Source organism: Paenibacillus sp. 2TAB23, from assembly GCF_052115165.1.
Lineage (GTDB): Bacteria > Bacillota > Bacilli > Paenibacillales > Paenibacillaceae > Pristimantibacillus.
In genome coordinates this window covers 1-57,671 of record NZ_JBFRGD010000032.1, presented here as the reverse complement: position 1 = coordinate 57,671, position 57,671 = coordinate 1, and the positions used below count along the sequence as shown (strand labels likewise).

At 50.4% G+C, this 57,671-nt stretch carries 30 protein-coding genes and 2 pseudogenes (1 of these 32 running past the window's edge); 24 read left to right on the top strand and 8 right to left on the bottom strand.

What is annotated here, in order from left to right; all coding sequences use genetic code 11:
• The 5 genes from AB4Z29_RS29415 to AB4Z29_RS29395 all read left to right on the top strand — a co-directional run.
• Positions 1–386, top strand: partial view of a substrate-binding domain-containing protein gene (locus AB4Z29_RS29415; RefSeq protein WP_441946523.1) — the 3' portion only. Its footprint begins 316 nt before the window's first position; only the last 386 of its 702 coding nucleotides appear in the window; its start codon lies off the left edge, out of view; the stop codon is at positions 384–386.
• Between the two features lie 161 nt (positions 387–547).
• A complete protein-coding gene (locus tag AB4Z29_RS29410; protein ID WP_441946510.1) occupies positions 548–1,672 on the top strand; it encodes a hypothetical protein in 1,125 nt (374 codons plus the stop codon).
• Between the two features lie 17 nt (positions 1,673–1,689).
• Entirely contained in the window at positions 1,690–5,793 is a 4,104-nt protein-coding gene (locus AB4Z29_RS29405; protein ID WP_441946509.1) for an Ig-like domain-containing protein, read from the top strand.
• A 640-nt stretch (positions 5,794–6,433) separates the two neighbouring features.
• The gene (locus tag AB4Z29_RS29400) at positions 6,434–7,318 is read left to right on the top strand and encodes a polysaccharide pyruvyl transferase family protein (RefSeq protein WP_441946522.1); all 885 of its coding nucleotides are present in this window, start codon (positions 6,434–6,436) and stop codon (positions 7,316–7,318) included.
• 20 nt (positions 7,319–7,338) lie between these two features.
• Positions 7,339–8,619 (top strand): helix-turn-helix domain-containing protein, encoded by a 1,281-nt coding sequence (locus AB4Z29_RS29395; protein ID WP_441946508.1) that lies wholly within the window; start codon positions 7,339–7,341, stop codon positions 8,617–8,619.
• A gap of 100 nt (positions 8,620–8,719) precedes the next feature.
• Here AB4Z29_RS29395 and AB4Z29_RS29390 read toward each other — a convergent pair whose 3' ends face one another.
• Positions 8,720–16,474 (bottom strand): carbohydrate binding domain-containing protein, encoded by a 7,755-nt coding sequence (locus AB4Z29_RS29390; RefSeq protein ID WP_441946507.1) that lies wholly within the window; start codon positions 16,472–16,474, stop codon positions 8,720–8,722.
• A 139-nt stretch (positions 16,475–16,613) separates the two neighbouring features.
• On the opposite strand from AB4Z29_RS29390, the gene AB4Z29_RS29385 reads away from it, so the two are divergent.
• From AB4Z29_RS29385 to AB4Z29_RS29355, 7 genes are all read left to right on the top strand, one after another.
• Entirely contained in the window at positions 16,614–17,654 is a 1,041-nt protein-coding gene (locus AB4Z29_RS29385; protein ID WP_441946506.1) for a LacI family DNA-binding transcriptional regulator, read from the top strand.
• A gap of 172 nt (positions 17,655–17,826) precedes the next feature.
• Entirely contained in the window at positions 17,827–18,774 is a 948-nt protein-coding gene (locus AB4Z29_RS29380) for an ABC transporter permease (RefSeq protein ID WP_441946505.1), read from the top strand.
• A 12-nt stretch (positions 18,775–18,786) separates the two neighbouring features.
• A complete protein-coding gene (locus AB4Z29_RS29375) occupies positions 18,787–19,662 on the top strand; it encodes a carbohydrate ABC transporter permease (protein ID WP_441946504.1) in 876 nt (291 codons plus the stop codon).
• Between the two features lie 171 nt (positions 19,663–19,833).
• Positions 19,834–21,378, top strand: coding sequence for an extracellular solute-binding protein (locus tag AB4Z29_RS29370; protein ID WP_441946503.1), 1,545 nt, complete (start codon positions 19,834–19,836; stop codon positions 21,376–21,378).
• A gap of 169 nt (positions 21,379–21,547) precedes the next feature.
• Positions 21,548–23,287, top strand: coding sequence for a response regulator (locus AB4Z29_RS29365; RefSeq protein ID WP_441946502.1), 1,740 nt, complete (start codon positions 21,548–21,550; stop codon positions 23,285–23,287).
• Positions 23,280–25,172: a sensor histidine kinase gene (locus AB4Z29_RS29360; protein WP_441946501.1), complete on the top strand. Its 1,893-nt coding sequence runs from the start codon at positions 23,280–23,282 to the stop codon at positions 25,170–25,172. The genes AB4Z29_RS29365 and AB4Z29_RS29360 overlap by 8 nt, the downstream gene beginning before the upstream one ends.
• Positions 25,173–25,656: 484 nt before the next feature.
• Positions 25,657–25,818, top strand: coding sequence for a hypothetical protein (locus tag AB4Z29_RS29355; protein ID WP_441946500.1), 162 nt, complete (start codon positions 25,657–25,659; stop codon positions 25,816–25,818).
• Positions 25,819–26,010: 192 nt separating this feature from the next.
• Here AB4Z29_RS29355 and AB4Z29_RS29350 read toward each other — a convergent pair.
• The 3 genes and pseudogenes from AB4Z29_RS29350 to AB4Z29_RS29340 form a co-directional block, all read right to left on the bottom strand.
• A pseudogene (locus tag AB4Z29_RS29350) lies at positions 26,011–27,454 on the bottom strand (IS1182 family transposase).
• An 82-nt stretch (positions 27,455–27,536) separates the two neighbouring features.
• Positions 27,537–28,409 carry an IS3 family transposase gene (locus AB4Z29_RS29345; protein ID WP_441946521.1) on the bottom strand — a complete coding sequence of 291 codons (873 nt, stop codon included), beginning with the start codon at positions 28,407–28,409 and terminating at the stop codon, positions 27,537–27,539.
• Between the two features lie 848 nt (positions 28,410–29,257).
• Positions 29,258–31,561, bottom strand: a complete 2,304-nt coding sequence (locus AB4Z29_RS29340; RefSeq protein ID WP_441946499.1) for a helix-turn-helix domain-containing protein — start codon at positions 31,559–31,561, stop codon at positions 29,258–29,260.
• Between the two features lie 261 nt (positions 31,562–31,822).
• Between AB4Z29_RS29340 and AB4Z29_RS29335 the strand changes: the two genes are divergently transcribed.
• The 5 genes from AB4Z29_RS29335 (at position 31,823) to AB4Z29_RS29315 (ending at position 38,432) form a co-directional block, all read left to right on the top strand.
• Positions 31,823–32,767, top strand: coding sequence for an ABC transporter permease (locus AB4Z29_RS29335; protein ID WP_441946498.1), 945 nt, complete (start codon positions 31,823–31,825; stop codon positions 32,765–32,767).
• 17 nt (positions 32,768–32,784) lie between these two features.
• Positions 32,785–33,657, top strand: coding sequence for a carbohydrate ABC transporter permease (locus tag AB4Z29_RS29330; RefSeq protein ID WP_441946497.1), 873 nt, complete (start codon positions 32,785–32,787; stop codon positions 33,655–33,657).
• Between the two features lie 55 nt (positions 33,658–33,712).
• Positions 33,713–35,257: an extracellular solute-binding protein gene (locus AB4Z29_RS29325; protein WP_441946496.1), complete on the top strand. Its 1,545-nt coding sequence runs from the start codon at positions 33,713–33,715 to the stop codon at positions 35,255–35,257.
• 62 nt (positions 35,258–35,319) lie between these two features.
• A complete protein-coding gene (locus AB4Z29_RS29320) occupies positions 35,320–36,627 on the top strand; it encodes a family 4 glycosyl hydrolase (protein WP_441946495.1) in 1,308 nt (435 codons plus the stop codon).
• A gap of 194 nt (positions 36,628–36,821) precedes the next feature.
• A complete protein-coding gene (locus tag AB4Z29_RS29315) occupies positions 36,822–38,432 on the top strand; it encodes a hypothetical protein (RefSeq protein ID WP_441946494.1) in 1,611 nt (536 codons plus the stop codon).
• Positions 38,433–38,821: 389 nt separating this feature from the next.
• On the opposite strand, the gene AB4Z29_RS29310 is transcribed toward AB4Z29_RS29315, so the two are convergent.
• Entirely contained in the window at positions 38,822–39,454 is a 633-nt protein-coding gene (locus AB4Z29_RS29310; protein ID WP_441946493.1) for an FMN-dependent NADH-azoreductase, read from the bottom strand.
• A gap of 134 nt (positions 39,455–39,588) precedes the next feature.
• On the opposite strand from AB4Z29_RS29310, the gene AB4Z29_RS29305 reads away from it, so the two are divergent.
• Entirely contained in the window at positions 39,589–39,948 is a 360-nt protein-coding gene (locus tag AB4Z29_RS29305; protein ID WP_441946492.1) for a winged helix-turn-helix transcriptional regulator, read from the top strand.
• 785 nt (positions 39,949–40,733) lie between these two features.
• Positions 40,734–48,977, top strand: coding sequence for an immunoglobulin-like domain-containing protein (locus AB4Z29_RS29300; RefSeq protein WP_441946491.1), 8,244 nt, complete (start codon positions 40,734–40,736; stop codon positions 48,975–48,977).
• A 348-nt stretch (positions 48,978–49,325) separates the two neighbouring features.
• Here AB4Z29_RS29300 and AB4Z29_RS29295 read toward each other — a convergent pair whose 3' ends face one another.
• Genes AB4Z29_RS29295 through AB4Z29_RS29285 form a run of 3 tightly spaced genes read right to left on the bottom strand, consistent with a single transcriptional unit; the run spans position 49,326 to position 51,191 of the window.
• The gene (locus tag AB4Z29_RS29295; protein ID WP_441946490.1) at positions 49,326–49,691 is read right to left on the bottom strand and encodes a GntR family transcriptional regulator; all 366 of its coding nucleotides are present in this window, start codon (positions 49,689–49,691) and stop codon (positions 49,326–49,328) included.
• Positions 49,691–50,344, bottom strand: coding sequence for an ABC-2 transporter permease (locus AB4Z29_RS29290; RefSeq protein ID WP_441946489.1), 654 nt, complete (start codon positions 50,342–50,344; stop codon positions 49,691–49,693). The genes AB4Z29_RS29295 and AB4Z29_RS29290 overlap by 1 nt, the downstream gene beginning before the upstream one ends.
• Positions 50,337–51,191 carry an ABC transporter ATP-binding protein gene (locus AB4Z29_RS29285; RefSeq protein WP_441946488.1) on the bottom strand — a complete coding sequence of 285 codons (855 nt, stop codon included), beginning with the start codon at positions 51,189–51,191 and terminating at the stop codon, positions 50,337–50,339. Before AB4Z29_RS29285 ends, AB4Z29_RS29290 begins: the two co-directional genes overlap by 8 nt.
• 405 nt (positions 51,192–51,596) lie before the next feature.
• On the opposite strand from AB4Z29_RS29285, the gene AB4Z29_RS29280 reads away from it, so the two are divergent.
• From AB4Z29_RS29280 to AB4Z29_RS29260, 5 genes and pseudogenes are all read left to right on the top strand, one after another.
• On the top strand, positions 51,597–53,414 hold the full coding sequence (locus AB4Z29_RS29280; RefSeq protein ID WP_441946520.1) for a sensor histidine kinase: 1,818 nt from the start codon (positions 51,597–51,599) through the stop codon (positions 53,412–53,414).
• A gap of 36 nt (positions 53,415–53,450) precedes the next feature.
• Positions 53,451–55,034 carry a response regulator gene (locus tag AB4Z29_RS29275; RefSeq protein ID WP_441946487.1) on the top strand — a complete coding sequence of 528 codons (1,584 nt, stop codon included), beginning with the start codon at positions 53,451–53,453 and terminating at the stop codon, positions 55,032–55,034.
• Between the two features lie 149 nt (positions 55,035–55,183).
• Positions 55,184–56,089: an ABC transporter permease gene (locus tag AB4Z29_RS29270; RefSeq protein WP_441946486.1), complete on the top strand. Its 906-nt coding sequence runs from the start codon at positions 55,184–55,186 to the stop codon at positions 56,087–56,089.
• A 2-nt stretch (positions 56,090–56,091) separates the two neighbouring features.
• Positions 56,092–56,961, top strand: a complete 870-nt coding sequence (locus AB4Z29_RS29265; protein WP_441946485.1) for a carbohydrate ABC transporter permease — start codon at positions 56,092–56,094, stop codon at positions 56,959–56,961.
• Positions 56,962–57,037: 76 nt separating this feature from the next.
• Positions 57,038–57,671: pseudogene (locus AB4Z29_RS29260) on the top strand (ABC transporter substrate-binding protein); the annotation flags it as partial.

Here is a 57,671-nt window from a genome sequence, read left to right as displayed (position 1 = left end):
TGCCGAATTTGGCGAATCCCGACGAGCATGTGACGGGCAGCGCCTCCGATCGCTCGGCATGGATGGAGCAGCTCGGCTCCAAGCTCAGCTCCGGCCGCTATACGGCCGTTATAGCCGCTATTCCCGGCGTGGCCGAATGGGTGTACGTGGCCTCGGGGTTCTTGAAACTGAGCATTCCGAAGGATATTTCCTTGGTCGGCATGGAGAACGAAGCACATCCCCGTTACGAAGGCACGTCAAGGCCGCTCCTGCTCGTTCGCGAGGCGGGCGAGCGCGCGGCGGAGCTCATGCTGCGCAGAATCACGAATCCTCTGCTACCATATGAGCAAGTGAGGCTGCGGGGAGCGTTTCACCCGGGGGAAACGATCCTCGCCCGGAAGCCATAGAGGACAAAAAAGTCATGAATCTACTGATTGTGGTCATGACTGTCCTCTATCGGCCAATTAGGTAAGCGTTTACAATCGAAGGTGGGCGATCGCTGGCAATGGGGCAGCGGCATTGTTCGCCTTTTCTTATATGCATCCGGGTTTGAAAGGAGGGGAGGGAAATGATGGTTGGCGAAAAGCGGAAGTCGGCTGTCGTATTGGCAACGGCCTACATTCTCGGAGGGTTGCTGATTCTGCTCGCTTGCGTCGCATGGTTCGTCGGACGCACGGACGCAAGGCCGGAGCAAGCCGTCGTTGCCGAGATAGAAGGGGAGCCCGTGACGGAGGAGGAATTCCGATGGGTGTTGGGACGGGAGCGGTCAGGCGTTATTGAGCAGTTCAAGCGCGATCATAAAGTCGTTGTCGACAAAACGTTCTGGCAGCGAGAATACGATGGCGTTACGCCGTTGGAGACCGTCAAGCGGAGGGCGCTCGATTCGGTGGCGCGCATGAAGGTACTGCTTCAGCTGGCCGAGCGGCAGGGCATCATTGAGGATGCTTCGTACGAGGGGCTTCTGCTGGAGATGGAGCGGGAGAACGCCAGGCGGGCGAAGGCGCTTGCGGCAGGGCTTCCGGTGTACGGTCCGTCTCGATTCGATTGGAGCGATTTCGCCGACTTTTATATCGGACGGATGACGATCGAGTTGAAGGACAAGCTCGCCGAGACGGTGCTGGCGATGACGGAGGATCGGTTGAAACGGCATTACGAGGAAATAAAGGAGGAGCTGTTCCGACTGGAAGGCGAAACGCGGTTCTATGCCATATCCGCCCCGTATCGGATAGACGGCGTAGAGGATGGGGAACGGAAGCGTGAAGCGGCATCCGCGCTCGGCGAAATACGCGCTCGTCTGGCTGCGGGCGAAGCGGCGGGCCCCCTGTTCGACGAGCTGGGCAAAGAAACCGCGAAAGCGGGAGAGTCTTCCGTGCTGCATGCGGCAGAAGAGCGCTTTGATGCGGCATCGGCGCGTTATTACTACAAAACGCTTCCGCCATTGTACGAGCTGCTTGCCGATGCGCCGAAGCCCGGCACCGTCGGGCCGATCCTCGACGACGAGGCGAACGGACGATACATGCTGGCCGTCGTCATCGGCAGCGAGGCAGGCGGTTACGCGGGCTTTGAGGAAAGCAAAGACAAGGTGCGGCAGCATGCTCTGGAAACGGTGTACGCCGAATACGTCGACAAGTTGACGAAGGAAGCGCGGATCGTCACGATAGGCAGGCTTTACGAAGGAATCACATTGGAGTAACGGAGAGGATGAGAATAATGGGAATCATGAATAAGCTTCATTCCAGGCTGGCCGTGCTGGCGCTGATATGGATCATGCTGGTTGCGATGATTACGCCGATGGCGGCTTCCGCGGCGGCTGGAGAATCTTCTAACTCGGCGGCGGGCATTAGCGGCGAGGCTGCGGCTGCGACGGGAACGGTCTATTACGTCGACGATCTGGAAGGCAGCGACGAGAACGCGGGCACGAGCCCGGAAGAGGCTTGGCAAACGCTCGACAAGGTGAACGCGAACCCGTTCCAGCCTGGCGATGCCATCCTGTTCAAGGCCGGCGGCGCTTGGTCCGGCATGCTGAGCCCACAAGGCTCGGGCAGCGACGGAGAGCCCATCGTCATCGACAAATATGGCGAAGGGGAGAAGCCTCTGATCGCGGGGGACGGCGCCGACGCGGCGATTTACTTCTACAACCAGGAGTATTGGGAAGTCCGAAACCTGGAGATCACGAACTTCGCCGAGCTGCCGGGACAGCGCCGGGGCATCCACGTGTCCGGCGACAGCGGCAACGACTGGAGCAACATGAGGGAGTACAAACACTTCGTGTTCGAATTTTTGGAGATCCACAGCGTGAAGGGACAGCAGGGCGGCGGCTGGCATAGCGGCGGCATCATCGTCTGGGGACCGGCCTGGAATTATGCCGTATCCGACGTCGTCGTGCGCAACAACAAGATTTATTCGCTCGACAGCGTCGGCGTATACTTAAACGGGGCGACGCGCAACTTCTCGTCGGGCAACAAGATCGAGAACAACATGATTTACGATATTTCGGCGGACGGAGCAGTATTGCTCAATACGACGGACGGCATCATCCAGAACAACGTCGTGTTCGACACGCACAAGCGGGCTGGCGGGTACCACGTGCCTCTCTGGACTTGGGGCACGCAGGACGCGGTCATTCAATACAACGAGGTATTCAACACGTATCCAGGCGGCGACGCCATGGCCTACGATTCGGATTTCAACAGCATGGGGACGATTATTCAGTACAATTATAGCCACAACAACGCGGGAGGCTTCGTGCTCGCGATCAACGACGGCACGAATAGCGCCAACTTCAACAGGGATACGATCATCCGCTACAACATCAGCCAGAACGACAAGCATACGGTCTTCACGATCGGCGGGCCGGTAGAGAATACGCTCATTCACAACAACACCGTCTACCTGCCCGAGCATGCGACGACGCGCGTGGTCGGCAGCGGCGAATGGGGCGGCTACGCAACGGGTACTTACTTCTACAACAACGTGCTGGTCAACCTCGGCACGGGCGGATACTCGTTCGGGCAAAGCACGAACAACGTATTCGACAGCAACCTGTTCTACGGCAACCATCCGGCGAACGTAGTCGCGATGGACGCGAACGCGATTACGGCCGATCCGCTCCTGGCGTCTTCGGGCTCGGCGACGATCGGCAGGGACACAGTAGACGGCTACCAGCTGCTGCAAGGCTCCCCAGCCATAGGAGCAGGACGGGGCATCCCAGGCAACGGAGGGCTCGATTATTGGGGAAATGCCGTGTCGGCAACGGCAAGTCCGAACATCGGCGCGTACGAAGGGCCCGGCCTTGATCCGGCCAACCTGCCTCCGCTGCCGCCGTCGCCGGAGGACGCGAACCTGCTAGCGAATGCAGGCTTCGAGAGCGGAGACTTTACGGGCTGGGGCTTCCATTACAACGGCGCGGAAATCGCGAGCTCCGGCATGCGCTCCGGCGCTTACGCGGCCAAGCTCGCGAACGCGGGCTCCGGGATGGAGCAGCAGCTATCAGGACTGGAACCGAACACGATGTACATTTTGTCGGGTTACGGGAAGGGCGTCGGCGGCGGATCCGCCGTATTGGGCGTCAAAAACTACGGCGAGACGTTCCAGGACGTTCATGTGAATAGCACGGCTTACGGGTATAAGGACATCGTCTTCCGCACGGGGGCGACGAATACGAGCGCCACGATTTATCTGTACAAAAGCGGCGCTGCTGGCGAGGTCTACTTCGACGATCTGTCGCTCATCGAATACGGCGAAGTGCCTGGCTCCGCGCCGGCGATCGTCGTTCCGCCGCCCGTTTTCGTGGAAGGCGACAGCGACAACTTCAATGCCGCCGAGCTTGACGACCAATGGAACTTTATACGCGAGAATAACGCCAAGTGGTCGCTGGATGATCGCGCAGGCTACATGACGATTGCCGGCGAATCCGGCGATATCGTGGACGGCCAGGCGACCGCCAAAAATATTTTGCTTACCGGCGCGCCGGAAGGCGACTGGACGATCGATACGCGGATGGTCGGCAAGCCGACGTCCCAATGGTCGCAAGGTGGTCTAATCGTCTACGAGAACGACCAATCGTACCTGCGGCTGACGCGGCTGTTCGGCAGCGGCAACCAACTGCAGTTCACGAAGCAGATCGACGCCGTCCGCCAGCATGAGGAGGTAGCCGACACGATCAATTCGGAAGTGGCTTACTTACGTATCGTAAAGCAAGGCAATAGCTATAGCGGCTATTATTCGGCTGACGGCATCTCCTATACGCAAGTATGGACGACGCAGACGGCCGATCTTGCGGAGCCGAAAATCGGATTTATCGTCTGCGCGGGAACGGGACTGACGGCATCGTTTGATTACTTCCATATCACGCCGGCGGACGCGACCAACCCGCCTTCGGTTACCGGCGTCTCTCTGGATGCGTCCGAATTGAGCGTTCATGTCGGCGAAACCGCAGTGCTGTCGGCAACGGTCGAACCGATCGAAGCGGGCAACAAAGCGGTCGCATGGAATTCAAGCAATCCAGCCGTCGCGCAAGTGGACGCGGGCGGCTACGTGACCGCCAACGAAGAAGGCACGGCCGTCATTACCGCGACGACGGAGGATGGCTCGTTAACTGATACGGTCGCCGTGGAAGTGCTGCCGCCGAAGCCGGGCAATGTCGCTCCGCTGGCGACCGCGACCGCGAGCTCCAGCCACGAGAACGGCAGTTTCCCGCCGTCGCTCGCCATCGACGGCATCAAGAATCAGGATGCCAGCCGCTGGATCTCGAACACGACGGCAGCCGGCCCCCATTGGGTAGAGGTGGCATGGGATTCTTATTACGAGATCGACCAAGTCAACGTGTATAGCGGCTTCAGAAGCTTGAACGACCGCCAAATTTCCGATTTCGCCATCCAATATTGGGACGGAATGGCTTGGCAGACGGCCGCGACGGTGACGGACAATGCGCAGGACGGCAGGTATGATCAATTCAACGAGCTGACCTTCCCGGCGATCGTCACGAATAAGCTGCGCATGTGGATTACGGCAGGCAGCGGGCACGATAACATCGCAAGGCTGTTCGAGCTCGAGGCGTTCGGCATCGAGACGGAGGTGGATCCGTTTCCGGCCGCCTTCATCGCGGTGACTGGCGCAAACGGCGCGGTAAGCTTGCCGATTAACGGCACGCTGCAACTAACGGCTTCCGTGTTGCCGGCGAACGCCACGGACAAGACCGTGACATGGACGGTGACCGATGTTAATGGCAGCCCGACTTCGCTCGCTACCATTGATCAGAACGGCTTGCTCGCGACTCAGGCGACAATCGGTAGCGTGAAAGTGACGGCAACGGCGAACGACGGCTCCGGCGTATCCGGAGACCTGATCGTCACGATTCTGTCCGCTCCGCCGACTATGAGCAATATCGCGCCGCTTGCCGCGTTGACGGCAAGCTCCACGCACCTGAGCAACGCGAAGGAGTTGGCGACGGACGGCCTCAAGACCAACGCCAGCCGGTGGATTTCGGCATCCGGCCTGACGGCCCCGCAGTGGCTTGAACTGGAGTGGGACGCTCCGCAGACCATTAACGCCGTTAAGGTGTGGAGCGGCTTCCTCAGCTATGGAGGGCAGCAGCTCGCGGACTTTCTGATTCAATATTGGGACGGCTCGGCGTGGCAGACCGCGGCTAGCGTCGCCGGCAATACCAGCGATTATTTCAATGGGGGGTATAACAACTTGACGTTCCTCGCCGTGACGACCGACAAGCTGCGGTTATATATAACCAAAGGCAGCAAGAACGACAACATGGCCAGGTTGTTCGAGGTAGAGGTATGGGGGGCGGAGGCGCCTTAGGCGACGGTCTCTTGATTTAATGGAATGTATAAGTTTTCTCATACTGAGCTGTCGATGAAATCATCGACAGCTTTTCCATGCCTATAGGCGGCTTGAAAGTCATGAGATTACCGATAGAAGTAATATAAATCGCCTTATGGATTGTTATGGAATCCATTACAATTTAAAGTTTTTAATTATTTTAAATGTTGTTGATAAAGGTTAATTCTGATGACGACAGCACTAACGCGACCTTCATTTCCAACGTCACCAGTGCAAGTAGCCAAAATGCGATCTTCCTAGTTGGTGTATTCTTTGGTTTTTAAGGAAAATTGTGTCGAATATAACCAGAAATAAAAGGATTGTCTACTGCTAATTCACGTAAACCTCTTCTACACTAAAACAAGATATAGAAAAATATTTAAGTACGTCAGCCGCCCATTCGGAAGAGATAGCGCTTCTCCCGTAGGTGGCGGACGCTGCTGCAAGTCATCCCACTTAATCGTAGGAAGTAGGTCATCGATTGATGCCTGAACGCTTCGGAAATCTATTGAAAAGAATGAAACAAGTTACAATTATTGGATATCATGGTGCGAATAACTTTGGTGATGATATGATGCTGAAATCCATTATTACAATTTAAGAAGAAGCTAACGTTAAGATCAATATTGTCGGGTTTGGAGAAATAAACTGGATCGACCCAGAGATAAAGGTAGGCAAGCTGCTTGGCAGAAAGTTCAAGAAAGAAAATTTGAAGTTATTCCACGAATTTTCCCGCGACAGCGATTTAGTCATATGGGGCGGAGGTACTTGCTTCACGGACGAAGAAGGAGACGGATTTTTTGATTTCATGATCCGTGCCAAGCTAAGGGGAAAGAAAATCGGCTACTACAGCGTGGGCATAGGCGCATTAAATCAACTCAGCCGAAAGCTGAAAACGAGGGCGTTGATCAATCTATCGTCATACGTTGGATTGCGGGACGATACATCGTTCAAACAGGCAAGTCAATATACCTTCTTCAATAAGAAGAAGGTAGAAAGAATGGAAGATGCGGCCAACGAAAGCATTATGACATTAGTAGAAAGCCGCCCAAGACAGCGGTTGAATCAAGACAACAAGAAAAGTCTGCTGCTGGCTTGGAGAAATCTGAGAGCGTACAGCAAGGACACGACCGGAGATAACTTCGAAATAATTGCCCGTTATTGCTTGGAGCTGTATCGCGAGCATCAGTTGGAACAGATTACGATTATGGACATGGATTCATGGCAGGACAATAGAGTCGGAATGAAGTTCGTCGAAATACTGAACAGCCTAGAACCTTCAATCCCGGTTAACCATCACACAACCAAGGATTATCTGGAAAAATATCAGCTGATTGCGAAAGCCGACCTCATCCTCACTTCCAGATTGCATGTTGCCGTATGCGCTCATTATTTGAATATCAAATGCCTGGCCTATAATTACTCTCCGAAAATTCAATACTTCGTTGATGAATGCGGGAATTCCGATATCGTACTGCTGGAAAAAAATTTAAAAGTGAGATAAACATAGCGAGGAGAAATGAAATGAGTGCGGTTTCGATCATCATGCCAACAGCCGAGGTTGCGGAAGACATTCGGCGCGAGCTGACCAAGAAACACGATTTGAGCGAGCTCCAGCGGATGTGGAGCGTTCGGTTGCCGCAGCTGCGGGAGGATTTCCTGCGCGGTTGGGTGACGAACCGGTACGCGGATTGGGAGCTGCGCAGACACTCGGCGGAATTGCGAATGGAGCTTTCAGAACATGCGACGTACGCGGTGGCGGTATGCGTGATCGACCCGCTGTCTGAAGACGAGACGCGCTTCGCGGCCGCGGACTTGCCTTTGCTGCAGTTCTCGCTAGAGAGTATTGCCAAGGAAGCGCTGCCGCCCGAAGAAGCTACGGTATTTAACGATGCTAATGGCTCGCTCGTCCTCCTGTTCGTGAACCGAGAAGAGGAAAGCGTCAGCGACCTGACCAATCGAGTCAATGTTAGGCTAACGAGGCTCCTTAACGTCGTGAAGGAATGCTTGAAGCTGACGGCGAGCGCCGGTTTGGGCAGCGCGGGTGACTTCGCGAGCGTGCCGCGCTCCTATCAGCAGGCCTGCCAAGCGCTTCAGGAGCGGGCAGTCTACGGCAACGGCATCGCGATTCCGTATCCGGAAACTTCGAGAAACGGAGGGGCGATCCTGCTCGATACGGATTTTGAACGGCAACTAGAAATAGCCGTCCATACGGGCGAGAGGGAGAAGACGGATGCCGTGATCGACGGCTACGTGGAGAAGGCGTACGCGAGCGCGGATTCCTCCGAGCTCATCTACGAACACCTGCTGTATTTGAGCGGCGTGTTCACCCGCATGATTCAGACGCAGGGATGGTCCATGCAGCGGGTGCTGAACGGCGACTACAGGCATTTCATCGCGCTGGATACGCTTGTTTCCAAGGACCAAATCGTGCAGTGGGCGAAGCGGGTCAACCTGAATATCGCGGCCTACACGGCGAACGAGAGGCAGCGCTCCAGCCATAAACTTGTAAAGCGGATTATCGAGACGGTAGACCGGCAATTGGAGGGAGACTTAACTCTCCATACGCTGGCGGAGCGCATGTACGTGAATCCTTCGTATCTGAGCCGCTTGTTCAAGCGGGAGACGGGAGAAGCGTACTCGGCTTACGTGCTGGCGAGGCGAATGGAGAAAGCGAAGCAGCTGCTGCTCGCGGACGCCAAGGTGTACGACGCGTCCGCTGCCGTGGGGTACCAGGACATTAGCTACTTTGCCAAGGTGTTTCGCAAATATTGGGGCGTGGCTCCGAGCGAGCTGAGAAAATAAGCCTTAGTAAAGATTGAAAATAGGAATGGCGGCGCTTAGGAGGGGATCCTTTGCACCGCCATTATTTAAGTCCGTTGTAAAATCTTCCGCTTGTATAGAATCATATGCTTTGTTCGTCGATGAACCCGAATCGTTCGGCCATGCGGACCAGCACGGTCGCCGCCTGCGCGCGGCTAACCGCGCCTTGCGGCTCGTAGGCATTCGCCGATACGCCCTGCATAATGCCGAGCTCGTACGAGATCCGCACGTCGTCTGCATAAACGGCGCGAATGCTGGCGAAGTCCTTGAACTTGACTACCATATCCATGGTTTCCGCCGCCGGCACAACTTTCAGAGCGTTTGCCATCGCCGCGATTATGACGGCCATCTCCTCCCGCGTTATCGCTTGATCCGGGAGGAAGCGATTGCTTTCTTCCGCGACAAGCCCGCTTAGCAAGCCCGCCGCGCTCAGCTTCGAGACGGCGTCGTAATAGGCATGTCGCTTCGGCACGTCGAAGTAGGAAGGCGCATTCGCATCAGCTGCCGGAAGCTGCAGCAGATTCGCGGCCATCCGCGCGAATTCCGCGCGCGTCACGGAGCGGGAAGGGGCGAAGGCGCCTGCCCCCGTGCCGATCGCGAGCCGCTTCGCCGCGGCCAGCTTGATCGCATCCGCATACCACATGCCCGCGGCTACGTCTTTGAACGAAACGGCGTTTGAAGCGACGATGTACGTGCTGTTCGTCATCGAGGAGATGACAACGGAGGCCTTACCGTTCTCCAAGAGGAGTCGATGCGGCACGAATTGCAGCTTGCCCGACGTTTCGTCCAGCTTCCATGCTCCATACAGCTCCGGCAGCTCCATTGAACCGTTAGCAGAAGTCGGGAGCGCGACCGTGCGGACGATCGGCATCTTAAATTCCGACAGCTCGGCGATACGTTCTCCGTTAACGGCATGAATCACTTCCAGCGTAAACGATACGCCGGCGAGCAGCTTGCCTTGCGTCGTCTGGGATGCGACCGCTTGCCCCGTCGCGGCGTCGCTTGCGGCGTCCGCGAGCGTCAGCCGGAAGGCGGCTTGCGCGGCGGTCAGTCCTTTGGCGGCCAGCAGCTCCTCGAAGCCGGGGTCGAAGCTAGCCCAATTCGTCGGCAGACGGTAACTGCCGGCTGGCGACTTCACGAGCGTGAAGGAGCCGGGATGCTCCAACGCCATGCGGGCGAGCTCCGTCGCCGGGACGGTCAAGCTAGCCGTTCCGCCGTTCTCCGGCATGACGATTTCGTACGAGTTGCCATTTTGGCGATAGACGGGCGTACCGCCAGGCTTGCCGTTCACGAGGATGCCGCTTCCGCGGGTTGACGGCGTGCCCGAATCGCCATCGCCGTCGCCATTGCCGCCCGTTGCCGGGGGCTCCGGCGCATCCGCTTTCAGCACGATCTGGCCCCATTTCTCGCGATTGGAGGAGTTACCGTCCACGCCGTTCCAGAAGAACTGACGTTCACGGCCTCTCGCGCCGCCTTCGTCAAAGCCCATGTCGTACCGGATGACGGTGCCGTCCGCGGCGCTGTCGACGCCGATATCGGCGAACGCGATGCGAGCCTCGATTGTGTATCCCAGTCCGTCCGCGTCAAGCTCTGCCGCCATTTCGACAGGCGGCTGCTCTTGCTCCCTATAGCCGTACCAGTAGGACGCCGTATGCATGACGCCTTGTTCGTCCATCGCGGCGGCCAGCAGCAGCTGGGTATCGCTGAACTGCATCGAGCCGCCGTCGTTCACGTTGTCCGGGCCGAAGAACAGCTCGATCGCATCGCCCGCCCACAGATAAGCTTTGGCCGCGGGGACCGTAAGCGCCTTGACGACGTTCGGACTCGACATCGGCGTCGGATCGTCGATATGCGCCCGCAGATAGAGGGCTTCGTCATCCCAGGTCAAATTCATCCGCGCGCCGATGCCTTGTTTCATGACGCCGAGCACCAGATCGATGTCGGAGAGATTGGCCGTGACGGCTTGATCCCACGGTTGCTCGAAATCGCCGGGAACGGGAGCCGTCGCGGACTGCGGCACGTCCAGCTTTTTGTCCGAGGTCCGTTCGGTTTGCCCTGGCTTGAAGGCATGCTGGTAAGGCGCAATGCTGCCCAGCATGAGATCGTAGAGCTTGTCGTTCGTGTCCGATACCGACTGGAGGAACTGCCTGTAGGGCCGACCCGCGACATTAAGAAGGCCAATCGCGCCTGCCTCGCCGTCCAATCCCTGAAACCAGCGGCCGGTCGGCGCCTGATCGAGGAACGCGAACCAGTTTGCGCCGACGACGTAGCCGGAAGCGGCCGCCTTCTCCACGTAGTTGCTGTACATCAGCCCTTTCTCTGTCTCGTTCTCGGCCATGCGCGCGCCGAATGTCAGCCCCGTCGTCGGATCGCCGTAATGGAATTCGGTCATGATGAACGGCGTGCCGCCCGATAGCCCGTACAGATGCTCCAGCATGTCCAGATTGAGGTCGTAGGTGTAATAGTTGTACGTCAGGACATCCATGTATTTGCCCGCGTACTCGGCGAGATAGTCGCGCAGCTTGGAGTCGTTCATGACGTTCGCCAGCCATCGGTCGCCCATGACGAGATGGCCGGGATCGTATTTTTTCGTATAAAAGGAGATTTGTTTATAAAGTTCGTCCAGATACAGCTTCGTAAAAGCGTCCATATCCCGCGTCGCAAGCTCCGTCTTCACGGCGAAGGATAGCCCCTTCAGCGCCTCGAAGCTCGGGGCGTCGAGCGCCCACGCGGCGTTGAAGTCCGCGATGCCGCCGTATTTGCCCTCCAGCATCTCTACGAGTCGGAGCTTGCTGCCCGTGGAGGCGCCGGCCGCCGGCACGGCCGTCTTCAGCTTGTCGTAGCGCAGCTCGTTCGCGAACATGTAGCCGATCAGATTGCTGTCGCCTTCGTTGGCGGCAAGACTTTGGAAGCGCGTATCCATCTGGGAAACCATGTTCGGGTGGAAAATATCGAACAGGCCGCTGTCCCCGATCTTCAGATCCGGCATGGGCAGCCAGTCGACATACGGCATGTCTTTCGCATTCGACCAGGCGCCAAGTCCCGTGAACCCGAGCGACTTGACGAGATCGACGCTGTCCGCCGAATATCGCGCCTGATCGAAAGGTACTCCCGTCCGGCGAATTTCGTTCGCGATGTAGAAGGAGAAGTTGCCGCTGCCGTCGTAGGCGGTCGCGAACTCGCCGGACTTGGAAGGCAGCCATTCGTAGACGGACTCGCGTCCACCGACGACCGTTCTCGTCTCATCGACGTAGCCCGTTCCGTTCACGGCGAGATGGAAGTACAGGTTGCCCAGCGGGTTCACCATAACCGACTTCCCGTTCAGCTTCTCGATATGGAAGTAGCCGGTTTCTTTAAAGCCGTACACCCCCTTGCTGCCCGCAAGGCCGCCGTAGGCATCCCTGTCGCCCGGAGCGGTCAGGCTCTCCAGGAAAGCATGGTCGGATTCGGCCGCGGCCGCGAATTCCACGTCGCTATGGATTTTGCCCGGGAACTCGGCGGAGCGGATCTGCCCGTACGAATCGACCAGCAAGTCCTCGGCGTTTACGTACGAGAACGTCCTGACGGGGCTTTTCCGCTTGCCGTCGATCTCCGTCCAGGCCGTAATGGACGTGGTACCGTTCATCCGGATCGGCGCCTCGTACTTCAATTTGGCTGCGCTGCCCGCGATCGTGTAATAGATGGCGCCGCCGCTCTCCGTCGTCGATAACGCGACGAATTGGCCAGGCACAATGTTGCCCGAATCCGGGTTCGCCGTTACCGGCGCGGCATCCGGCATCTCGATCTCGTCCAAATTCAGAATGACGAACGCTCCGTCCGTTTCCCAATGGACATTGCCCTGCTCGAAGTCGGGATTCGGCAGCAGATTGTTGAAGCCGTCCGTAAAGAGCAGCATATCGTCCAGATAGAGAACGCCCGTATCGTCCGCGCTGATCAAGCTCAGTTCATATTCGCCTGTCTGCCCCGCGATGAAGGAGAACGAAACCTCGTTCCAATCGCCGGTTCCGTTTTCAAAGCTTTCCTCGGCCAGCACCTGCGACTCTTCGCCGGCTTTGCTAAGCCTGATGGAGAATGCGGCATCGCCTTTGATCCAAGCTTTGAACGTATGGGGTTTGCCCGCCGCAAGCGGGAGAGGGGAGGAGAGGACGGCTGCCGTCCCCGCCTCGCCCGCGGCCGCATCCAGCTTCATCGCCCACCTGCCGCTATGTGCATCCGTGTTGTCCCCTTGCGCCGAATAATCGATCGGGGCGAAGTGTTCCGAGGGATGCCACCACCTCGCGCCTCCGTCCTCGAAGTTCTCGTCGATGACGGGATCGCCGCCAAGCGGGGACAGCCGAACGTCGTCGACGTAGATGCGCCCCGCCGTTCCGCTGTTGTCCCTGTCGCCGATCTTGATGTTGTATTTGCCCGTCGCGGCAGGGGTGTACGTCGCCGATACGTATTGCCATTCGTCCGTTGCGGCGAAAGGTTTGGCAAGCACCTCCGCCCAAGACGTCGTATTCTGAATAACGAGCGCCATGCGGCCGGAGCCTTTGATCCAGGCGCCGAACTCGTAGGTTACGCCCGCGGTTAGCGTGGGCTGCGCCGAATAACTCGAGCCGTTCGTATTGCCGGTTCCCTTGACGTCCGCCGTCAGCGACCAAACGCCGCTGCGCGTGAAGGAGGTGCGGGAGGGGACGCTTACCGCGTCCGTTACGTTGCCATTGCCGCCTCCTTCGCCCGGCTCCTCGGGCTGCTCATATTCGCCAGTCGCGCCAAGCAACAGGATATAATCGACCTTGAAGTTGTCCCAGTTGTCCATCACGTCGTCGGGGTTGATCTGCAGCTTTACGGTTGCTCCATCCGGAATCTGCACATCGTCGATGACGACGTAGCCGTAGCTGTCGGACCAGGATCGTCCGTGCTCCTCGAACAGAATATTCGGTTTCACCAGCACGTTGTTGACGTAAAGCGAAGCCTTCTGATCGGATTGCCAGCCTTGATAGACGATCGCGATGCCGTCGTCCGCCTTGTTCGCGTTCGCGAATGTCAGCGAGTTGACGGAGCGGTACATGACGGCGAACTGACCGCCGGATGCCCATGGATCGCCGTGCAGCTTATTGACGGGACCTGCCAGAACGCCGTCCTCGCCTTCGATCTTCACATAGTCGCCGCCGATGCCGGGTATATCCGAAGGGGCGATGGCGGGCGAAGTGTTCGGCTCGCCGTCCGGATGCCACAGCTCGGCGAACTTCGCCGACGATTCCGGGAAGGCGACTGTGTCGTACAGATCGTGATCGCCGTCGCTGGCCGACACGTTGAAGTAAACATGCCACGCTACATTGTTGTTCTCGATCCATTCATACATTTTCTGGATAAAATACGGATTGTCGCCGCCGCCCATGCCGTCTTCGGCGCGCAGCGCGAGTCCCCATTCGCAGATGCCGAGCGGAACGCCTTGATCCTCGGCGAATCGGGCGATCATGTTCAGCCCCCAGTTGCCGTCGTTTACTTGGGCGTTCCAGGCAAGCTCTTGACGTCGCAGACGTTCGGTCGCGTCGGCGTCGCGATATTCCGGACCGTACAACGGCTTCCCGCCGCTCTGCGCCCAGGTCTGGTCGTAATGGTCGATGCCGATGAAATCAACGTAGTCCCGCCCCGGGAAAGCGGCCTCGAGATCGACGCCCCAGATGGAGGTGGACGGATTCCAGACGAATTTGAAGTTCTGGCCTTCAACGTCGCGTAGCGTCGTTACGAATTGGCGGAACGCTTCCGCGAAGTTTTCGGCTTTCTGCAGATGGTTCGGATCGTTGGCGTTGCCGATCGACCAGATGTACCAGCCGCCGTTGAACTCGTGGCCGAACCGGATCATCGCGTTCTCCATGCCTGCGGCGACGAGATTCTCGCCAAGTTGGCGGTAGTGGTCGTTGTAGTCGCCATTCGCCGAAGCAGCCAGACTGCCGCCCGATTTCGGGAACGGATAGGCAGCCCAGATCATGCGATCCGCGAAAGGCGTGCCTTCCCACGCGGCGAGCCGGTTGCCGCCTTCGAGATCGGACCAGGTGTTCTGCTCGAGGAAATCTTCCGCCAGCGCTGGCATCCGTCCGATCCATTCGCCGAAGTCGGCGACACCGTCCGGATTGCGGTCCCAGGAGTAGACGCCAAGATTATCGACGCCGTCGTATTGCTGGGCGGGCGGGTTGTCGGAGCGGTCGGGGTAGCGTGTAAAAACGTCACCCTTGTCGCCGCCCCAATATTTGAGCTGCTGCTCGAAGCCCGGATTAAGCAGCAGATTGTCGCTGCCCGCCGCGGCCGCGCCGAAGAAAACCTCGTCCGCGTACATCGTGCCCGCCGCTTCTGCCTGCGGATAGGCCGCTCCGGCGCTGTCGACGATGGAGAACACGACGGTGCCCGTGTACGTGCCGGAGTTGAAGCTCGCCGAGGCGTATGTCCACGTGTTGGTCGCTTTCGGTCGGATGTAGTGCAGATTCTCACCATTGCTTTTGGCCACCTTGATTGTGACCGCGCCACTGCCCCTCAGCCACGCACCGAACGTATAGTCCGTACCTGCGGCGATGCCGCCGATTTGCTGCGTCACCGTCTTCCAGTCGTTTGGCTTGCCTTTGGTTGCGGCCTGCATAGAGCGGCTTCCCGCGTAAATGTTGGCGGGGTCGTCCGGATTGCCGGGCTCTCCCGGATCGACAGGATCAACGGGATCCGTTGGATCTACCGGATCGATGGGGCCGCCCGGCGTTTCATGTTCCGCGGCTCCTCCGGCCACGCTGAACACGAGCGGAGAGCTATTGCTTGCGACGGTCCAATTCGTCAGTGCGTCCGAAGCCTCGAAGCCCGGATTGGCCAGACGGTTGACGCCGGAGCCGTTGACACCGAAAAAAACATCGTCGATGCGCATTATGCCCTGGGCTTCCGCTTGCGTAATGCCGGATCCTGGAACGTAAGCGCTGTCATAGATGGATACATGTAAATCTTCGTTGGTAGCGGCCGTATAATCCGCCGTCCAGTACGTCCAGCTACCCGTCGCTTTCTGACGGACGAAAGCCAGCGCGCCTCCCGAGCTTGAACCTTGAGACAGCTTCAAAGTAGCCGCTCCGGCGCCCTTGACCCACATGCCAAGCTCGTAAGTCATGCCCGCCGCGATGCCTGTCACCTTCTGGGTCAGATAAGCCCAGCCGCTCGATTTGGCGGCGAGTTCCGCCTTGAGCGAACGAACGCCTTTGTAGACGGTCGTGTCAACAGGCGGATCTTCCGGATCGCCCGGTTCTTCGGGCACGGAAGCGCCCTCGACGACGCTGAACACGTCTTTTTCGAGCTTATTCCACAGATTCATTCCGGCTTCGAAGCCGGCGTTCTGAAGCAGATTGGCGCCTCCGCCGCTCGTTCCCAAATAAGCGTCGTCCACGTACATGACGCCGGCCGCGGTGCTTTGCGGATAGGCCGTCGCGGCGCTGTCCACGATCGAGAACGTCATTTTGCCCGAACGCGATCCCGAATTGAAGTTGACGGAATGGTACGTCCATTCCCCCGTCGCGATCGGCCTCGTATACGACACCGTTGCGCCCCCCGCGGATACCTTCAGCGTTGCGATGCCGTCGCCTTTTACCCACATGCCGAACGAATAGTCGGTGTTCGCGGCGATGCCGTCGACCTCCTGCTCCATGTACGCCCAGTTGCCGGCGTCGCCTTTCAAGTCCCCCCTAAGCATCTGGGTTCCCGAGTGCGGAGCCGGAAATTCGGCCGTCTCGGCGGCCGAATTTCCGGCTGGGAATACGGAGAATAACAAGGTCGCCGCGCATAGCAGGGCGATAGCTTTGTTCCAAGCCTTTCTCTTTTTCATCATGACCTTCCTCTCTCGAATTTGCTGTGGTCTGTCGCATGATCGGTGAATCGATTTCATTCTAGGAGAGAAAGAGACTGGATTATAGTTTCATTTTTGTTACAATCAAATTAATCTCGTATGTGGGAGGGAGGGAGAGGCCATGCCAAAAAAGAAAGCGGTTACTCTGCGGACGATCGCCGATGAGCTGGGACTGACGATTCATACGGTGTCGAAGGCACTGCGCGGGCTGCCGGGCATGTCGGAGTCGACGCGCAAGGCGGTTGCCGATCGGGCGAGAAAGCTTGGTTACCTGACCAAGGAGCAGGAGGCGGGGATGTCCGCGGAGCGGATCCCTTGGACGAACGCAAGGCCGCGGCGGTTTGCGATGCTGATTATCGGGGACACGAATTTTCATCGGTTGCAGCTTGGAGGCGTCCAATATCGTTTGGACGAGCTTGGCCATTCCTTGTATCCGCTCGTCATCCCGCCAACCGTTTCCGAGGGAGCCCCCTTCGAGGCATGGCTTGCCGAACACGACCTCTTTTTCTCGGACGGTCTGTTCCTTACTGCGGCGCTGCCGGAGTGGATGGAGACCGCGCTGTTGAAGTTGCCCATGCCCAAAGTACTCATCAACTATCCGCCGGATATGGCGGAGGTGGACAGTGTTATCTGGGATGTTGAATACGCGATGCAGCGTTCGGTGGAGGAGCTATACCGCCGCGGCCATCGCCGCATCCTGTACGTGATCGACATTGAGCCGCTGCGGGGCTTCCATCTTCGCTGGAAGGCGTTCACGGCGGCAGCTGCGCGGCTGGGGCTGGAGAGCCTCGCCGAACCAGCCATTCATGTCGTCAGCCCCGCGTCGGATCGGCTATTCTGGCTGTCGCAGCTTAAAGAGCGACTAAGCGCCGGGGCTTTCACGGCCGTTATCAGCGCAGTGCCGGGGATGGCGGCCTGGGTGTACGAAGCGGCCGGCGATCTTGAACTTCGCGTTCCTGAACAGATATCCCTCGTGGCTATGGAGAACGAGGAGAACCCGTCGCTGCCGGGATTGTCGAGGCCGCTGCTGTTGGTCAGGGAAGCGGGAGAGAGAGCCGCGGAGCTCATGCTGCGCCGAATCGCCAACCCGCTGCTTCCCTACGAGCAAGTCAGGCTGCGCGGCGGTTTCCATGCAGGAGCAAGCATGAGGGAACGCTTCTGATTTTATATACCAGCAAACGCAGGGTCGATAGGAGGCTTTGCGTTTTTTTTCGTTCCCTGGTTCGGTAGCAAACTGTGTCGAATAAGACCAGAAATAAAAGGATCGACCGCTACTCCCCATTCGCAGTCTCCCCTACAATGAGAGACAAGACAGAGAAAAGTAGGTGGAGAACGTGAGCAAACGTAGCGGAGGAGAAGGCGCTCTCCTCGGAACCGGCGGACGGCGCTGGAAGCTGATTCGAGGCAATCTGGATATGTATTTGCTGCTTATTCCGGGCCTTGTATTCTTGTTATTATTCAAATACACGCCGATGTATGGAATCATCATCGCCTTCCAGGACTTCAACATCTTCGGCGGCATATCCGGCAGCGAGTGGGTAGGCACGGCGCAGTTCGAGCGACTATGGCATTCGGACGAATTCCTGCAAGTGCTGATTAATACGCTGCTCATCAGCTTGTACAAAATAACGATTTTATTCCCGATCCCGATCGTCATCGCGCTTATGCTCAACGAAGTGCGGCGCATGTTCTTCAAGCGCACAATCCAGACGATCATCTATTTGCCCCATTTCCTCTCATGGGTCATCATCTCAGGCTTGTTCCTTAACATCCTGTCGCCAAGCGGCGGGATCGTGAACGAAATCATTCGTTCGTTCGGCGGAGAGCCGATCTCGTTCTTTACCGACAACGGCTTGTTCCGAAGCTTGGTCGTCTTCACGGCCGGGTGGAAGGAAATCGGCTGGAACGCCATCGTCTTTATCGCCGCGATCGCGGGCATCGAGCAGGAGCAATATGAAGCCGCGGCCATCGACGGAGCGGGACGGATCAGACAGATGTGGTCAATCTCGCTGCCGGGCATGCTGCCCACCATTGTCCTCATGTTCATCCTGCGGATCGGCAGTCTGCTGGAGGCGGGGACGGAACAAATTCTTACGATGTACAATCCGCTCGTGTACGAAAGCGGGGACGTCATCGGCACCTTCGTGTACCGAATGGGTCTCGGCCAGCAGGATTACAGCTTCAGTACGGCGGTTGGCCTATTCAATTCCGCGGTCGGCTTCCTGCTTATCGTCATCGGCAACATGCTCAGCCGCAAATTCCTGAATCGCAGCATCTGGTAAGGAGGAACATTCATGTATAGAAGAACGGCCAAAGATTTTGCGCTCGACGGCTTGATTTATGTCGTGCTTGTTATGATGGGACTTATCACGCTGCTCCCGTTCGTCAACGTCTTCTCCAAGTCGATCAGCGAAGAATGGGCGATTCTGGCCGGACAAGTAGGGATCTTCCCGGTCGGCTTCCAACTCGACACGATGAAGTTCGTCGTCACGAACAGCCAGTTCCTGAACTCGTTGTGGATATCGGTGCTCATAACGGTCATCGGCACCTTCGCGTCGCTGCTCATTACGGCGCTGACCGCTTACCCGCTGTCGAAGCGCGAGCTTCCGGGCATGGGCATCGTCATCGTGTTGTTCATTTTCACTATGATGTTTAACGGGGGCATCATCCCCAACTATCTATTGATCCGCGAGCTGGGCCTCATCAACAATTTGGGTTCGCTCATTTATCCGGCGCTCATCAGCGTATTCAACTTGCTGGTCATCAAAAGTTATTTCGAAAGCTTGCCGACAAGCCTTGAAGAATCGGCCAAGCTCGAAGGCGCGAACAATTCCACGATTTTGTTCCGCATCATCTTGCCGCTAAGCGGTCCCGTGCTTGCGACGATCGGCCTGTTCTACGCTGTTCAATTCTGGAACGACTACTTCCACCCGATGCTGTACATTAACAGCTCGTCGCTCAAGCCGCTGCAACTGTACCTTCAGGACATCGTCATGAACGCGGATACGTCTTCGGCACTCGACAAGTCTGCCGACGATCTCATGAACGTGCCGGCGGAAGGCGTTCGGTCGGCGACGGTCATCGCATCCACGATTCCGATCTTGCTAGTGTATCCTTTCTTGCAGAAATATTTTATCAAAGGCGTGCTGATCGGCTCCGTCAAAGGTTGATTTGTTGATCGCAGCCGGGCAAGACAGATTCAGAGGGCATTAACTTTTCCAGCAACTTCCTGCGCGATGAGCGTCAGGGCATGACTTCAGGTACCGGAGAATCGCCCGCCATCCGGAACGTTGATGGAAACTTAATGATATAGATTATACTAATTGCAGGAGGGTCTCATTATGCAAAAAGCTTACAAACTGATGTCCGTTATGGCTATGTCCGCGCTTCTGGTTACGACAATGGCCGCTTGTGCCGGCAACAACGGCAAGAACAACGAAGGATCCGGCAACGGAACGAACGCGGGAACCGAAGCGACGGCCAAGCCGGACGCGGAGAAGCCAGGCCTGAAAAGATTGAACGTATGGCAGAACGACGATTACAATGCATACCCGGTAGCCAAGCTGCTCGAAGAAAAAACGGGCTATAAAGTGCAATACGATATGCTGCCCCAAGACAAATGGGCGGAGAAGCTGAACCTGATCATGTCCTCTGGCGAAGCGTACGACATCGTCACTTCCTACAGCGACATGGCATTGTATTCGGATTACGCGCAGAAAGGCGCCCTTGTCGACCTGACGCCGCTTATCGAAGAATTCGGTCCAAACATCAAAGCGGCCATCAAGCCGGAATCGATGGAAGCGCTAAAGGTGAACGGCAAGCTGTATGCGATCCCGACAACCGTCACGTACGAAATCAACAGCTCCATCTTGATTCGCACGGATTGGCTCGACAAGCTGGGTCTGTCCATGCCGACGACGACCGATGAGCTGACGAACGTGCTGAAGCAATTCAAGGAGCAGGATCCGGGCGGCAACGGCGACCGTAACGTACCGCTTACGATCAAAGGCGACCAATCGATGATCGACAACCTCGTCGGCGCTTTCGGCATCGCCAATACATGGAACGACGTGGATGGCAAGCTGGTGTCGCGCGTTATGGATCCGGCTTACAAGGACTATGTCGCTTACGTAGGCAGCCTGTACGAGCAAGGGCTGATCGACCGCGAATTCGTAGCCAACAAAGACGCTACTGCGAAGGAGAAATTCGCGAGCGGCGTGGCCGGCGCCATCGTCGTTCACTGGGCGGACATTCCGGCCATCTCGGATTCTCTTACGAAGACAAAGCCGGAAGCTAAATTCGCTTTCATTCCGGCGCTTAAAGGTCCGAACGGCGAAGCAGGCTTCGCGGCTAACGCGGGCTTCGACCGTCTGACGTACATCCCGAAAGCATCGAAGAATCCGGAAGAAGCCATCAAGTGGATCAACGCGAGTCTGGAAACGGAAACGTTCAAAAACATGGCGATCGGCGTCGAGGGCACGCACTATAATGTAGTAGACGGCGCTTACGAGCCAATCCAGCCGATCTTCACCGACGAGCGCAACCTGGCGAACAACTACATGGCTGGCACGGACGAAGAAAACTATCCGCAATACTGGCAGGCGCGCGTTCGCAAAAATCCGGTGATGTTCGAAGCGTTCAGCTTCCTGAACAACGAGACGGCGGCCGAAGCGAAAATCAAAAACGTGCTGGGTCTTGCTCCTTACATGCAGCAATACTCCAAAACGAATCAGCAACTGGGCACGATGGTTGGCGACTACACGGTTAAATTGATCGCGGGCGCCGAGTCCATCGAAGGACTTGCCGATTTCCAATCCAAGTTCATGTCCTCCGGCGGGGAAGTCGTATCGAAGGAAATTAACGACTGGTACGCGACGACCAAATAACGACAACAGGATAAGCGGCGGCGATCATTTGTGACGCTCGCTGCTTTCTTGTACGATCTGCCCTCCGGTCATGGCAAAACGATCGCGCCGCAATATTCCCCATTCTTGCTTCGCCCATAATTAAATGACAAAATGAAATGAAGAAGGAAGGCGTATCGGTCTACTTCCATTGCGAGATGGCGTATCCGTTCGCGATGCAGCGATCGACAAGGTGCATGCCGAGCTTGCGAAGCAAGACGCTAGACAAGAAGAAGGGAGATGGCGGGCGATGTATAAACTGCTTATCGTGGATGACGAGCCGACGGTTCGGGCGGGATTGCGTTCCTATTTCAATTGGGCTGCTTACGGGATCGATGTTGGGGGCGAAGCGGATGACGGGGATGTCGCGCTCGAGATGATCGCCCGCGATCGGCCTGATCTGATTCTGACGGATGTCCGGATGCCGAGCATGGATGGCATTACGATGTCGCAACGCATCTCGGAGGAATATCCGTCCATCAAGATCATTTTCGTCAGCGGGCACGACGACGCCGATTATCTCAAGTCGGCGATGAAGGTCAGCGCGGTCGACTATATATTCAAGCCGGTTAATTTGCAGGAGCTGAGCACGGTCATTAAGCGCGTCGTCGCCGATCTGGACGCGGAGAGCTCCGAGCGGATTCATAAGCAGGAGCTGCTTGTTAAGCTGAAGGAAGGCATGCCGCTGCTGCGCGAGAAGTTTCTGCTCTCGATGATCGGTGAGGGGGCGCCGAAATCGGAGTTGGCCGAGCGGGTGTCGTTTCTGGGTTTGAATTTGCCCGTGAACGCCTCCTACTGGGTCATGGTCGTTTCCGTTGACGATCTTGCCGATGTCATGGCGAGCCGTTCCGAGCGCGACCGCCAACTGTTATGGTATTCGGTGCTTAACATTTATCAGGAGCTGCTCGACGCCCATATGCGAGGTTACGTCTTTGAGCACCGGATCGGCGAATTCGTAGGCGTGCTGCAGGTGGCGGAGCCGGGCGGAGATTCCGCGACCGAAGCGGCGGAGCCGTTGTTCGCGCTCGCCGGCGATCTCAGGTCCAATTTGGAGCGTTGGCTCAAGATCGGCGCGACGATCGGCATTAGCGATTTGGCCGGCGGGTTGTCCGGACTGGCGCGGGCTTACAAGCAAGCTCGCGAGGCGGCCGATTATAAGTGGTATTTGGGCAAAAACCGCATCATCACGATGGATAGTCTCGAGGGCGCCGAGCCTGAGGACGGCGCCCTGCGACGATACGATTACGAGTTCAACGAAAAGCTGATTTCCGCGCTTAAGGCGGACGACGAAGTCAAAGTCGGCGAGGCCGTGGAGTCGATTTTCGCCAGCTTGTCTTATAGCAGGCCGGATGGCTTGAAGTACGGTCGCAATCTATGCTTGCAGTTGGTCCTTGCGATCGGTCAGCTTCTCATGGAGCTTGGCACGGGGGATCCCGAGCTGGAAGCCATGGAAGCGGAACTGACGGAAGCGTTGTACGAGAAGGAGACGCTAAGGGATATGCGAAGGTTGATCGAATCGTATTTGGCCACCGTCGGCGAGCGCATCCGGGAGAAACGGACGGGCAAGGTCGCCAACGTCGTGGAGCGAGTGCGCGCGTATATCGAGCTGAACTACGCCAATGGCGGACTCACTGTAGCCGATATCGGCAAAGCGGTGTATTTGTCCTCCACGTACGTTAGTCTATTGTTCAAGCAGGAGACGGGGCAGACGGTCGGCGAATATTTGACCCAAGTGCGCGTGGACAAGGCCAAAGTGCTGCTGCTCGATCCGCAATACAAGTTCTACGATATTTGTTACGCGATCGGCTATACCGATCCCAGCTACTTTACGAAGCTGTTCAAAAAAGTGACTGGCGCCACGCCTAGCGCATACAGGGACTCCCATGCGTAAAGTCCGGGAAGCCGCTCTGCGCTTATTATCGCCGCTGCGCCAGACAGCGGCGATTCGTCGTTTCTCGATTCCGCGGGCTTGGCTGATCGCATATCTGCTGCTCATCGTGCTTCCGGCGGGCATTTTTTTGTACGGTTATTACTCGCGTTCCGCGGATATTCTGAGGAACGAGGTCGTCCGGACGATGCAGCAAGCGCTCAAGCAAGCCGGGAGCAATCTCTCCTACCGGCTCGAGCGCATCGAAGATATAAGCGACGCCGCGTTCATGAACGCCAACCTGCATTCGTACTTATCGATTAATTCGAGCGATCAATCCATTGGCACGCAGATCAAGGTCATCGAGGATTTGCGTTATTTGGTGGAGACGGTGCAGTCGAATTCCGACGTGTACCACATGCGGCTGTTTGTGGATAAATCCAAGCTGTACGCGGAAGAACGAGTCAATTTCTTCACGCTCGATAGCTTGATGGTCAGGCCGTGGTTCCATTCCATCATCGAGGGCAACGGCGGTATCGTATGGACGGGCGTCTATAAGGAATCTTATCTCGGAGGGACCGACGAGACGATCATGTCCGCCGCGCGCATGCTGAGAGATCCGGGTGATTACGACAAAGTGTCGGGCGTGCTCATGATCGACGTCCGGCAGGACATCGTTTCCAAGATTCTCTCCGAGCTGCAGTTCTCTCCGGGTATGGCGGTTTATCTTGTTGCGCAGGACGGTACAATCGTGTATCATCCCGACGCCTCGCTGATCGGCAAGGCGGTTGATCCGCATCTTCGGGATGCTCTGAATGGCGAGGCCGAAGGGACGAAGTCGTTAACGCTAAACAACGAGAAAAGCGACGTGCTGTTTACGACGCTTGCGCCTACGGGTTGGAAGCTGGTCGCCCAGGGAACGGAATCCCAGTTGTCGCCCGCTACGCAGCGGTTGACGAAACGGTCGGAGTGGCGCTCGCTGATTGAGTATATCGCGTTGTTCCTGATTTTGCCGTTTGTCCTGTTAGCGATTATCGTGCGGGGGATGAACAGGCGCGTCAACCATGTCATCACCGTCATTCGCAAGGAAGGCAAGGAGGGCAGGGATGCGATTGACGGGCTGCAAGAGCTGCCGGCAGTTAATGGAGACTTCCATATGCTGGAGCGAAGCGTCGACCATCTCATCCTAAGGGTGCGAACGCTCGTCGAAGAGAATTACACCGCCGAGATTCGCGAGCGCGAAGCTCAGCTGTCGGCGTTGCAGGCGCAGATCAATCCGCATTTCCTGTATAACACGCTGGATACGATTAACTGGATCGCGATCGGCAAGGGAGCGACCGACATTAGCATGATGATCGATAGTTTAGCGAAGTATTTCCGCCTGAGTCTCAATAAAGGCAACACGATCGTCAGCGTGACGGACGAGCTGCGTCTTGCCGAGGTGTATCTCGAAATTCAGCAGAGCCGTTTCCTCGGCTCGTTCGAATTCAAGGTGGAGGTTGGCGAGGAATTGGAGGCGTATCGGATGCCTAAGCTCATTCTGCAGCCGATTGTCGAGAATGCCTTGCTGCACGGCATCCGCAAGGCGAAGGATCGTAAGGGACTGATCGATATTGCGGTGGAGCTGGACCAAGGCGATCTCGTATTCGTGATATCGGACAACGGCATCGGCATGGAAGAGGAGCTGTCTCGTCGTCTGCTGACGGAGGAGCGGATCGGTCCCGGCGATCATACAGGCAACGGAAGCTCCTACGGATTGTTTAACGTAAACGAGCGGATCAAGCTATATTCCGGCGAAGGGTATGGCCTTAGCATCTCTTCTCGGCTCGGCGTGGGCACTTCCGTCACGGTCCGGATGAAAGCGGTGCTTGCGGCCTCCCGGGATTCAGCCGATAATGAGGCTGAATAGCTAGCTATTATTGGGAATCGCAGGCATCGCGGGAAGACGATTGCCGAGACGGCTTCGTTGAACGGGACGCGATATCGGAGCTTGATCGGGAGAGGTAAGTGTCGGTCAATTCCACCATGAGATCAAAATATACGGCGATGCCGGCAAATGGACGGGAATTATCATAAAAGACGGGGCGTCGCTGCGACAACGGCTTCTGAACGACGGATTTTTACACAAGAGCTATTGACAATTATGCGAAAAGCCAGTTGATTGATGAGATAGCACATGTGTTTGCGACATGTAGTTTTGCTGAGATGGAGCAGATCTACATGAAATCAAAGCGTAAGACGATTTTGAGAGCAACAGCTATTACGCTTCAGCACATCGAAGAGGCCAAAGAAGAGTACATGGGGGACCGGCTGTAAGGATCAATTTCTTTGAGTGCTACTTGGTTTTGTGGTATCGTTAAACATGAATGATTTCATAAGGGAGGCGATTACGTTTGGATAAGAAGTCCAATGAATCGTTGAAAGACCGCTTAGCGGTTGCCAATCAGAAGGTAGACGCGCAGCTGCCAGATATCTGGCTGCAGGCTGAGCAAAACTTGAAGAAGCTTGAAGAAGATTACTATAACAATCAAATAAATAAGGGGATAAGAGACTAAGGTGCTGAACTGTGACCCGAATTGTAGACGATTAAAACAAAGAGCCCTTAACTCAACTAGCTAGCAGATGACCTCTGAATTCATCGAGGCCACTGAAAAACTTGCGTTTTTAATTTGTTAAGATTTGTTTTAAATCAAAAAGGCGATATTTCGTTCACTTTGGAACGGATTATCGCCTTTCACTTTATTCTTTTACTTTGAATCTTTCATGAGTGTAATGATTCGCTTGAGATTAACAGCCCAGCATTTGCATGCCAACAAGACCCGAGGACGATGCAACATCATACCCGTGTCTATGCTTGAGTTCACTATTTTTCGCTTCAATTTTATAACGTTCTTTTGATTTCCCTTTAAATTCATCGCTATTTTCAAAGGCCTCATGTACCTTATGCTCGGTCGATTTTATGGTTACAGAATAAGTTTTACTTTTCGCACCTTCTTTATAGCACCCGTCTTTCATTGGGCATGCTTAGCATTTTTCAATGTCAAACATGTAAGTATTCTTTTGGTTATTATTCTTACCTTTCTTGCTTGTGCGGGCTCTTTGAATCGCCATATGTCCAGCTTTACACACGTACATCCCTGCATCTTTATTAAACTCAAATGCATCTTCTTTTTTACGAGTTCCTTGTGTGATATTAGGGTTTAATTTTGATATTAAGTGTAATTCGTTGTGCTTGGCATACTGAATATTATCTTTTTCAGAATAGGCAGTATCTCCAATGACGGTATCAATCTTCATGCCTGTGTCACGACTTTTTTCAATGAGAGTTTGAAGTTGTTTTCCATCATTTTTCTCACCAGTGGTAATCACCGCAGCTGTAATGATTCGTTCTGCATTCATAGCAAGATGTGTTTTGTAGCCAAAGAACGAGGAGTCTGCCGTTTTGTGACCTATGCGTGCATCTGGATCGTTGCTGAGTTGGAGATGCTCATGGTGATCAGCTACGATTTCTTTTAAGTAGTTCAGCTTTTCTTTCACCTTTGGGTATTCACGAAGAGATTCCTTCTTTTTTACTGTATCTATAACTTTTTGGCAATAGTTCAGTTCATCAGATAATTTGTTCGTCGTTGTTTTCGGTGGGAATTTATCCTTCATTTTTTCATCGATCTCGTAAACGGATTTTCTTAACAATTTAGACTTTTGCATTAATATTTCTCTGGGTGATAGCTGATTAAAACGTGCTTTCGTATGGGTGGCATCTACAATAATTGCGCTGCTTTTGATGATTTCTTTTTTCAACGCGATCTCCACGGTTTTTTGAATAAGTATGTCAAGCAGATCCACATCTTTCAAGCGAAGTTTGCGAAACTTCGTTAGTGAACTAGGATTAATGACTTCATCTTCAGGAGCCATATCTAAAAAGTACTTGAAGGACATGTCATATTTAGAACGTTCCACAACATCCACATCGGATACATCGAAAATGGATCTCAACAATAGGTATTTGAACATTCGAATGGGAGGCACTGCATTGCGACCATTGTTGAGGCAGTATTTATGCTGTAATGCTGCATGAACAAATGAAAAATCTACAAGATCATTTATTTGACGAAGCATATTATCTTTGGGTACGACGATATCGTATATCGCCATAAATGGACTAAGATTAAGAGATAGTTGGTTTGAAATCATCCGAGACACCACCTGAAATTAATTATTTAATTATACAGGGAAACAGGATGCCCTCCCTCAATAATTGAGATGGGCATCCTGTTTATAGTTGTTGGAGTTTTTCAGTGGCCTCGAATTCATCGGGGGTCATCTTTTTTAATGTCCACTGATATCTTTCTGAATTGTAGTAGTTGATGTAATCTCTAACTCGAACGCGTACTTCCTCAATCGTTTGGCAATCCATGAAATCAACCTCGTCTTTCATATGACCGAAGAACGACTCCATGGGGGCATTGTCCCAGCAGTTTCCTCTGCGCGACATAGATTGCTTAAAACCTGCATCGGCTATGAAAAGACGGGTTTTAGGATGTGTATAATGCATCCCTTGATCGGAGTGTAAAATGGCCTCTGGATGAATATATCCGTCTAATCGCTCTAAAAGGCGTTGAAGTGTCCGTTCAACAATTGGAAGTTCAAGCGTGGCTGCCACGCAGTCGGCAAGAATCTGCCTGGTGGCACCGTCCTTTACACAGGAAAGGTATGCCCACTGACCGCCTCCATAGCGTAAATAAGTGATGTCTGTAAGAAATACTTTCTCGGGCTCGGCTTGATTAAACTGGCGCTCTAGCAGGTTAGGGCAAGTCTGGTGTTCGTGAGTTGCCTTGGCCATCTTACGATAAGGATTAGCTTGTCGTATGACTGCTACTAGGCCTGCCTTGCGCATGAGACGCCGGATCTTCTTATGATTCATGACGACATGGCTTATTTGCTCAAGACGCATTTTTATGACCAGCGCACCTGCTTTGCCGTTCAGGGCCTCGAAGTGGTGTCTGATCAGTACGATGTCCTCTTCGTCAGCTGCTGCCCGAATTTGGCGTTGATCCTCGGTTGCAAGCCATCTATAGTAACCGCTCGGACTTACATCTACAAGCTCACACAGATAACGCGTCATGCGTTTTAGGCCATACGCCCGAATAGTACGGTTGACGATCTCAAAGCGCTCAGCGGCCGTTAGCGCTTCTTCTTTTGCCGCTCGAGCGCTTCGACCCTATATTTCGATTAAAACACAAATAACCCATAAGAGGGTCACTTTTTTAAAAGTGTCCTTCTTATGGGTCACAGTTCAAGTTTACTTTCGGCACCCTTTTTTTGTTGTTCTTTATGCTGAGGCTAGCAACTAGAAGGAGTATCTTTCTTTTCTTCGCTTAAAAGCTACTTCAGATACTTCCAATATATGGATAACAGTGTCTCTAACTGCTGGCTTTTCGAGCCCTCCCTCAGATTTTAACTTTTCTTTTCCCATATGAGTATTAAGAGCAAATAGTAATTCGCAATTACTAATAACATATCGCAACTAAAAACGCTGGATTCAACGAGTCCGGCGTTTTTAGTTGCGACAATGTCATATCAAATTTAATGGAGGAAGTTCTCATTCCTCTTCCTGTCTTACATGTAGGCATGAGGAGCGTTTGGGGTAAAGTTTCTCTAAATACCTTTCTAAAGTATGGATTAAAGATAACTGGCATATCCCAATAGCTAGAATATTTCATTGTAAGGGTAGAGATTGCCGCTCATTAAAGCGACATGTCACAGACAAACATCGATTGAAATTTACGGTATACGGCGAATGCTGCCAATGGAATAAACGCTAGAATTGCTCCAAGCACCTGATGTGCATCCATGGATGCTTGTACCGATTTATTAATTATTTAAATCTCAGGGATTTCCCCAAAAGTATTCGCACACAACGGGTAGACCCCAATTATTAAGCAAGAACTCATAACTCGATGTTAGGTATGGATGAGGTCCTGTTGCTAGCAAGTGTTACTTCCCATGCTGCTCCCGGAATTGGGAGGGGGAGAGGCCAGTTGTTTTCTTGAATAAGGTGAAAAAATAGGTTGAGTTAAGAATGCCGACCTTCTCACTGATGATAGCTACCGATTCGCTCGTTGAGAGCAGTCGCTTCTTCGCCTCCTCCATCCGAATGTTCTTTAAATAGTCGTTGAAAGATACCTGGGTTTGGCTGCGGAATAGCTTGCCCAAATAGCCGGACGAGAGCTTAACCTCGCTAGCGACCGACTCGATACCAAGATCCGATTCGTGATAGTGTTCCTGCAAGTAGGTGCAAACCATATCGATGACACTTTCGGCCTTCGTTGGCTGCTTCTTCTCACCGAGCACGCTGATGAGCCTGCAAAAATCCCATAGCAGAACCTGCATTTCTTCTAACGTTTCCTGCTTCGGCAACGTATTGACTGTATCGTAATATTCCTTCGAATAGTCCTCCATAATAGGGAATGTCTCGTCGAATGCGCGCATCAGCGAGCCAAGCAGTTGGTTCGCGCTAAGAACCGCTTGATAGTAGCTCATCTCGCGCAGTTTCTTCGTGAATTGGCCAAGCGACTGCTCGATCTTGTCAGCATGATTCAATCGTAGCGACTCGATCAGCCTCTTCTCAGTCTGCGATGGATAAGCATGAGCCGAGTTATGCTGACTAATGATCATATCTGCTTGAATAATCGTTTGATGACCGAAGAAGAAACGATAATTCGAGTATTCCAGAGCGGACGAAAACGATTGCTGAATGTCATTCCGATCGCTCACCATATCGCCAATACTAAATGATACTGTGAAGTGGAAGTAGCTCTTGATAACCTCCTGGACTTCCGTAAGTGTAAGTAACAGCTTAACTGGATCAATTGGGGAATCAAGCATCATGAGAATGGCCAGCGTCCTCTCGTCAACGACGATCGTTTCGTTCGAGGCATGCTTCATTAACAGCTCACTGCTAATATTGCTGATCGAGAAACGGAACAAACCTTGCTTCGTCTGGTTATACTTATGCTCGAATTCGTCATAACGGTCAATGATTGCAAGAATAACTGTATAATACTCGCTTGTGAACGGCGCATTGATCTCCGAATGGAGTAAATGGGTGGCAGACAGGTCGATATGTGTACCACGCAGCAAATGTTGCAAATACGTCTTCTTCAAAACGGGCAGCGACTGCTGTTGAACTCTCTCGATGGACAGCGCCTGATCGACAACGTTCGTGAAGGCCTCCGACAACAGCGAGAACTCGTTGCGATTCCGTTCCTGATCTGCATTTTCTCCCACTCCCGTCACCTCACGTACCTTACCGATCAGTCTGCCAAGCGGGTTATACAGCTTGTTTGTCGCAACATAGGCGATAAAGACACCGATGGCGATAATGGCTAATGCAACCAGCGCTGTATAGCCCCGCAGCGTCGAGATGTCCGAGATAAGAGTATTATAAGGCTTAATACTAACAAAATACCAATTTAGCTGGCTGGATCGTACGAACGTAACAAGCTGGCTTTTGCCGTCTATATTCGTTTTAAAATGGTAGGACGGTTCCTTCGCACCCAAGATACGCTGAATATAAAGCAGCTCATTGAACTGCTTCATAAATTGGTTAGGGTCGGTATGGGACAGTATAAGTCCTGTAGAATCCATAACGAAGACGTCATCACTGCCACTGCTTATCGATTTTATCGTGCTCCGTATATATTTTTCATCCACATTAATGACGATAGCTCCTTTGTAAGTGGAGGCAAGAGCATAATTGGGACGCAGGATGAAGGTGATGACATGCTCAACTGAGCTGGTGCTTTCAGCAGAAGAAGGGCGCAGCTCCTGCGTAAAGTAACTCATATATGTAAGATCAGACATATTCGCTAAATGTTTTTTTTCCCGTTCATTCAGCTCGAAAGGCATCCCCGCCGTACTCAAGTAGCGTTTTGTATTGTCGTTATAAATACCCATATGCTTTATGAATGGGTACGTGGACTGGATGTCCATCATAATATCCATGGCATCCCGATCCTGTACCCGGTCAAGCTGCTTGTTCATGAGTACCGTAATAATGCGGTTGTTGTTCAGCATATGACTGCCGATCGTTCCAATCTGCTCCTGCACGATATTAGAGGCATAGCTTGTCTGTTGCAGCATGGAGATGACATGCTTGCTGATCGTTTGTTCGGTCTTAGCGGCGAATAGGAAGTAGAGCATACTGCTCACGGCTATTACAGCTAAGGCGACAAGCAATACGAAATTAATCAGCATTTTTCGATATACGGCATAGCGAAAAAACGGACTCCATTTCATCCGGCTTATTCCTCCCCAATTCTCTATACTAATAAACCGCTTTCACCTGCCGATATCCAAACTTTAAAATAGATGCTTAATTATTGCAACGTAGAAGAGACACTTTTCACAAAAATTATAGCTATATCTAATATTTAAAGTGTCGAAATAACTTGATTTTAAACGGTTTTCAAATGTTTAAACTATACAGCTACAACATGACCGCCCCATACTGAGAACAGGCAAATCGACACAAAACAACACGAAAGGGGAAACCGACTTATGGAACGCACCAGTTTAAAACGAGCAGGGCGGTACACCTTTTTTACCGACATCCGGAAAAATCCGGTCTCTTATTTATTGCTACTGCCAGCCTTGATTTACACCATTATATACGGCTACATGACGCTGCCTTATATGGTTATTGCCTTTCAACGGTTTAATTATACGAAAGGAATATTCAACAGTGAGTGGGTGGGTTGGAAAAACTTCGAGTTTTTTTTCAACTCGACCGCTGCGTCTATGGTGACATGGAATACGATCAAGCTCAATCTCCTGTCGATCTTTTTCGGTACGGTCGTTGCGCTGCTCTTTGCAATCTTATTAAATGAAGTTCGTTCAAGAGTATTTAAGCGCGTGTCACAATCAACGCTGTTGTTCCCGCACTTTCTGTCATGGATCATTGTCAGCTATATCGTATACTCCTTCTTCGGGACCGAACACGGCCTCATTAATAATCTTTTGGAGTCGTTAAGCTTCGACAGGCACAACTGGTATGCCGATCCAAAGCCATGGACGTGGATTTTAGTAGGTCTGAGCGTATGGAAGGAAACCGGAATGTCGGCGGTTATTTATCTGGCGGCTATTACGTCCATTGACGACTCGTTATATGAAGCAGCTAGAATCGACGGGGCCAACCGCTGGCAGCAAATTAAATCGATTACGATTCCAATGCTAATGCCTACCGTATCGATTCTGACTTTGCTGGCGATAGGCAAAATATTTTACTCCGACTTCGGCATGTTCTACGCCATTATCGGCGATAATGGCATGCTATATTCTACGACTGACGTAATTGATACTTATACGTATCGTACGCTTCGAACTTCGGGCAACCCGGCTATCGCGATGGCGATCGGCATGTATCAATCGATCGTAGGCTTCATACTTGTTCTGTCTGCGAACTGGATTGTGAAGAAAGTCAACAAAGACAGTGCCATGTTCTAATGGGAGGGGGTTCATACGTGAATAAAAAGGTAGATTTTTTTCAATTTTTCAACACAGCGTTTATATTTATTTTCGCTTTGATTTGCACACTGCCAATAGTACTCGTATTAATCGTATCATTTACGGACGAGCAAACGATCATGCGGAATGGTTACAGCTTCTTTCCGGATCACTTCTCTCTTGCGGCATACAAATCGGTATTCGCAAGCAACGGCCAATTATTGCAGAGTTATGTGGTTTCTATAGCAGTCACGGTGATCGGGACGATCACCGCCGTCACTATCACAGGCATGGCCGGGTATACGCTTGCCAATCGACAAGTGCGCTACCGCAACAGGCTGGGCTTGATCTTCTTCATAACCATGCTCTTCAATGCAGGATTAGTCCCGTGGTATATGATGAATGATCTACTTGGTATTAAGGACAATGTGCTTGCCCTAATTATACCGTCGCTGCTATTCAGCCCGTTTAACTTGTTTCTTGTGAAAAACTTTATGCAGGAACTACCTGAGGCTTTGCTGGAATCGGCCAGAATTGACGGAGCTAGTGATGCTTATATCGCCTTCCGAATCGTTTTTCCACTTTCCATGCCAGTGCTAGCGACTGTCGCACTCTTCTATGGGCTTGGTTACTGGAACAACTGGTTCAACGCCATCATGTTGATCGATAAGGAAAGCTTGTATCCTCTTCAATATTTGTTATATAAGCTGCAGTCCGAGATCAACATGATCAATCAAATGCAAGGGATTGCGTCTTCCAACATAACGGCTCCGACCGAATCGTTCAAGATGGCGATCGCCATTATAACAATAGGCCCTATTGTTCTGCTTTATCCATTCCTGCAACGCTTTATTCTCAAGGGGCTTATCGTTGGAGCAGGAAAAGGTTAGGTATATCGCTGAAAAGCTATATATAATAAAAGATGCAGAGAGGGGAAATAGAAAAATGAAAAGAAAACTCCGGTTTATTCCTGCTAGTCTGGCAATTGTTATGCTCGTCGTTCTTATGATGGCTTGTAGCAATTCCGCCAACACCAATGGGGGCAACAAAGACAATGCATCAAACGAGGGCTCAAACACAGAGGAAATATTACCGGTACGATACGTTGTTCCGGGAACTGCGAAGCCGTTAATGGACGACGTAATTAATAAAGTGAATGAGAAGCTAATCGCAGACGGTGTCAATGTAAAGCTTGAGATTAACTATATTCCTTGGGATGCATGGGATCAGAAAACGAATTTGATGCTTAGTACAGGCGAGGAGTTCGAACTGCTTCAAGTGATGGAGAACGGCACCGTTCCCGTAGGCTCGTACGTTGGCCGCGGCGCCCTTCAGCCGCTTGACGATCTGATTGATCAATACGGCCCCGATCTGAAAAAATTGATTCCCGACTATGCTTGGGAAGGTGCGAAGATTAACGGGAAAATATACTCCATCCCTGCCTTATGGAGGTATGAAACGTCTGGAAGCGGCGAGATGGGAACTCTCGGATACAGAAAGGACCTACTAGAAAAAGCAGGCGTGTCGTTCCCGCAAACGGCGGAGGATTTCATTGCCACGGCAGAGAAGATGCAGAAGATTGCAGATAAAAATCTGTATGTTCAGACAGAAGCCGACGGTTCGCCGAACTTCCTGCACCGCACGTATGATTCCTGGCCATTTTATGTCGATTATCGTGATTCAATCGTTAAGGTGGATCAAAAAGGAAACGTAACTTCGTGGCTGGAGAGCGAAGAATTCAAGAAAGACGCCGACTTCTTTCGCCAATTGTACGAGAAGAAGCTGATAAACCCGGATATTCTGACCTACAAGAAAGAAGAACGCGATAAGGCAATGGGGTTGGGAGACTTCCTCTTCAGTACGAACGGTGCTCTGTATTCTTCCGTCACCGTTGCGAAGAACAATCCGACGGCAGTTGTTGCCGAAGATTATTTAGCTTCCGATAAGCCACTGCTGCAATTTTTTGCTTTTGGCAACACGAACTCGGTACCAGTTACCACCAAACACCCAGAAGCGTCTATCAAGTTTTTGAACTGGTTATATAGCAACAAGGATAATCACAATCTGTTMCTGTACGGGGAAGAAGGAACGCATTACACGAAATCCGGTGAACGCACAATTGACTACATCGACGACGAAAATGGCGAGAACTACTACTTCGATTCTTGGATGATAGGCAATATTAACTACATGTTGTTCGATTCCAAAACGCCTGAGGCTCAACTGAAAGCGCAGACGATAGAGCCGACCAATCCGGTTGAATTCTCGCCTGTTCTGGGCTTCCGCTTAAACACGGAGCCGATTGCGGTTGAATATGCGAACGTGTTGTCTGTCGTGAAATCAAATATTATTCCAATCAAGATGGGTGTTGTGCCTTACGAAAAACATTTCCCGACTGCGCTGGAAAGCTTGAAGGCGGCTGGACTTGATAAAGTTGTCGCTGAATACCAGAAGCAGTTCAAAGAATGGCAAGCCGCACAAAAAAAATAGCCTGTTCAGAGAGATCCGCGGTCTAGGCTGCGGGTTTCTCGAATTATAGGAGGAGAACGACTATGAAATTAGTATTGATTGGCGGAGGAAGCTTCGTCTTCGCGCCTACGGTGTTGGAGGATGTCATCATTAACCATCGCTTGATGGACGACGAGCTAGTGCTTGTTGATCCGAATGCGGAGGTTGTGGAAGCGATGGCAGGAGCGGGACGCAGCATTGCGGAGAAGCTTGGGGTTACTGTTCGCCTGTCGTCTACAACCGACCGTCGTGAAGCGCTTGTAGGGGCGGATTACGTCATTGTATCAGCTTCGCCGCAGGGATCGCGCCGTTGGGAAATGGATTACAATATTCTGAGTGAGCTGGGCATGGCTGATCAGGCGAGAGAGTGCGGAGGTGTCGGCGGGCTCATGAACGGGCTGCGTTCCATTACTCTTCTCCTAGATATATGCCGCGATATGGAGGAGCTCTGTCCCAAGGCTAGAGTGCTGGACGTAACAAATCCGATGCCGCGCGTCGTGACGGCGATTGATCGTTATACATCGATTCGAGCAGCGGGCTTTTGCAATATTGCCTACCAAGGTGCTGACGGCTACGCCTTCTTGCCTGGTCTTGTCGGTAAAAAGTCGGAGGAGGTTGACATCTTAACGGCCGGGTTGAACCATTTTGCTTGGGTTGTATCGATGATAGATAGGAAGACGGGTGCCGATCTGCTGCCTGAGCTAGTGTCATATGTACAGGATGGAGTTTGGCCAGGTTTGCCCGAGCATAAGCGCCGCGAACTGAAAGTGATGCGCAGGTGGCTTCTTCAGTATGGCGCGGTGGCGGCGGGTGCCGTCGATCATCATGCCGAATATCTGCCGGTGCAGTCGGACATTCATTATACGACCACTCCTCCTTATCATGGTACGGAGGATGAGCGGAAGCAGCGTCTATCGGAGCTGCAGGCTATTGCCTGTGGCAAGAGCTCCGATTGGGAAGTGTTGTTTAACCATCCAAGCTGGGAGCATCCCGTTGATGTCGCACTAGTTATGGAGGCTGGAGGTACGCGTACGTTCGACATCATGAACATTCGCAATAACGGCGCGATTGCGCAATTGCCTACAGAGCGTATCGTCGAAGTACCTGTTCGGATTGACGCAGGAGAGTGGGAACCTATCGCTATTCCTGTATTGCCGGATGCACTGGTATTAATCATGCGCCAAATCTCCGACGTGCATGAAATCGTAGCCGAGGCAGCGGCTAAAGGCGATAGATCGCTTGTGCATAGGGCAGTCGATCTTGATCCGGCTATAAGCAATAAGGAAGCGGCTCATGTAGCCGTTGACCAGATGCTGGAAATTCATGCAGATTTACTGCCGCAGTTCAATTAGGCACATGTTCTCACACCGGTTTCTTCCATTATGGCAGGTGTCTCTTTGATTATGTCCTTCTATTGGTCCGCAAGGTCAATTTTACTGACGAAAGGATTTCGTATGTATTAACGATAGAATCGTCAGTATATCCTTACATGATCAAGTTTTTCTATTTAGATTCTCAATGTAGAGCAAAGAAAGGGATCAAAAAGTTGACACAACTTAATATGATGCATCCGAATGATATACGAGTAAAGACCGAGCAAGGTTGGAGGCGTTTAACTCAACTAGAAACGGGAAAGTGGATTGGAGGTACGGTTGTCGTGGAGTTGGAGCCAGAGAAATCTGCTGCTCTGAGACTGAGGTTGAACTCTCCAGTAGAGCCGATTCTAACGATCAAAATCCGCTGGTCAAAGCGTATGGAAAGCAAACTGCTCGTACTTGGCGACCATTGGGAGCGGGCATATGGCGATTTAGAATGGCGCGGTATTGTTCCTGAACGAGTAATGCCATGGTATTTCCTAACGAATGACGGCAGCGTTACGAACGGGTATGGTGTTCGGACAGGACCTAGCGCATTTTGCAGTTGGCAACTCGATCGGGAGGGCATAACCTTCACGGCAGATGTTCGTAATGGAGCAGTCGGCGTATCACTCAGCGATAGATCGCTTGACGTTGCGGTGCTCGTTGCGTTCCAAGGCAATGAGGAAGAATCGGCGTTTTCAGCAGCTAAGCGTTTTTGCCAAATGATGTGCCCGCAGCCTAAATTGCCGTTACAACCCGTTTATGGGGGAAATAACTGGTATTACGCATATGGCAACAGCTCGCATGAACAGATACTCGAGGACTCTGCGTTTATATCCTCACTCGCTTCATCGGAGGATAACCGCCCATTCATGGTCATAGACGACGGATGGCAGCTTGCAAGCGGAGGAGGCGGCTGCAAGGGAGCGCCGTGGATAGGCAGCGACATGTTCCCTGATATGGCGGGGCTTGCACAAGCGATGAAGAAGACTGGCGTACGCCCAGGCATCTGGTGCAGGCCGTTGATGTCCTCTGATCCGAACGTGCCGAAAGAATGGGTTCGTTACTCTACGAGCACTAAGGATAGCGTCCTCGATCCGACGGTACCTGGGGTGCTTGAATTCATTGCACAATCGATAAAGGAGATGTCAGAGTGGGGCTATGATCTTATTAAGCATGATTTCTCCACTTATGATTTGCTAGGCGGGTGGGGTTTTGCGATGAAGTCTGACGTGAACTTCTTAGCCTATCCGTTCAGCGACAGTTCGAAGACGACAGCAGAAATTGTGCTTAATTTATATCGGACTATTGCCGAAGCTTCAGGCGACAGTTTATTGATTGGCTGCAACACGATCAGCCATCTTGCTGCCGGACTGTTCGAAATCCAGCGCACGGGAGACGATACGAGTGGCAAGTCGTGGGAGCGCACGCGTTACATGGGCGTTAACACGCTGGCGTTCCGTATGCCACAACACAATACATTCTATAGCCATGATGCCGATTGCATCGGCATTACGAGTGACGTGCCTTGGGATTTGAACAAGCAATGGCTGGACCTGCTCGCAGGCAGCGGTACACCGCTTTTTGTCTCTATCGATCCAGCAATCGCGACCGAGGAACATAAGGCAGCCTTGCGGGTTTCTTTCGACATTGCTTCCCGAGAGCTGCCACCTGGCGATCCGCTCGACTGGATGGAGACAACATGCCCGAGTCAGTGGCTGCTTAATGGAAAACAGACGACATTTCAATGGAATAACGAAGATATCGGAAATGTACAAGATAATGAATGGTGGCTTTAGGAAGTCACTCCCCCACAAGTCAACCTGAACTGTGACCCTATTTCTAAACAGTTTATAAGAAACAGCCTTGGGCCCGATGTTAATTTATTGTACACTCCCACAAGAATCAATTATCGTGGATAATAATTATGTCTAATTTAAGTTAGAATATCGCATAATTCGGGGCTGTTTGAGACTTTCACAGAAGAGTGAGAATGTAATGAGAAAAAATTCTGTATATAAAGGGAGGCGATCCCCCTAGGCTCCACAAAACATTAAACTTAAACCACTTCATAAGAAGTGGTTTTTTTATTTTTTGTTGGTGGGGCCCAATTGAACCCCGGGGTTCTGTCCGCGATGCGTCCACTGTTTCGGTGGACTTCAGTAGATGTGATCTTTTTGAGCTTACATTAGAAACGTTGGGCAACTTTCTTCGCATGTGCGATTGCTTTTTCTTTTATAGATGGAGCCTGCTCCGATAAGGAAGTTCCTTCCACAAAAATTGCCTCAATCGATGGAACCCCATAGAACTGTAAAATCTTATTCAAATAGCTGTACCCCATTTCAAGGGTTGCAAAAGGGCCTTCCGAATAAACGGAACCGCTAGCTTGAATGTGCAAGGCTTTCTTGCCGGGCAACAAGCCTACAGGGCCATTTTGGGTATATTTGAACGTCTTTCCCGGAATTGAAGTCGCATCCGTGTATGCTTTCAAAACCGGCGGGATCGAGAAGTTCCACATTGGTGATACGTATACGTACTTATCAGCGGTCACGAATTGATCAACAATTGCCCCAAGACGATCTACTTTGGATTTCTCGGCATCAGACAGTTGGTTGATCGATAAACCCGACCGAAGCTTTTCCCAACCGCGTAAAACATCGGCATCAAACGGCGGAATATTCTCTTTGTACAGATCTAATTGAACAATTTCATCTGTCGGATTTGCTTCGCGATACGCTTCAATAAACGCTTTGCCTACCGCGAGACTAAAAGATGCCTCAGGATCTAGCGGATGTGCGGTGATGTAGAGTACAGTTGCCATGAATCAAAACTTCCCTTCTGTAATCAGATTACTTACACTTTCAAGGATGATCATATTATATATACTTACTTATGTTAAGTAGGCACAATAATGTGGTATAGTATAAAAAAAGGTACTGTAAAGAAGGCTGATGTATGAAAAAGAACCCTGACCAATGTAGATTCGCTGTAGCGATGGATTCGATCGTCGGCAAGTGGAAGCCGATTATCATTCATCATTTGCTTCAAGGCAAACCTTTGCGGTTCAATGAACTAAGAAGATTGCTACCCGATATTACGCAAAGGATGCTTACGCTCCATCTACGTGAATTAGAGGCGGAAGAGATCGTTAAACGAGTCGTTTATCCGCAAATTCCACCGAAAGTGGAATACTCCATAACGGAATACGGCATGAGCCTGCTCCCGGTTATAGAAGCCTTGCACCAATGGGGAGCGGCCCATATAGAGCGAAAGAAGCTCGGAGAAGCAGAAAATGAGCCAATAGAACCGGACTAGCGTTAGAAATAACGTTAGTCCGGTTCTATTTTGTAGCTTGGGGGGGGCGAGCGGACGGAACCAATGTATGAGAGCCACTATAAATGAACAGAGTCGCTTCGGGTGAGGTGACTCTGGATTGCAGTTACGAAGGAATGCAATTTCGTTTGAACCACTTCATTCGGTGTGGTTTTTTATGGTGGAGCAAATCTGCTTCACACACCTCGTCCTGATCGTCGTTTTCGATATGTGGTAACTGCCAGTATAGCGAGACAGCGTTGCGTTTTCATTTAATTAATAATGCCCCCGTAAAGGATAAGACTGCCTCATTGGAACTTTATTGCAACACTCGTATGATAAGATAAGTCCCAATATACAGACTGTGTTCCGGGAAATGATTGCAGGGTTAAAAGAAGTAGTGAGATTACGGTTTTTGCACGTACGCTTATCGCTCTTTGAATCCTGTTATTTTTTTGAACTTGTGAAAACGCTAACATTCGGGTCGATTATGGGTGGACGGACGCGTTTTACAAGATAGGACATATGGAATGAATAGTAGAGGTGATGCGGCGGCGGGCATAAAAGCGGGAATATGTTATCAGGCCACACATGAATGGCTCATATCAAGATGAAAGCGGGTAGTAAAGGATCAATTTTTAAGAGCACTACATAAATTCATAGAAAGCTTTGTGAGTAAAGACAGCTATTATGCAACGCTAGAGGTTGGTATGTAATTGAAGAAGTTTTTAAAGATTTAAGGGAAATCTTCAAAACCTAAAAATATTAAATATGGAGGAAATTTGAGAATGATAAAAAGACGGCTATTAGCATTTTTACTTGTGACGTCGATGCTATTTACTTTGGCCTCTCCGCTAACGACAGTCAGCGCGGCATGGGGAGACGCCGTATCTCTTTTGACCGTAAATGCAGGTGCAGATGGCAATACGGCGACATACGCCGATGCGCCGGACGGACAGAAAGCGTGGAGTTTAAATACCGGAACCTCAAAGGGCGGGGGTCCATGGGATAACCTCTTCACACCGAGCGTGGCGCCACTTAGAGATGTATCCGCTTACAAAGACGGCTATTTCGCTTTTGAGATGTATATTCCGAGTATCAGCTTTAAAAATATGCAAGGAAATAACTGGCTCGTCATCGTAAGCGACAGTAATCCTGCCGCGGACAAATTTAACGCCGATTCACGTCTCCAACTTGATGTAAGCGGGGTCGCAAATGCAGCGATAGGCACATGGGCGACGGTTTATACGAAGTTATCGACGTCAAGTGCCGTAGCCGGGAATTTCAATGACGCCTGGCTAGACCAAGTAACGAGACTGGCCATGCATATGCAATGGGATACGAGTGTCCCTAGCACCGACGTCTTCATAAAAAACCCGCGTTTCCAGAAAAGTACGTTAGGCGTTCCGGTTTCACCGTCAACGGTTCCCGCACTTGACGTAGCAACCAAAACAGTTACTGCGAGCACACCGGCTAGCGGGCAAGCTGTGGAATTCGCAGTAAGCGAAGATGGTATCGCTCCCGCATCCGGCTGGGTGGATGGAATTCAAAACGGTAATGTTTATACGCATCAATTTGCCACATTACCATCAGCAGACACTTACTATGTGTTCGCGCGCGCGAAAGCAGACAGCACTTACAACTTCATCGGGGCATCTTCAAGAATGACTGTAACATCTATTGACGAACAAACATTGGTAAATGAGGCGGCGGCGTCTCTGACATGGAGTGCGATTAAAGGTAGCAATACTTCGAATAACGATGTAAAATCACAACTTAGTCTTCCGACGGCAATAGGAACTACTAATGTAGCATGGTCTTCGGACAATGAGGCTATAAGCAGCACCGGAAGCGTAAATCGTTTATTTAATAGAGAAGTAGACAAGACCGTAGTACTCACGGCGACAATAACCAAGGGTAATGCTAGTGCTACACAAACGATTACTGTAACGGTGAAAGCCGTGCCGGCGGAGGTCAACGCTCTAGCTGCGACGTATTTTCCTAATATAGAAGAGGGGACGAACAACGCAACTGCGCCGGACGGAAATAACGCGGTGAAGCTGGGCGCTGGGAAAATAGGCGCCGGTGTTGAACGGCTTTGGGATGCCCGCTTTATTAATAGCAGCGGCAATCAGGATTTATCTGCTTATGCGAATCAATATTTTGTTTTTGATATGTATGTTACTCATGCGGATCTTTTGAAATTAAATGGTAATAACTGGGTTGCTATGGCATCCGGCGGTAACAATCTTGATACCAATTCGCGTCTTAACCTTAATGTTAACGAAATCAAAAATGGAAAGGTTAATGAGTGGATTACCGTTTATGCGCAACTATCAGCAGCCAATTCTCCGAATGGTTTCAATCCCGTTCATTTGGACACGGTACAGGCAGCGAGATTGCAAATGCAATGGTCTTCAGTGCCCCAAGGCGACATCTATATCAAAAACCCGCGTTTCCAGAATACCGTGGATTCGCCGAAACCAATTCCCATGGCTGTTGAAACTACCGACACCGTTGCGTTATCGTCAGCAGCGCCGACAAACGGCCAGACTGTGCAGTTCGCGATAAACACTACTGGTAACACTCCAGCAGAGGGCGATTGGACGACGGGGACTCTTCAATCTGGCGTTTATAAAGCGGCACTTGCAAAACCAACAGGCAACACCTATTATACTTTCGCACGTACGGCTCAAAATACGCAATATCCTTTCGCGGGAACACATACAAGAATTAAAGTAGAGCATCTTGACGACAATCAGGCCATAGTGGACGCGAAAACGAAGCTGAACTGGGACTCGATCAGGAAATCGAATGCGATCCAATCCGAAGTAAGAACGGAGTTGGCGCTTAACGCAACGGGTGCGAATGATACGGCTATAGCTTGGTCGGCTGAGCCGGCTGGTATCATAAATACCGCAACCGGCAGCGTAACTCGCGACCCTGACGAAGATAAAGCTGTTACCCTTACCGCAACAATATCCAAAGGTAATGCATTACCTGTTAATGTGGTTTTTAATTTGACAGTAGCGAGTACCACTAACGAACTGGCTGAAGTGTTCATTGATTTCAATGATCCTGAAACATTTGATGCAGTTGATACAATTGGAAGCGGATTCAGCGACGGAGGAGATCCGGCGGGACCGTTTGAAGGACTTCAAGGCAATGGCATAGGTATCAGCCTCATCGGAGACGGCGGTACCGCAGTTGATGTAGTCACTCAAAGCGGTGTAGACGCTGTGAAGGTTGGCAACTTTATGTACGTTATTGTAGACGACCTTAAACTTAAGCAAGCAAACAAGGTCGAATTAGCAGTCACCTACTGGAGACCGAGCGCAGCGGGCGGTATTTCGTTACAGTATAACACCATATATCCCGGCAGTTTCTCTGGGTTTGAAGCGTATAGATCAGCGAGCATTCCGGCGACAGGAAGCGGCAACGCTTGGGTGACTTCAAAAGTTGTGCTTAATGGAGCAAATTTTGCAATAGGAGCACAGAATCAAGGTGCGCATTTCCGAATCGGCACATCCGGAGAAATCATACAGAGCATGCGAATAACCGAAATTCCCCCAACGGACGAAGAAGCGGTAAAACTTGTTTCGGATGCGCTGACTTGGGACGGCATCAAGGGCACAAATACAAGACAGGATCTGGTTGAAACCCATTTGAATCTTGCTAAAATGGGTTCAGCAAATACGAACATTGTGTGGACATCTAACAATAACACGGTAATAAACAGCAACACCGGCGCAGTGAATCGTCAAGAAATGAGTACAGCGGTTACCCTCACGGCGACAGTAAGCAAAGGTACAGCAACACCGGTTGTTAAAACATTTAATATAATCGTTCGCGGAACAGGTACCGGAACAGACGAGGATGCGGTAAACGATATGTTGAATAAACTGACATGGAATTTAATCAAAGGCGTGAATGCTTCTGAGGCTAATGTGACGACGAACTTGGTTCTTCCGTCAATGGGTGAAAATATGACAGATATTACATGGACGACATCCGCTGCTACCCTCATTACCGATGCAGGCGTGATACCGACAAACCGTCCGGACGGCGGCGGTGATGTAACGCTCACGGCAACGATAAAGAGAGGTCCTGTAGCCGCTCCTGTTACCCGAACTAAAACATTTGCATTGACGGTTCCGGATAGATATGATTACGCAAAACATGTGAGAACGGCAATCGCACAGGAATACGACGCGAAAGATTGGGCAATCTCCGACTTTAATGTACTCGCTTTCGGTGCGAAAACAGCAAAGATGGCAGAGGCGGAAGGCTTAGGTGATTTCGATAACAGAGAGGCTTTCCAAGCGGCGATTGACGCGGCTTATAATGACGGCGGTGGCGTAGTATATATTCCGGCGGGAACCTATGCGTTCTATACGGAAACGACCGGAACAATAAGCGTTAAAAGCACGACCGGCAATACAACTTACGAATATAAGCAAGTATTAAATTTGCGGGCAGGCGTACAGCTCCGTGGTGAATGGGATAACCCCGATGCGGATGATTACAATGGTAAAATCGACGGTACTATTCTCGCAGTCTATGCCGGACATAATTCCGCCAATTATGACACGTATGTTGATTCTGACGAGAGAGAAGATCAGACAGGCGGCAAAAAAGTAGCTAACGTGTCCGATAGATTTATAGACATGGAACAAGGCACAGGCGTAACGAACCTTTCAGTATGGTACCCTAATCAGGATATTCATGCTACAACCACTGTTGAAAAGAGGAACGCAGATGGTCAGAAAACAGGGGAATTTGAGGATATAAAAGGAATTCCATATCCTTGGACGTTCTTCCAAAGAACTGGAAACAGCGTGACGCTTGATAACGTTACTCTTGTAAACGCTTGGGGAGGATTCATATCCCTGCCGAGCGAAATGCATTATGTTGTGAACAGCAAGATGACGGCTCTCTACAAGGGCATCGTGGTTCACACCTGTACAGACATCGGACGTATCGAGAACGTTAACATTGACCCGAAATACTGGGCGAATTCAGGACTTGACGGCGCACCGTCCCTTTCGGACACGAGAGCTTACACCAGAGCGAACGCTACCGGATTCATGATGCACCGCTCGGACTGGGAATATGTATCTGGATTGAATATTTCCGGGTATAAAACGGGGATGTGGATCGGAAGAGAACCTGGAGGCGACGAAGCTCCGAATGCACAGTTCTACGGATTGAAAATCGAAGACAGTCAAACAGGTATATATATTGACAACGTTAACGGTTTCGGTTTGCTTCTCTCGAACTCGGAATTCGGAGGCGACACGGCAGTATATTTCAATGAGCGTTTTGACACTTCTGTTCAATTCAACGGAGTTACATTCAATGGTCCAATTGTAAGCAACGCCAGAGGCGGAGTTATATCCTTCGAGGATAGCACGTTCGACGAATATGACGATTTCGCGTTGAACTTCCTGGGTCGAGGCAATGCATTAGTTAGTCAAAGCAACTTTAAACAAGCAGACAAACATGCACATTTCGGAACAAACTTCGGAACATTCAAATCGGTAAATTCCGGTTATAACCTTAACATCGAGAGCGCTAACCTCACCGCTCACATCGATAACCTTGAGCTTGACGTTAAGGCTGACGGTAATAACACCACGGTACAAATCGTTAATGATGTTGATTATCTATTTGAACCGATTCCGAAAGATGTAAAAACCGATATTGACGTACATCCGAGACCGACATCCAGCGCAGTGCTTAGACTTGACTTCCCGCGCTCGTTAACAGGCAGCGCGCCGACCGTGGATATCTCTGTGAAATTGCAGGAAGCTCTTGACTATATTAAAGATAATCACGGCGGCGGCACGATTTATTTGCCGGGTGGAAGATATAGACTGAATAATCCAGTCATAGTTCCTGAGGGTGTTGAACTCAGAGGAACATGGGACGTACAGCACCATACACAAGGCGGCGGCACGGCAATATTTACAGCTTACACCGGTGGCGCTCAGGGAGAAAACGGAGCTTCTCTCATACAGCTTAAGGCAAACGCAGGTCTCAGAGGGCTTAACATTACGCAAACGAATATAACTAGCGTCAACCTCAATAACCCTGACCAAACGCTAAAAACTCCGTTTTTGGTACAGGGACAAGGCGCAGGCGTATATGCAATCAACTTAACCATCCCGATTGGGGATAAAGGAATAGACCTGGCTTCATATCGTACCGACGGTCACTATGTCGATTATTTAGGCGGAACGCTCCTCAGAGCAGGTATTTGGGTCGGAGGAGGCGCGGAAGGCGGATTTATCAGAAATATGCAATTCAATCCGCATTACGCGTTGAGACTTCCGGGAGGTCAAGGATATTCAGCACCTACTGGCGATCTGTACGGATTTGTACAAAGATACATGAGTGCGCTCAAATTCGCCGATGTGGAAGACCAGACCATTTTCAACAATTTCGTTTTCGGTTCGGTATACGGGATACACTTCCTGAAAAGAGACTTAGGGAACGGCGAATTCGCATACCCAGGAAAAATGACGATGATTGGTCACGGTTCGGACGGAACCACGTACGCTCTCTATGTGGAAGACGCGGACGAACACACCAAAATAATCGCGATCAACTCGGAATTGGTTAATACGAACATCACGACGGAGCCGAATAGAGCGTATGTCAGAATGGGCGATGTTGCTAATACCGCAAAAATCCACCAAGACGCTGAACTTGTTCTGTACAACAGCGCGTTCTGGGGAAGCCCGACCGTAGCGGGAGCGATCGTAAATAATGGAATCGTTCGTTTACAGCAAGCAAATTTCACTCAGCTGCCTGGCAACAATCCGGGTATAGATGTCCACGGCGGTAAGGCGCATGTATACACCTCTTACTTCCAGCCGTCCAAGAACGGCCAGAATAATAATGTGTATGCCATGCTGCGTGAGGGCGGCACATCTTTAGAACTAAGCAACAATTATTACGCATCCGGTATGAGAAACAGTACACCAGCTGGCAATCCGTACGGCATTTACGGCTCGGATTTAATGGCGGAACCGTTTGTATTTAACCTGACCAAAAACGGAGATCATCAACAATTCAACGTTAAGTATAATGTCGGAGGAAGAGCCTCTGCACCGGGTACATTGAAAGTTGTTTCCCCGGCTGCCTATGCTAAAGATTTTACTCCCGTTACATTTAACACGCTTGCGGCAGGCGAATCCGTAACCGTAGATTTACCGTATTATGTTGCAGGTCAAATCACATTCCAGCTTCAACTCGAAGACGGAAAAGCATACACGTATACCGCAAAATTTGATGAGGCTTACGCTGAGAAGGCAAGTTCTTCAGGCGCGGAAAATCCGGCAAAGACTGCCGCAACCCCGGCGTTTGTTATGGACACCAAAGATTATGTAACTTCGGGAACATGGGATGGTCCGCAAGATCTTAGCGTAGGATCGCATTTCACATGGGACGACAGCCATTTATACGCGTACATTGTCGTTTCAGACGACGAGCACTTCAATAGACAGACCGGCGGAAATATATGGAGAGAGGACAACTTGCAGTTAGGTATTGATTTACGCAATCCCGCAACAAACAGTACGATGCGGAATGAATTGGGATTCACGCTCACCAATGACAACGAGGTTATCATACACCCTTGGACTCGTCCTACTGGCGTGAATGCACCAACTGCTCCGATAACGGATATAGTGGCAAAGATTACGAGAGATGAAGATGCGAAAACGACGATTTACGATTTGAAAATTCCGTTTAATACTGTTCATCATAATCCTGCATCGGAGCTGGCGAACGGAAGAATCGGAATATCGATCATGCTCAATGAATCTGACGGCCCGGATGAATCTGACGGCACCAGAGCCACATATGAAGTTGAAAGTGGACACTTAAAAAATTCAGATTTATTTACAGATTTATTTTTGCTAAGCGCAGGCGAATACAATGAAAGGCTTGAGGCTTCGGCAACGGCTGCCGTTTCAAAGGCTCTCGCATCTGGATCGGCTGCCGATATCGCTATGGCTCGCAACTTTATCACTATTTTGGCAGACGGTGAAGTTAAGACGGATCTTCTTAACAGTCTCAATGTTATCGATCAGGATAGCGAAATCAGCCCAACTGCTGCTGCATTTGATTTAAACCCAAGCAATCAGCAAGCAGCTGCAATAAAGCTGGAGCTTAATGGGAATACACTGACAGCCATTAAGAACGGCAGTGCGCTGCTGCAGGCTGGAACAGATTATGTTGTGAATAGCGATCAAATCACGATAACGACGGCTTATTTGGCGCATTTGCAAAAAGGTACTGCGCAGCTAACGTTTGAGTTTAGCACAGGCAAGCCGCAGGTGCTGACGATTACAGTAGTTGATACAACGCCTGATAACAACGGCGGTAACAACGGCGGTAACAACGGTGGTAACGCTGGCGGAAATAATGGAGGCAGCACCGGCGGAAATGAAGAGAACCAGATTGAATTGAAGGATATTGCCGGACACTGGGCAGAAACAGCAATTCGTAAGGCAGTAACCAAAGGATTTGTGGTTGGCTACAAGGATCAGAGCTTCAAGCCAAATGCGGCGGTAACCCGTGCGGAATTTGCAGTAATGTTAACCCGCGCTTTGACTGTGGAAGGCGATGAGAAGCAGCAAGCCTTTAAAGATGGAGCTGACATTGCTTCATGGTCAAAAGAAGCGCTTGAGCAGGCAGTAGAAGCGGGAGTTTTAAGCGGCTATTCGGATGGGACGCTGCGTCCAAATAGCGGTTTGACGCGCGCTGAGCTTGCGGTTATGATTGCTCGCGCTTTGAAGCTGGAAGTACAAAAGGACAATGCAGCAATCTTTACTGATTCCGATAAACTGCCAGAGTGGGCCAAGGGTGCAATTGGCGCAGTAGCTGCAAAAGGGATTATGCAGGGCAAGGAAGGCGGCAAGTTTGACTTCCATGCAGTGGCAACCAGAGCGGAAGTCATTACAATTCTGCTCCGCATTTTGGAGCTGGATGAGAACGAAGAAGATCAGTCAGCAGAATTGTAGAAAGCGGATCGTAGAGTCTTAATCAGTTAGGATGTCAGCGGCTATTAGCCAAGGCTGGCATCCTTTTTATTTGCCTATGTATGGTTAGGCATTGAAGCGCCATTGTAACGACTGCCGTTTGACAGGCTGAACGTGGAGTGAAATTTTGCCACTTCGAGTCGGCAGTTCTGCCGGAATTCCAGTGACGGGAACGATATGAATATTCCTCTGTGCTCAAACAAAAAAACGTCATCGCATAATGAAGTCCAGTGAAGAACTCTCTTTCATCACTGGGCTTCATATTACGCAGCGGCGTTTTTTGTCATACGTTTAACGTGAAAAAGGAGCGAGATTCACATTTATATTCCATCAATAAATGTTCTTCAGAAGCTCGAAAACCTCTTCTATCTCAAGCCCAAAGGATTTGTAATAGGAAGCGTCAATCACCATCTGCTTCAGGATCATTTCATTGCGTTTTTGAAGCATTTCATCGGGCGAGAGATCGGTGACAAAACAGCCTTTGCCGGTAACCGTGTAAATTAAACCGCATCGTTCGAGCTCTTCCCAAGCTTTTTTGACGGTAATGATACTGACACGAAGCTCCGTGGCTGCTTGTCGTATAGGGGGCAAAATATATCCGTTTTCCAGCTCGCCCTTGAGAATTTGAGCGCTGATTTGTTCGAATAGCTGTTGATAAATGGGTTTCTCGGAGGTATTCGAAATTGCAATGTTCATTACATTTCCACTTTCTCAAATCGTTTGTTGGCAATATAATAAGCGATTATCGTAAATATTGCAAAGATTGCAATGCCAGAGAGCAAGAGAATCATTTGTATGGGTAAACTTTCAGCACCGGCTCCCTTGAACAGATCATTTACGAACGAGTTCTGTATGCCAAGCCACTCTGCGCCCCCGGCAAACAAGATAGCTGCTGTGATAGACGCAACCGATGCTGCGCCGTATTTATAAGCCGTCTTGTAATAGATAGGTATAAAGATGATATTGAAAATCGCCAGCATGACGAACGATAATCCCCAAAAACCTAAAGATGGCGCAAAGAAATAGTAGGTCATATTTGGATATAAACGAATGCTAATCAGTCCATATATAACGGCGGTAACGATATGCAACAATTCCAGAATGACAATAAAGGATATCTTTGCTTTTACCATATCCGTTTTCTTGACAGGCAGCATGCTCGTAAACATTAAATCGTTCTGGCTTTTGTAACCTCCGAACAAATTCGGTATTGTAAGAAAACAAAAGTATAGGGTAACAAGGAAATAAAGCCATCCCGGAATCAACATTAAGGCGCCTGTCAAAAAGGGCAATACATAGAAGAAGGGACTTATGCCTAGCTTTAATTCTTTGATCAATAAGTTATACATACGTATCCTCCTTCCTCGAGAAATAAATCATAATCTCCTCAATATTAGGAAGGGATGATTTAATAGATGAAGACGGATCAAAGTCTTTGGTGTGAATGAGCCCTGTGAAGCCGAAAGAATTTATTTTGTAGGAAATCAATCGGTCCTTAATCATGTCCAGTTGCTCTCTTTTACCATTCAACAAGCGATACGTATCAACAAACTCCTCTTTCTCAGCACTGTTGATAATTTGCCCGTTATGGATATAGGTAATATAATCGGCGCATTTTTCCAAGTCGGATGTGATATGGGTTGAAAAAAGGATGCTGATTTCACCGTCTTGTACCAGCTCTTGGAAAATATCTAGCAGATTGTCTCGGGCCGCCGGATCAAGTCCGCTTGTTGGTTCATCCAGAATAAGAAGTTTTGCGCCGTGTGACAAAGCAAGGCTCAGGCTGTATTTGACTTTCATCCCGGTTGATAATTCGGCTATTTTTTTATCTTCGATCAAGCTGAACTTTTTCAAATATTTGTAATAGGTGTCATCATCCCAATTGCGATAAAACGTTTTGATCACGTTCGTTAACGTTTTGATTGTACTGCGGGTATAAAAATTGATGTCTCCAAATGCGGAGCCAATTTCTTGTTTCAATTCGATTTCGTGCTCGGCCATATTTTTGCCCAAAATACAGATTTCGCCGCTATCCATACGAACGAGGTTCAAAATGGCTTTAATGGTGGTTGTTTTACCCGCGCCATTGGCTCCGATAAATCCCATAATATAGCCTTTTTCCAGTTGAAAAGATACGTCTTTTAACTGAAAGTGCTCATATTTTTTATTTAGCTTTTTTATATCAAATGCCAGCATATCGTTCCCTCCACCTACAAATTGTGTATGTTGTATATGCACAATATATCGCCATAGGAACTTGTATGTCAAGACAAATTTACTAACGAATGGTTTTAGCCCGTCACTGCATGGAGAGTGGTTATTAAGCTTGAGGAGACTGTGCTTCCCTTCAATTACAATCTGGTTGCTGACGAATGGTTAGCCAGACAAGGTGCTGAAGAGGCTTGGAAAATACAGTTTGGATAAGGCTGGTGGGCTATCCCAATAGTCTTGAAGACATTTGAAATGGTACAATGTTCACAAACATTCATTAAAATGACTATGTAAAAACTTTAAATCCCCCGTAGAAAACTAAAATATCTTAAAGTATACTTCCGTGTAAACGAATACAAGGATAACTAGTCAGGATGAAAGGACTTGTATATGGAGCGTAAAAGCTGGATACAAAGAGCATTATCGTCGATTAAAAACATGAGGTTCCAATACAAATTATTAATGGGATATTTGCTCGCTTGCGTTGTCCCTTTGCTATGTGTAAGCGCCATCATATTTCATGAATCGGCAGAAGGGCTTGAGGATTCCTCTGAGGAGTTTGCCTCATTGTACACGTCGCAAATCAGGACGACTCTGAGCGAATTCATACAAGAGTACGACACAGTTACAAAGTCGGTTCTAGTAGACAACGATTTGATTAACAGCATTGGTGAAGAGGGGAATATGCCCATTGACGAGTTGATCATTCAAAAAGTCGCAGTCCAACGCCTTTTAATGCGGGTGGCGCTGCTTAAACCGGAGATCGGCTCCGTCATGCTCATCAGTCGCGAAAACAGCGTCTATCAATATTCGACCACGGCAAGCAGAGTGAATGAGCAAATCTTGTTAACTCGCGATTGGTACAAGCAGATCCGGAGTTCTGATGATACGTTTTTCATATCCGGGCTGCATGATCGCTCTTATTATGAAGATAAAGCAGCCGGAGCTATGGTGACGGTAGGAAGAGTATTATTCAATTACGACGGGGCATATGCAGGCATTCTTCTCATGGACCTGGATCCGTTCTCCTTGCTTCGGCTCGATCATGAATTCGTTCTGGCTCGCGACAAATACGGCATTAGCGTAATCATTAGCAATAGCAAAGGAGAAATCGTCTATCATTCCGATGCGGCAAGCGGTCGATTATCTTGGCAGCATGTACTTGAATCCGGAGAACAGTATATGACGGACGATGGCAGCCAGGACAAGATTATATTATCGGGAAGCACTACGCATGGTAATTTGTTCGTGAAAACCGAAATCCCCCGTTCGAAGCTGCTGCACAAAATCAATCAAATCAAAGGCGTGACGGTGACGGTTATTGTGATGAGCTGTTTGGTTATTACCCTGATTTCGGTAGGCTTGAGCTATACGATTACGAGGCCGATTAAAGCGCTGCGCAGAAGCATGAAACAGGCGGAGGCGGGGCAATATTTGCCTATCGAGAGAGAACAGGCCAATGATGAAATCGGAAGCCTTGTGCATAGCTATAATAAGATGATCATCACAATTCGCACCTTGATTAAAGACGTCTACATTGCGGAAATCAAACAGCGACAAGCCAAATTTATCGCGCTGCAGAATCAAATCAACCCGCACATGTTATATAACACGTTGGAATCGATTCGAATGAAGACGATGGTAAAGGGCGACGAGGAAACGGCAGATATGATTAAGATCTTGTCGCGTATGTTTCGGTTAGCCTTAAATAAAGAAGGTAAACATCATTCGATAAATCATGAATTGGAATATACCATCAACTATTTAAAGCTTCAAAACATCCGGTTTGAAGACATGTTTAGACTCCATACCAGAATTCCCGAAGAGATGCTGCATTGCAGCATCATACCGTTAATTTTCCAGCCTATTGTTGAAAACAGCATCAACCATGGCTTTAAGGATTATAGCCATCCCTTGAATATCGAATTGGAGGGAAAATGGACGGAAGATGGGGATATCCTTATCCGTGTGACCGATGACGGAGGCGGCTTTTCATTGCAGAAGCAAGAGAAATTGCGTGCATTGCTGGAGGACGCAGAAACGGATAAATATAAACTCGAACAAACGGATTCGACTGAGAATAATGGAATTGGCCTTAAAAACATCGCTGAACGTATAAAAATCCAATATGGAGACCGGTACTATCTGTCGATACAAAGCAGATTAGGTCATGGCACTACGGTCGAACTATTAATTCCAAAGCGATAGGCCTGTATGAGAAACGAAAAAAGAGGGGGCATTGGATTGAAGATCGTTCTAGTGGATGACGAGAAAGTCATCGTGGAAGGGATCAAATTCATCATAAACCGATATATTCCGGAATGCACGGTTGTAGGCGCTGCGTACAATGGCTTGGAAGGAGTTAAAATCATTCACAAATTGAAACCGGATATCGTGATTACGGATATTCGAATGCCGCAAGCAGACGGACTCGAGATGATTAATAGGTTAAAAGAGAAAGGCAGCCAGTCGAAATTCATCCTATTAAGCGGATATACTGAATTTGAGTATGCTCGGAGAGGCTTGAATTTAGGTGTTCTGTCCTATATCAATAAACCGGTAGAAGAAGAGGAGCTCCAGGCTTGCGTTTACCAAGCCATGGAGGCGATTCGAGACGAAAAAGCTAAGTCGCGGGAAGTAGACGATCTGAAACAGAATATCCATAGCCGAATGCAAGAGCGTGCCCTTAGGGATATTCTTGATATGGGTAGCGATAATATTGATCTGATGGAAGAATCGCTTGAGATTGCTCAATTCCAGACCGAGGGATCATGGTTTGCTTGCATTATATTGGAATTCGATAGCAATAATGATGCATTGAAGGAATCTGGCCTTCAACTGGTGTACGCCTTAGTCGATCAGGCACTGGGCCAATTTCGAGCCGTACATCGGTTTCGATACTCCGCAACCCAAATTGCGATGGTGGTGTCACAAGGAAGTCCGATCGGATACGCGGATTTGGTTCGTTCGATGCATCGGTTAAAGGAGGAAGTGTATCTGCAAACGGAATGGACCATGACCGTCGGTATCGGAACGGTGCAGAAAAGGGCTGCTGGAATTAGTCAATCCTTTGAGGAAGCCCGATATGCATTAAGCTATAAAGTGGTCAAAGGAGCGAATGCAGTCATCGAGTATCCCGAGATCACAAATCAATCTGGACGGAGTCAACCTGTTTCGGAAGAGATGATTGCCAAGCTGGAAGCGGCTCTAGACAATGTGAACGAGAAGGAGTGCTTAGGCATCATACGCGAAATTTTTCGGATGATGGAAGCCGAGTCCAGCATGAACCCCAAGGATATCCAGCTTCAGTGCCTGAACATCCTGTTAGCGAGCATTCGAAAAATGTCGTTTCAACAGCTTCAGCAGAATGATTTCTTAGGCCGCCATATATTATCGTTGGAGGGCATGTCCAAATTTCGAACGATGGAGTTTCTGGAGGAATGGATGACTGAGGTCATAAGAAGAATCATTCAGTTCAAGCTGGAGCACAATATTCCTAAAAAAAAGGACATCATTGCAGAGGTCAAAGAGTACGTGAAAGCACACTATAACGAACCGATTACTCTTGCGGATTTGTCCGCTCGTTTTTTTATCAGCCCCTATTATTTAAGCCAGTTTTTCAAGCAAAAGACGGGAGAGACCTATGTGAATTTTTTGACGCAGATTCGCATTGGTAAAGCGAAGGAGCTTCTTGAAAAGTCGGATTTCAAAGTATATGAAATATGCCAGATGGTGGGCTACTCGGATACACAGCACTTTGCGCGTGTGTTCGAAAAGCTAACTGGTAGCAAACCAAGGGAATATCGCAAAAATTCGCTTATTGAATAATTTGATCAGACCACTCCATGAAGGAGTGGTTTTGCTTTTCTTAAAAATGACCTTGTTTATCCTTAAAAATGCCTAATTGAGCCACGTTATCCGAGGTTGTATAGTATCCCTGTAAGCGAATACAACAACTAGATAGTGGGGGGATAAATTTGAAAGCATTTGCAAATCTTCGATTGAAGATTTACTGGCCGCTTTATGTAATGGCCATTCCGGGGATCGCGTTCCTCATTGTATTTAAATACATTCCGCTGGCCGGAGCTGTAATCGCCTTCAAAGACTATTCAGTATTCAAAGGAATCATCGATAGTCCATGGGTAGGGATGAAGCACTTTGAGACATTGATGCAGCATCCCGACTTTGCCCGCGTGTTCGGTAACACGCTGATGCTTGGGTTTCTCAAGCTGGCCTTGGTGTTTCCAGTGCCCGTGCTGCTCGCTCTGATGATTAACGAAATCCGAAAAACAGCGCTCAAGAAAGGGATTCAAACCGCATTGTACATCCCGCACTTTTTGTCTTGGGTTATCGTTTCCGGAATCGTGTTCGATTTCTTTTCATTAAACGGATTGTTTAACATCGTATTGGGATGGCTTGGTAACGAGCCGCTGCTGGCGATGCAGGAAAGCGGTTATTTTAGGCCGATTTACGTTTTATCCTCCATTTGGCGAGATGCCGGCTGGGGAACCGTGGTATATATTGCCGCGATCAGTGCTATCGATCCACAGCTGTATGAGTCGGCGATGATGGACGGAGCATCTAAGTTCAGGCAGATGCGACACATTACTTTCCCGCTGCTGTTGCCAACTGTCCTAGTCCTGTTCCTTCTTGAAATCGGAAACTTCCTGGATCTTGGATTCGATCAGGTTTACAATTTAATTACCCCTATGACCTATAGCGTAGGAGATATATTAGATACGTATGTATTCCGGACAGGCATTCAGCAAGCACAGTACAGCTTCGCTACGGCTGTCGGATTGTTCCAGTCGATTATCGGACTTGTCATGGTGTATATCTTTAATAGAATGTCGAAGAAAGTTTCGGATGGGGGGCTTTGGTAGACATGTTTGAAGCGAGAAGAGAGAAAATATTCGTATTTGGCATAACAGTAGTCCTTATCTTGTTCTCCATAATCGCATTGGTACCGCTCCTGTCCGTAATCGCAACCTCTTTCAGTTCAAAGAGCGCCGTGGATATGAATCTGGTTACCTTATGGCCCAAGCAGTTTACTTTAGATTCGTGGGGTTATATCATTGATCGTCCCGATTTGTGGAAATCGTTTTTTCTGACCTTGATTACTACGTTAATCGGAACGGCATTGGCTCTTCTAATGACTGCGCTGCTTGCGTACCCGCTTTCGAAGCCGGAATTCCGATGGGGATCTGTAATCATGATTGGTGTTGTCGTTGCCATGATTTTCAAAGCGCCTATCGTTCCTTACTTTCTGACAGTACGCGCTATAGGGCTTTATGACAATCCATTAGTACTTATCATCCCGCATATCCTGAATCCATTTAATCTAATCATCATGAGAACGTTCTTCAAGCAGTTTTCCAAGGAGTTGGAGGAAGCAGCCTTCCTTGAAGGTTGTGGGTATTTCCGAATGCTGTTTCAGATGGTGCTGCCGCTGTCCAAGGCCGTGCTTGCAACATTGGCGCTGTTCTATGGCGTTGTGCTGTGGAATCAGTTCCAGCATCCGCTCTTCTTCTTGCAGAACCCAGACTGGTTCCCGCTGCAAATTAAAATCCGGCAGTTTATTACAGACGATAACGTCATCTTGGCAGGTGTTACTTCTATGATCGATCAGAACTATAATGAGCGGACGTTAAGAGCTGCGACCGTTATTTTTGCCATCGTCCCGATTATTATGGTATACCCTTTCTTGCAGAAGTATTTCGTCAAAGGGGCTATGATTGGTTCTGTAAAAGGCTAATGCGTGCAATCCAATTACATGTATGTTGTAAATCAACATGACGACTAAATCAGCATGACGACACGGAGGACATTCTATGATTTCAAAAAAAACGGCGCTGTTACTAGCTGCAGTCATCTTAGCAGCCACGGCCTTAACGGGCTGCAGCGGAAATGCAAACCAATCTAAAAACGCGAATCAGAACCAAGCAGGCAGCGTAGACGGAGTGGTCGATGTCGAAGTATGGGGTACGAATATTGGCTACAAACCGATAACCAAAGGCAGCCCATTGTATGAATTCTACAAGGAAAAGCTGGGTGTCGGCGTCATTCATCCCTATGTGGAATGGAACGGAGGGACCAACTACCTGAATCAGCTGAACTTAAAAATCGCAGCCAATGAAATGCCAGACATGTTCACCCCCCAGCAAGGCATTGAAGACAGCCTGGCCAAAAACGGAGCAATCGCGGATCTGACGGAATTGCTGCCAGAGTATGCGCCGAACGTATGGGAAGCGATTCCAGCGGAAATGTGGGATGTTGTCAAGGCGAATGACCCGACCGGCCAAGGGCACATCTACTACATTCCGGGTTCGGTGGATTACGGAAGGTACGCAGGCATGATCCGTCAGGACTGGCTGGACAAATTGAACCTGCAGATGCCGACTACGCAAGACGAATATGTTAAAGTACTGGACCGACTACGCAAGACGAATATGTTAAAGTACTGGA

What these genes read in the sequence shown, in the direction of transcription:
- AB4Z29_RS29290 (WP_441946489.1), bottom strand. Translation starts at nt 50,344, where the DNA reads ATGTATAACTTATTGATCAAAGAATTAAAGCTAGGCATAAGTCCCTTC.
- AB4Z29_RS29300 (WP_441946491.1), top strand. Translation starts at nt 40,734, where the DNA reads ATGATAAAAAGACGGCTATTAGCATTTTTACTTGTGACGTCGATGCTA.
- AB4Z29_RS29340 (WP_441946499.1), bottom strand. Translation starts at nt 31,561, where the DNA reads ATGAAATGGAGTCCGTTTTTTCGCTATGCCGTATATCGAAAAATGCTG.
- AB4Z29_RS29395 (WP_441946508.1), top strand. Translation starts at nt 7,339, where the DNA reads ATGAGTGCGGTTTCGATCATCATGCCAACAGCCGAGGTTGCGGAAGAC.
- AB4Z29_RS29370 (WP_441946503.1), top strand. Translation starts at nt 19,834, where the DNA reads ATGCAAAAAGCTTACAAACTGATGTCCGTTATGGCTATGTCCGCGCTT.
- AB4Z29_RS29265 (WP_441946485.1), top strand. Translation starts at nt 56,092, where the DNA reads ATGTTTGAAGCGAGAAGAGAGAAAATATTCGTATTTGGCATAACAGTA.
- AB4Z29_RS29405 (WP_441946509.1), top strand. Translation starts at nt 1,690, where the DNA reads ATGGGAATCATGAATAAGCTTCATTCCAGGCTGGCCGTGCTGGCGCTG.
- AB4Z29_RS29305 (WP_441946492.1), top strand. Translation starts at nt 39,589, where the DNA reads ATGAAAAAGAACCCTGACCAATGTAGATTCGCTGTAGCGATGGATTCG.
- AB4Z29_RS29385 (WP_441946506.1), top strand. Translation starts at nt 16,614, where the DNA reads ATGCCAAAAAAGAAAGCGGTTACTCTGCGGACGATCGCCGATGAGCTG.
- AB4Z29_RS29280 (WP_441946520.1), top strand. Translation starts at nt 51,597, where the DNA reads ATGGAGCGTAAAAGCTGGATACAAAGAGCATTATCGTCGATTAAAAAC.
- AB4Z29_RS29410 (WP_441946510.1), top strand. Translation starts at nt 548, where the DNA reads ATGATGGTTGGCGAAAAGCGGAAGTCGGCTGTCGTATTGGCAACGGCC.
- AB4Z29_RS29295 (WP_441946490.1), bottom strand. Translation starts at nt 49,691, where the DNA reads ATGAACATTGCAATTTCGAATACCTCCGAGAAACCCATTTATCAACAG.
- AB4Z29_RS29310 (WP_441946493.1), bottom strand. Translation starts at nt 39,454, where the DNA reads ATGGCAACTGTACTCTACATCACCGCACATCCGCTAGATCCTGAGGCA.
- AB4Z29_RS29285 (WP_441946488.1), bottom strand. Translation starts at nt 51,191, where the DNA reads ATGCTGGCATTTGATATAAAAAAGCTAAATAAAAAATATGAGCACTTT.
- AB4Z29_RS29335 (WP_441946498.1), top strand. Translation starts at nt 31,823, where the DNA reads ATGGAACGCACCAGTTTAAAACGAGCAGGGCGGTACACCTTTTTTACC.
- AB4Z29_RS29375 (WP_441946504.1), top strand. Translation starts at nt 18,787, where the DNA reads ATGTATAGAAGAACGGCCAAAGATTTTGCGCTCGACGGCTTGATTTAT.
- AB4Z29_RS29390 (WP_441946507.1), bottom strand. Translation starts at nt 16,474, where the DNA reads ATGATGAAAAAGAGAAAGGCTTGGAACAAAGCTATCGCCCTGCTATGC.
- AB4Z29_RS29360 (WP_441946501.1), top strand. Translation starts at nt 23,280, where the DNA reads ATGCGTAAAGTCCGGGAAGCCGCTCTGCGCTTATTATCGCCGCTGCGC.
- AB4Z29_RS29320 (WP_441946495.1), top strand. Translation starts at nt 35,320, where the DNA reads ATGAAATTAGTATTGATTGGCGGAGGAAGCTTCGTCTTCGCGCCTACG.